The sequence below is a fragment of the Pantoea sp. NPDC088449 genome, from assembly GCF_044753225.1.
In the GTDB taxonomy this organism is placed as follows: Bacteria; Pseudomonadota; Gammaproteobacteria; order Enterobacterales; family Enterobacteriaceae; genus Pantoea; species Pantoea floridensis.
Genome location: NZ_JBIVMT010000002.1, coordinates 460,838 through 518,508 on the forward strand (window position 1 = coordinate 460,838; position 57,671 = coordinate 518,508).

General features: G+C 52.6%; 51 protein-coding genes (2 of these 51 running past the window's edge). 27 read left to right on the plus strand and 24 right to left on the minus strand.

Features of this window, described 5'->3' with window-relative positions:
- A protein-coding gene (locus ACIP6T_RS13385; RefSeq protein WP_400457667.1) for an alpha/beta hydrolase crosses the window boundary here: on the minus strand, positions 1-18 show its start. It extends 885 nt beyond the left edge of the window; the window shows 18 of its 903 coding nt (coding positions 1-18); it begins with the start codon at positions 16-18; its stop codon lies off the left edge, out of view.
- A gap of 269 nt (positions 19-287) precedes the next feature.
- Between ACIP6T_RS13385 and vapB the strand changes: the two genes are divergently transcribed.
- Both vapB and ACIP6T_RS13395 read left to right on the plus strand, forming a co-directional pair.
- The gene (gene vapB / locus ACIP6T_RS13390) at positions 288-515 is read left to right on the plus strand and encodes a type II toxin-antitoxin system VapB family antitoxin (protein WP_345830660.1); all 228 of its coding nucleotides are present in this window, start codon (positions 288-290) and stop codon (positions 513-515) included.
- A complete protein-coding gene (locus ACIP6T_RS13395) occupies positions 512-928 on the plus strand; it encodes a type II toxin-antitoxin system VapC family toxin (protein ID WP_400457670.1) in 417 nt (138 codons plus the stop codon). Before vapB ends, ACIP6T_RS13395 begins: the two co-directional genes overlap by 4 nt.
- Before the next feature lie 102 nt (positions 929-1,030).
- On the opposite strand, the gene ACIP6T_RS13400 is transcribed toward ACIP6T_RS13395, so the two are convergent.
- The 4 genes from ACIP6T_RS13400 to betI all read right to left on the minus strand — a co-directional run bounded on the left by ACIP6T_RS13400 (position 1,031) and on the right by betI (position 5,306).
- Entirely contained in the window at positions 1,031-1,195 is a 165-nt protein-coding gene (locus ACIP6T_RS13400) for a hypothetical protein (protein ID WP_400457672.1), read from the minus strand.
- 323 nt (positions 1,196-1,518) lie between these two features.
- Entirely contained in the window at positions 1,519-3,198 is a 1,680-nt protein-coding gene (gene betA, locus ACIP6T_RS13405) for a choline dehydrogenase (protein WP_097097942.1), read from the minus strand.
- A 28-nt stretch (positions 3,199-3,226) separates the two neighbouring features.
- Positions 3,227-4,699, minus strand: a complete 1,473-nt coding sequence (betB, locus tag ACIP6T_RS13410) for a betaine-aldehyde dehydrogenase (protein ID WP_400457676.1) — start codon at positions 4,697-4,699, stop codon at positions 3,227-3,229.
- 13 nt (positions 4,700-4,712) lie between these two features.
- The gene (gene betI, locus ACIP6T_RS13415; protein ID WP_097097940.1) at positions 4,713-5,306 is read right to left on the minus strand and encodes a transcriptional regulator BetI; all 594 of its coding nucleotides are present in this window, start codon (positions 5,304-5,306) and stop codon (positions 4,713-4,715) included.
- A 256-nt stretch (positions 5,307-5,562) separates the two neighbouring features.
- Between betI and ACIP6T_RS13420 the strand changes: the two genes are divergently transcribed.
- Entirely contained in the window at positions 5,563-7,593 is a 2,031-nt protein-coding gene (locus tag ACIP6T_RS13420; RefSeq protein ID WP_400457678.1) for a choline transporter, read from the plus strand.
- A 165-nt stretch (positions 7,594-7,758) separates the two neighbouring features.
- Complete coding sequence (gene uvsE / locus ACIP6T_RS13425; RefSeq protein WP_400457681.1) at positions 7,759-8,733, plus strand: UV DNA damage repair endonuclease UvsE; 975 nt, start codon at positions 7,759-7,761, stop codon at positions 8,731-8,733.
- Here the strand turns inward: uvsE and ACIP6T_RS13430 are convergent.
- Genes ACIP6T_RS13430 through ACIP6T_RS13440 form a run of 3 tightly spaced genes read right to left on the minus strand, consistent with a single transcriptional unit; the run spans position 8,720 to position 10,966 of the window.
- Positions 8,720-9,193 carry an OmpA family protein gene (locus ACIP6T_RS13430; protein ID WP_097097937.1) on the minus strand — a complete coding sequence of 158 codons (474 nt, stop codon included), beginning with the start codon at positions 9,191-9,193 and terminating at the stop codon, positions 8,720-8,722. The two genes, uvsE and ACIP6T_RS13430, sit on opposite strands and share 14 nt — an antisense overlap.
- A complete protein-coding gene (locus ACIP6T_RS13435) occupies positions 9,190-10,404 on the minus strand; it encodes a diguanylate cyclase domain-containing protein (RefSeq protein WP_097097936.1) in 1,215 nt (404 codons plus the stop codon). The genes ACIP6T_RS13430 and ACIP6T_RS13435 overlap by 4 nt, the downstream gene beginning before the upstream one ends.
- A gap of 1 nt (position 10,405) precedes the next feature.
- Positions 10,406-10,966, minus strand: coding sequence for a YfiR family protein (locus tag ACIP6T_RS13440; RefSeq protein ID WP_400457685.1), 561 nt, complete (start codon positions 10,964-10,966; stop codon positions 10,406-10,408).
- A gap of 519 nt (positions 10,967-11,485) precedes the next feature.
- On the opposite strand from ACIP6T_RS13440, the gene ACIP6T_RS13445 reads away from it, so the two are divergent.
- Positions 11,486-13,594, plus strand: coding sequence for an FUSC family protein (locus ACIP6T_RS13445; protein WP_400457687.1), 2,109 nt, complete (start codon positions 11,486-11,488; stop codon positions 13,592-13,594).
- 10 nt (positions 13,595-13,604) lie between these two features.
- Here ACIP6T_RS13445 and ACIP6T_RS13450 read toward each other — a convergent pair whose 3' ends face one another.
- Positions 13,605-15,041 (minus strand): 6-phospho-beta-glucosidase, encoded by a 1,437-nt coding sequence (locus ACIP6T_RS13450; protein ID WP_400457689.1) that lies wholly within the window; start codon positions 15,039-15,041, stop codon positions 13,605-13,607.
- An 11-nt stretch (positions 15,042-15,052) separates the two neighbouring features.
- Positions 15,053-16,504 carry a PTS cellobiose/arbutin/salicin transporter subunit IIBC gene (ascF, locus tag ACIP6T_RS13455; protein ID WP_400457691.1) on the minus strand — a complete coding sequence of 484 codons (1,452 nt, stop codon included), beginning with the start codon at positions 16,502-16,504 and terminating at the stop codon, positions 15,053-15,055.
- A gap of 252 nt (positions 16,505-16,756) precedes the next feature.
- Between ascF and ACIP6T_RS13460 the strand changes: the two genes are divergently transcribed.
- From ACIP6T_RS13460 to ACIP6T_RS13505, 10 genes are all read left to right on the plus strand, one after another.
- Complete coding sequence (locus tag ACIP6T_RS13460) at positions 16,757-17,776, plus strand: LacI family DNA-binding transcriptional regulator (protein WP_400457693.1); 1,020 nt, start codon at positions 16,757-16,759, stop codon at positions 17,774-17,776.
- Positions 17,777-18,091: 315 nt separating this feature from the next.
- Positions 18,092-19,162, plus strand: coding sequence for an acyltransferase family protein (locus ACIP6T_RS13465; RefSeq protein ID WP_400457695.1), 1,071 nt, complete (start codon positions 18,092-18,094; stop codon positions 19,160-19,162).
- A 209-nt stretch (positions 19,163-19,371) separates the two neighbouring features.
- Positions 19,372-19,806 (plus strand): RidA family protein, encoded by a 435-nt coding sequence (locus ACIP6T_RS13470; RefSeq protein ID WP_097097929.1) that lies wholly within the window; start codon positions 19,372-19,374, stop codon positions 19,804-19,806.
- Positions 19,807-19,810: 4 nt separating this feature from the next.
- Entirely contained in the window at positions 19,811-20,485 is a 675-nt protein-coding gene (locus tag ACIP6T_RS13475; RefSeq protein WP_097097928.1) for a DUF1028 domain-containing protein, read from the plus strand.
- Positions 20,486-20,501: 16 nt separating this feature from the next.
- On the plus strand, positions 20,502-21,662 hold the full coding sequence (argE, locus tag ACIP6T_RS13480; protein WP_400457698.1) for an acetylornithine deacetylase: 1,161 nt from the start codon (positions 20,502-20,504) through the stop codon (positions 21,660-21,662).
- Between the two features lie 124 nt (positions 21,663-21,786).
- A complete protein-coding gene (locus ACIP6T_RS13485) occupies positions 21,787-22,935 on the plus strand; it encodes an ABC transporter ATP-binding protein (protein ID WP_400457700.1) in 1,149 nt (382 codons plus the stop codon).
- A 5-nt stretch (positions 22,936-22,940) separates the two neighbouring features.
- The gene (locus ACIP6T_RS13490) at positions 22,941-23,951 is read left to right on the plus strand and encodes an NAD(P)H-quinone oxidoreductase (RefSeq protein WP_400457702.1); all 1,011 of its coding nucleotides are present in this window, start codon (positions 22,941-22,943) and stop codon (positions 23,949-23,951) included.
- Positions 23,948-24,559, plus strand: coding sequence for a glutathione S-transferase N-terminal domain-containing protein (locus ACIP6T_RS13495; protein ID WP_400457704.1), 612 nt, complete (start codon positions 23,948-23,950; stop codon positions 24,557-24,559). Before ACIP6T_RS13490 ends, ACIP6T_RS13495 begins: the two co-directional genes overlap by 4 nt.
- Positions 24,560-24,574: 15 nt before the next feature.
- Entirely contained in the window at positions 24,575-25,024 is a 450-nt protein-coding gene (locus ACIP6T_RS13500; RefSeq protein WP_400457706.1) for a type II 3-dehydroquinate dehydratase, read from the plus strand.
- Entirely contained in the window at positions 25,021-25,950 is a 930-nt protein-coding gene (locus ACIP6T_RS13505; protein WP_176519237.1) for a glyoxylate/hydroxypyruvate reductase A, read from the plus strand. The genes ACIP6T_RS13500 and ACIP6T_RS13505 overlap by 4 nt, the downstream gene beginning before the upstream one ends.
- 106 nt (positions 25,951-26,056) lie before the next feature.
- Here the strand turns inward: ACIP6T_RS13505 and ACIP6T_RS13510 are convergent, their stop codons facing one another.
- Entirely contained in the window at positions 26,057-27,019 is a 963-nt protein-coding gene (locus ACIP6T_RS13510) for a LysR family transcriptional regulator (RefSeq protein WP_097097922.1), read from the minus strand.
- A 363-nt stretch (positions 27,020-27,382) separates the two neighbouring features.
- On the opposite strand from ACIP6T_RS13510, the gene ACIP6T_RS13515 reads away from it, so the two are divergent.
- From ACIP6T_RS13515 to ACIP6T_RS13535, 5 genes are all read left to right on the plus strand, one after another.
- Positions 27,383-28,414: a polyamine ABC transporter substrate-binding protein gene (locus ACIP6T_RS13515; RefSeq protein WP_097097921.1), complete on the plus strand. Its 1,032-nt coding sequence runs from the start codon at positions 27,383-27,385 to the stop codon at positions 28,412-28,414.
- 70 nt (positions 28,415-28,484) lie between these two features.
- The gene (locus ACIP6T_RS13520) at positions 28,485-29,339 is read left to right on the plus strand and encodes an ABC transporter permease (protein WP_345830688.1); all 855 of its coding nucleotides are present in this window, start codon (positions 28,485-28,487) and stop codon (positions 29,337-29,339) included.
- A 1-nt stretch (position 29,340) separates the two neighbouring features.
- The gene (locus tag ACIP6T_RS13525; RefSeq protein WP_097097919.1) at positions 29,341-30,159 is read left to right on the plus strand and encodes an ABC transporter permease; all 819 of its coding nucleotides are present in this window, start codon (positions 29,341-29,343) and stop codon (positions 30,157-30,159) included.
- A 99-nt stretch (positions 30,160-30,258) separates the two neighbouring features.
- The gene (locus ACIP6T_RS13530; protein WP_400457710.1) at positions 30,259-31,509 is read left to right on the plus strand and encodes a flavin-containing monooxygenase; all 1,251 of its coding nucleotides are present in this window, start codon (positions 30,259-30,261) and stop codon (positions 31,507-31,509) included.
- A 70-nt stretch (positions 31,510-31,579) separates the two neighbouring features.
- A complete protein-coding gene (locus tag ACIP6T_RS13535; RefSeq protein WP_400457712.1) occupies positions 31,580-32,728 on the plus strand; it encodes an L-lactate dehydrogenase in 1,149 nt (382 codons plus the stop codon).
- Positions 32,729-32,771: 43 nt separating this feature from the next.
- On the opposite strand, the gene mqo is transcribed toward ACIP6T_RS13535, so the two are convergent.
- Positions 32,772-34,418 carry a malate dehydrogenase (quinone) gene (mqo, locus tag ACIP6T_RS13540; RefSeq protein ID WP_400457714.1) on the minus strand — a complete coding sequence of 549 codons (1,647 nt, stop codon included), beginning with the start codon at positions 34,416-34,418 and terminating at the stop codon, positions 32,772-32,774.
- Positions 34,419-34,780: 362 nt separating this feature from the next.
- Here mqo and leuC point away from each other — a divergent pair, with 362 nt between their 5' ends.
- The 4 genes from leuC to ACIP6T_RS13560 are packed head-to-tail and all read left to right on the plus strand — an operon-like array spanning position 34,781 to position 38,742.
- Positions 34,781-36,202: a 3-isopropylmalate dehydratase large subunit gene (leuC, locus tag ACIP6T_RS13545; protein WP_400457717.1), complete on the plus strand. Its 1,422-nt coding sequence runs from the start codon at positions 34,781-34,783 to the stop codon at positions 36,200-36,202.
- A gap of 1 nt (position 36,203) precedes the next feature.
- Positions 36,204-36,842 carry a 3-isopropylmalate dehydratase small subunit gene (gene leuD / locus ACIP6T_RS13550; RefSeq protein ID WP_097097914.1) on the plus strand — a complete coding sequence of 213 codons (639 nt, stop codon included), beginning with the start codon at positions 36,204-36,206 and terminating at the stop codon, positions 36,840-36,842.
- Positions 36,835-37,749 (plus strand): alpha/beta fold hydrolase, encoded by a 915-nt coding sequence (locus ACIP6T_RS13555; protein ID WP_400457720.1) that lies wholly within the window; start codon positions 36,835-36,837, stop codon positions 37,747-37,749. Before leuD ends, ACIP6T_RS13555 begins: the two co-directional genes overlap by 8 nt.
- A gap of 30 nt (positions 37,750-37,779) precedes the next feature.
- Positions 37,780-38,742 carry a LysR substrate-binding domain-containing protein gene (locus ACIP6T_RS13560; RefSeq protein WP_400457722.1) on the plus strand — a complete coding sequence of 321 codons (963 nt, stop codon included), beginning with the start codon at positions 37,780-37,782 and terminating at the stop codon, positions 38,740-38,742.
- A 24-nt stretch (positions 38,743-38,766) separates the two neighbouring features.
- On the opposite strand, the gene ACIP6T_RS13565 is transcribed toward ACIP6T_RS13560, so the two are convergent.
- The 5 genes from ACIP6T_RS13565 to ACIP6T_RS13585 all read right to left on the minus strand — a co-directional run bounded on the left by ACIP6T_RS13565 (position 38,767) and on the right by ACIP6T_RS13585 (position 43,615).
- Positions 38,767-39,072, minus strand: a complete 306-nt coding sequence (locus ACIP6T_RS13565) for a DUF1471 domain-containing protein (RefSeq protein WP_097097909.1) — start codon at positions 39,070-39,072, stop codon at positions 38,767-38,769.
- Positions 39,073-39,413: 341 nt separating this feature from the next.
- A complete protein-coding gene (gene kup / locus ACIP6T_RS13570; RefSeq protein ID WP_400457724.1) occupies positions 39,414-41,282 on the minus strand; it encodes a low affinity potassium transporter Kup in 1,869 nt (622 codons plus the stop codon).
- Between the two features lie 276 nt (positions 41,283-41,558).
- On the minus strand, positions 41,559-42,359 hold the full coding sequence (locus tag ACIP6T_RS13575) for a MetQ/NlpA family lipoprotein (RefSeq protein WP_345830708.1): 801 nt from the start codon (positions 42,357-42,359) through the stop codon (positions 41,559-41,561).
- 101 nt (positions 42,360-42,460) lie between these two features.
- A complete protein-coding gene (locus ACIP6T_RS13580) occupies positions 42,461-43,255 on the minus strand; it encodes an MBL fold metallo-hydrolase (RefSeq protein ID WP_400457726.1) in 795 nt (264 codons plus the stop codon).
- Between the two features lie 33 nt (positions 43,256-43,288).
- Positions 43,289-43,615 (minus strand): gamma-glutamylcyclotransferase family protein, encoded by a 327-nt coding sequence (locus ACIP6T_RS13585; protein WP_097097905.1) that lies wholly within the window; start codon positions 43,613-43,615, stop codon positions 43,289-43,291.
- A gap of 145 nt (positions 43,616-43,760) precedes the next feature.
- Here ACIP6T_RS13585 and ACIP6T_RS13590 point away from each other — a divergent pair, with 145 nt between their 5' ends.
- A complete protein-coding gene (locus ACIP6T_RS13590) occupies positions 43,761-44,780 on the plus strand; it encodes an MBL fold metallo-hydrolase (protein WP_400457728.1) in 1,020 nt (339 codons plus the stop codon).
- A gap of 39 nt (positions 44,781-44,819) precedes the next feature.
- Here the strand turns inward: ACIP6T_RS13590 and ACIP6T_RS13595 are convergent, their stop codons facing one another.
- From ACIP6T_RS13595 to ACIP6T_RS13615, 5 genes are all read right to left on the minus strand, one after another.
- On the minus strand, positions 44,820-45,368 hold the full coding sequence (locus ACIP6T_RS13595) for an RNA polymerase sigma factor (protein WP_400457730.1): 549 nt from the start codon (positions 45,366-45,368) through the stop codon (positions 44,820-44,822).
- A 5-nt stretch (positions 45,369-45,373) separates the two neighbouring features.
- Entirely contained in the window at positions 45,374-45,820 is a 447-nt protein-coding gene (locus tag ACIP6T_RS13600; protein ID WP_097097902.1) for a hypothetical protein, read from the minus strand.
- Positions 45,821-45,910: 90 nt separating this feature from the next.
- Positions 45,911-46,375, minus strand: coding sequence for a hypothetical protein (locus ACIP6T_RS13605; RefSeq protein WP_400457732.1), 465 nt, complete (start codon positions 46,373-46,375; stop codon positions 45,911-45,913).
- A 104-nt stretch (positions 46,376-46,479) separates the two neighbouring features.
- Positions 46,480-47,190 carry an SDR family oxidoreductase gene (locus ACIP6T_RS13610; protein WP_400457734.1) on the minus strand — a complete coding sequence of 237 codons (711 nt, stop codon included), beginning with the start codon at positions 47,188-47,190 and terminating at the stop codon, positions 46,480-46,482.
- A gap of 64 nt (positions 47,191-47,254) precedes the next feature.
- Complete coding sequence (locus tag ACIP6T_RS13615; RefSeq protein ID WP_400457736.1) at positions 47,255-55,888, minus strand: GH36-type glycosyl hydrolase domain-containing protein; 8,634 nt, start codon at positions 55,886-55,888, stop codon at positions 47,255-47,257.
- 269 nt (positions 55,889-56,157) lie between these two features.
- On the opposite strand from ACIP6T_RS13615, the gene ACIP6T_RS13620 reads away from it, so the two are divergent.
- A complete protein-coding gene (locus tag ACIP6T_RS13620) occupies positions 56,158-56,319 on the plus strand; it encodes a YnfU family zinc-binding protein (protein ID WP_400457738.1) in 162 nt (53 codons plus the stop codon).
- Positions 56,320-56,426: 107 nt separating this feature from the next.
- On the opposite strand, the gene ACIP6T_RS13625 is transcribed toward ACIP6T_RS13620, so the two are convergent.
- Positions 56,427-56,699: a hypothetical protein gene (locus ACIP6T_RS13625; RefSeq protein ID WP_400457740.1), complete on the minus strand. Its 273-nt coding sequence runs from the start codon at positions 56,697-56,699 to the stop codon at positions 56,427-56,429.
- A gap of 188 nt (positions 56,700-56,887) precedes the next feature.
- On the opposite strand from ACIP6T_RS13625, the gene ACIP6T_RS13630 reads away from it, so the two are divergent.
- On the plus strand, positions 56,888-57,364 hold the full coding sequence (locus ACIP6T_RS13630; protein ID WP_400457742.1) for a ferritin-like domain-containing protein: 477 nt from the start codon (positions 56,888-56,890) through the stop codon (positions 57,362-57,364).
- Positions 57,365-57,367: 3 nt separating this feature from the next.
- Here the strand turns inward: ACIP6T_RS13630 and ACIP6T_RS13635 are convergent, their stop codons facing one another.
- Positions 57,368-57,671, minus strand: partial view of a LysE family translocator gene (locus ACIP6T_RS13635; protein ID WP_400457744.1) — the 3' portion only. It continues 299 nt past the right edge of the window; only the last 304 of its 603 coding nucleotides appear in the window; its start codon lies off the right edge, out of view; its stop codon occupies positions 57,368-57,370.

A 57,671-nucleotide genomic window follows, 5' to 3' on the forward strand; every position in this document is an offset into this window, starting at 1 on the left:
AAAATGGCGGCGATTCATGGTAGATCCTCATGAAATGGGTGATTTATTGAAGCAGAAAAATCAGCAGGAGGGCGCGGCTTTGTATTACCAAATGCGACGAGGGAATTTAACGTTTATAGTTACAACATACTTTGATGTGGTTTTTTGATCCGGGCTTTAGCGATATTGCTGTGGTCTTTATTCAGGGACTTTATGTTGATGCGGGAGTGTGAAAATCAATCAACAGAATATAGGCATAGGTCAAGCATATGCGTATGCTTCACATATGTGCATTGTGGAGGAAACTCATGCGTACTGTATCTGTATTCAAAAATGGCAACAATCGCGCTATCCGTTTGCCGCGCGACATGGACTTTGAAGGTGTCAACGAACTCGAAATTATTCGTGAAGGGGACATGCTAATCCTGCGTCCGGTCAAACCGAGTTGGGATTCTTACTTGTTGGAAGAAAAGGCAGAGCCTGACTTCTTGAGTGAGAGGGAGGACGTGATTCAGGAAGGGCGGTTTGAACTTTGATGAAAACCTATATGCTAGATACCAATATATGCTCATTTATTATGCGTGAGCAGCCGGAAGCGGTGATTGAGAAGTTAACGCAATGTGTTATGCGACGCGATCGTATTGTGGTATCGGCTATCACTTATGCCGAAATGCGCTTTGGCGCGATTGGCAAAAAAACCTCTTCGAAACACCTCTCGTTAGTTGAAGCGTTTGTGACTCGACTTGATGCTGTTTTGCCATGGGACCGTGCGGCAGTTGATGCCACCACTCAAGTGAAAATGGCGCTTGCTGCTACCGGTACGCCGATAGGACCTAATGATGCGGCAATTGCTGGGCATGCGATTGCGACAAATACTATTTTAGTCACCAATAATACGCGAGAATTCATTCGTGTTGCAGGCCTCGATCTACAAGATTGGTCTCAGTAATAACGAATATTAATGACTGCACTGAAATAAATGCAGCCAGATTAATGTTTGTGTTATGGCGTGTTTAATCTCCACGCAACACCGACAACAATGTTTCGGTATTCATTTTCCCCACACTATCACTGCCTGCCAGTAAGTCCGCTGCCAGCTGACGTTTACGGTTATGGTTGCGGGAATTCGCAGCTTTTCACCGAGTACCGCGGCAATTTTTCTGTGTGCTTCGTTCACCGCATAGGCGACTAATCGGGTCGGCGTTTCATTGACCATGACGACCTGATCGCGGCTATCGAAACTCGGGCTGAGCCTAAGACAAGCTGGTCGTTCTTTTCGGTGATCGAGAGCTGGATTTGTCCTAACTCAATATCGATGCGGACATCCGGCGCATCTTGCCAGAAAACAGCGGGATGTCCGGCCAACAGCGGCAGCGCTGTATTAGCGTCAACTTCATATCTATCCGAACCGTAATAGTGGTATTGCGAAGTGATAGGTTTGGCGACCTGGCGATCCTGCGCCACCAGCCATGGCAGCTTATTATCGATATATGGAGTAAAAGGGCAGGGTAACAGAACGTTACCCTGCGAATGGCGTAGTTATCCGCGCATCGGTTCAGCGCGTACCGGTTTATCGCCGGCGACAAAGTAATCCGCTTCGCTGCGCGGCAGCGGCTGGCGACCACGAATGTTATCCGCGATTTTTTCACCAATCATGATGGTGGTAGCGTTGAGATTGCCGGTGATGATTAACGGCATAATCGAGGCATCGACAACGCGCAGTGCTTCAATGCCGTGCACGCGACCTTCGCCATCAACCACCGACATCTCGTCGTTACCCATCTTACAGGTGCCGCACGGGTGATAAGCGGTTTCGCCGTGGTTACGCACAAACTCATCCAGCTGTTCATCGGTCTGGCAATCCAGCCCTGGGCTGATCTCTTTGCCACGATACTTATCCAGTGCCGGTTGATTAATGATTTGACGTGTGATGCGAATGGCATCGCGGAACTCATGCCAATCCTGCTCATGTGACATGTAGTTGAACAGAATCGCCGGATCGCGACGTGGATCGCGTGATTTCAGGCGTACATGGCCGCGACTTGGTGAGCGCATGGAGCCAACGTGGCACTGGAATCCGTGCGCTTCCACTGCATTCGAGCCGTTGTAGTTAATCGCTACTGGCAGGAAGTGATACTGAATATTCGGCCAGGTAAACTCTTCGCGGCTGCGGATAAAGCCGCCGCCTTCGAAGTGATTACTGGCGCCAACGCCGGTGCCGTTAAACAGCCACTCCGCGCCAATTTTCGGCTGGTTCCACCACTTCAGTGCCGGATAAAGCGAAACCGGCTCTTTGCACTCATATTGCAGGTACATTTCGAGGTGATCCTGCAGGTTCTCGCCCACGCCTGGCAAATCATGCACCAACGGAATATCAAACTGTTTTAGCAACGCTGCCGAACCGACGCCAGAACGCTGCAGAATCTGCGGCGAAGCAATGGCACCGGCGCAAAGTAGCACTTCACGACGCGCCTCGACTTTATGCGAGGTGTTGCTGGAACCCAGCAGATACTGCACGCCAATGGCGCGTTTACCGTCAAACAGAATGCGATCGGTGGTGGCATGCGTGATGATCTTCAGGTTCGGACGCGTTTTCGCGGTATCGAGATAGCCGCGCGCGGTGCTGGAACGGCGGCCTTTCGGCGTGACAAAGCGGTCCATTGGACCAAAGCCTTCCTGCTGATAGCCGTTGAGATCGTCAGTGCGCGGATAACCTGCCTGAACGCCCGCTTCAATCATCGCTGCAAACAGAGGATTGTTACCGGGTTTACAGGTGGTAATGCTCACCGGGCCTTCGCCGCCATGATAATCGTTGGCACCGATATCGCGCGTTTCGGATTTGCGATAGTAGGGCAGACAGTTGAGATAGCTCCAGCTCTCGAGGCCAGGTTCCTTCGCCCAGTTGTCCAGGTCCATGGCGTTACCACGGATGTAACACATGCCGTTGATCAGCGATGAACCGCCTAAACCCTTGCCGCGCCCGCACTCCATTCGGCGGTTGTTCATGTATGGCTCAGGTTCCGTTTCATATGCCCAGTTGTAGCGTTTTCCCTGCAAAGGGAAAGCCAGCGCCGCAGGCATCTGCGTGCGAAAGTCGAAGCGGTAGTCTGGGCCACCCGCCTCTAAAAGCAGCACATTGACGCTGCTATCTTCGGTCAGTCTTGTTGCCAAAACGTTCCCTGCGGATCCGGCTCCGATAATGATGTAATCAAATTCCATTAGTCGTTCCTCAGGTTAAAAGCCAAAATTAAAATACGGACTGAAAACGGGTCATTTCGAGCTGAACAGATTTCACCTGGGTGTAATTCTGCAGCGTCATCAGGCCGTTTTCGCGGCCCACGCCGGAGTGCTTATAGCCACCCACCGGCATTTCAGCGGCGGATTCTCCCCAGGTGTTGATCCAGCAAATGCCCGCTTCAATCTGGTGAATTACGCGGTGCGCGCGGTTAAGATCTTGCGTCACCACACCGGCCGCCAAACCAAAATCGGTCGCGTTGGCGCGACGTACTACTTCGTCTTCGCTTTCGTAAGTCAGAATTGACATCACCGGGCCAAAAATCTCTTCGCGCACGATGGTCATCTCATCGCGGCAATCGGTGAACACGGTCGGTTCCACCCATGCACCATGGTCGAATGCTGCGCCGCTCAGGCGTTTACCGCCGCACAGCAGACGCGCGCCTTCGCTAATACCTGATTCGATATAGCGCATGACGTTGTCGCGATGGGGGAAGCTCACCAGTGGACCAAAATTAGTGTCCGGATCGTTCAGGTCTCCCGCTTTAATGCGCGCCACGCGCTCGGTAATTTTTATTTCAAACGCAGACTGCAATTTGGCAGGGATGAACACGCGCGTGCCGTTGGTGCAAACCTGGCCGGAGCTGTAGAAGTTCGCCATCATGGCGATATCGGCAGCGAGATCGAGATCCGCATCATCGAAGATGATCAGCGGTGATTTACCGCCCAGTTCCATGGTGACGTCTTTTAGCGTCGAACCAGCCGCGTTAGCCATCACTTTCTTACCGCTCGCCACGCCGCCGGTGAAGGAGACTTTATCGATGCCCGGATGATCGGTCAGCAGCTGCCCGGTGACGGAGCCGCGACCGTTCACCACGTTAAACACACCGTCTGGCACGCCGGCTTCGGTGTAGATTTCTGCCAGTTTCAGCGCGGTCAGCGGCGTGACTTCACTTGGTTTGAAGATCATCGCGTTACCGGCAGCCAGCGCTGGCGCCGATTTCCACAAGGCAATCTGAATCGGGTAGTTCCACGCGCCAATACCGGCAACCACGCCCAGCGGTTCACGGCGGGTATAGACGAAAGAAGTATCGCGCAGCGGGATTTGCTGGCCTTCAAGCGCGGGAATCAACCCGGCGTAGTATTCCAGAACGTCGGCGCCGGTGACGATATCAACATACTGGGTTTCGCTGAGCGGCTTGCCGGTGTCGAGGGTTTCCAGTGCGGCCAGTTCATCATTGCGTTCACGCAGAATATCCACCGCACGACGCAAAATGCGCGAGCGTTCCATCGCGGTCATCGCCGCCCAGACTTTTTGGCCTTTTTTTGCCGCGGCGACAGCGCGATCAACATCCGCGCGCTCGGCCTCGTGCACTTCAGCGAGTACTTCGCCGTTGGCCGGGTTGATGGTCTGAAAGGTGTTGCCTGCCGCAGCGGGAACTCGTGCGCCATCAATATAAAGGTGTTGCTCGGTGAATCGGGACATGATTTCTCCTTCCTCAGTGATTCTGGTCAGCCAGCTGCTGACGAATGAATTGGGTGGTGAGCGTTCTGGCGATATCCAAATCGAACGGTTTACCGCTTAGCGCGGCGCGCAGCCATAGGCCATCGATCAACGAGGCGAGACCATGTGCCGCCAGGCGAGCCTTTTCGCGCGGAATCACGCGGCGAAATTCAGCCGCGAGTGTGGAAAACAGTCGACGGCTGCTAACGCGTTCCAGTCGCCCTAGCTGTGGCTGATGCATGCTGCTGGCCCAAAAATCCAGCCAGGCTTTCATCGCGGCGCTGTGCACCTGCGAATCATCAAAATTGCCTTCCACAATCGCCAGCAGGCGCGCTTCGGTACTGGCGTCGGCCAGCGGCTTCAATCGTGCCGCCACGGCATCGCGCAACTGACGGGTAACGTCGCGCATGGTGGCTTCTAACAGACCGTTCTTGTCTTTGAAGTAGTGGCTGATGATGCCTGTCGATACGCCGGCACGTCGTGCTATTTGCACGATGGTGGCGTCGTTGATCCCGACTTCATTAATGGTACTCAGGGTCGCATCAATCAGTTGCCGACGACGTATCGGCTGCATTCCCACCTTTGGCATAACGCTCCAGCTCCACCGCAATGTAAGGACACTATTAAAACTTTTTTTGATTGCACGTTCAATATAAAAAAGAAATTTGTTAGGATGCTGTGCTTGATTTGTTACAGAAACGGAGCGGTTAGTTGAAAGGAACTTAGCAGGTGCGCATTAATGCAAACCCTACGGAAACCGCATTTTCCCGCGTAGGATCGCCATTCATTGCGACCAAATCGGGCTTTATTGGCATGAATTACAGGAAATTAACCAGAGGTAATCGATGATTAATCCACCTGCCAGTGAAAAAGACAGAATCAATCCTGTGGTGTTTTACACCTCCGCCGGACTGATTCTGACGTTTTCACTTGTCACGATTTTTTACAGCGAATTAGCGGCCAGCTGGATTCAGACCGCCGTCAATTGGGTCACCTCCACGTTTGGCTGGTACTACATGCTCGCTGCCACGCTGTACATCGTGTTCGTCATTTACATGGCGTGTTCCCGCTACGGCGCAATCAAGCTCGGGCCTGAGCAATCCAAACCCGAATTCAGCTTACTGAGCTGGTCGGCAATGCTGTTCGCGGCCGGCATTGGTATAGACCTGATGTTCTTCTCGGTAGCCGAACCGGTTACCCAATATATGCAGCCGCCGGAAGGTGCAGGGCAGACCATGGAAGCGGCGCGTCAGGCAATGGTGTGGACGCTGTTTCACTATGGCGTGACCGGCTGGTCTATGTACGCGTTAATGGGGATCGCACTCGGCTACTTTAGCTATCGCTACAATCTGCCGCTCACCATTCGTTCCGCGCTCTATCCGATATTCGGTAAGCGCATTAATGGTCCGATTGGTCACACGGTAGATATCGCCGCGGTAATCGGCACCATCTTTGGTATCGCCACCACCTTGGGTATTGGTGTGGTGCAGCTTAACTACGGTCTTAATGTACTGTTTGATGTGCCGGAAGGCTTCACCGCGCAGGCGGCGTTGATTGTGCTGTCGGTGATTATCGCGACCATTTCAGTCACCTCCGGCGTAGATAAAGGGATCCGTATTCTTTCGGAACTCAACGTCGCGCTGGCGCTGGGATTGATCCTGTTCGTGTTGTTTATGGGCAAAACGGACTTCCTGCTTAATGCGCTGGTGCTGAACGTGGGGGATTACGTCAATCGCTTTATGGGCATGACGCTCAACACCTTTGCCTTTGACCAGCCAAGAGAGTGGATGAATAGCTGGACGCTGTTCTTCTGGGCATGGTGGGTTGCATGGTCACCGTTTGTTGGCCTGTTCCTTGCGCGTATTTCACGCGGCCGTACCATTCGTGAGTTCGTATTAGGTACGCTGATCATCCCCTTCACCTTTACGCTGCTGTGGCTGTCAGTGTTCGGTAACGCGGCGCTGTACGAAATCATTCACGGTGATGCAGGTTTTGCGCAGGAAGTGATGGCGCATGCCGAACGCGGTTTCTACAGTCTGCTGGCGCAGTATCCCGCCTTTAAGTTCAGTGCTTCCGTTGCCACCATCACCGGTATGCTGTTCTATGTTACGTCTGCTGATTCAGGCTCGCTGGTGCTGGGTAACTTCACCTCGAAGCTGAAAGACATCAACAGCGATGCACCAAACTGGCTGCGTATTTTCTGGTCGATAGCGATTGGTGTGCTGACCATGGGCATGCTGATGACCAACGGCATTTCTGCCTTGCAGAACGCCACGGTGATCATGGGCTTACCGTTCAGTTTCGTGATCTTCTTTGTGATGGCCGGCTTGTATAAATCGCTGAAGGTGGAAGATCATCGCCGCGCCAGCGCCAGCCGCGACACTGCGCCGTATATTCCGGCCAGCAACGATCGTCTGAGCTGGAAGAAGCGCTTATCGCGCCTGATGAACTACCCGGGCACGCGCTATACACAGAAAATGATGGAAGAGGTGTTGTATCCAGCGATGCAGGACGTGGCGAAAGAATTGGAACTGCGCGGTGGACGCGTGTCGCTGGAGCGGGCGGAACCGGAGGAAGGGCAGCCGCTGGGCCATCTGGACCTGCGCGTGCTGCTGGGCGAAGAGCAGGATTTCGTCTATCAGATTTGGCCACAACAGTACTCGGTACCGGGCTTTACCTATCGTGCGCGCAGCGGTAAATCAACCTATTACCGCCTGGAAACCTTCCTGCTGGAAGGCAGCCAGGGCAACGATTTGATGGATTACAACAAAGAGCAGGTGATTTTCGATATTCTCGATCAGTATGAGCGTCACCTGAACTTTATCCATCTTCATCGTGAAGCGCCGGGCAGCAGCATGACCTTCCCGAGCGTGTAACCGGTGGTTACCTGCCGATGAGCTAAGCACTGAACGACTTTCGTTCGCCATTTGCTACTGAGTCATCATCGCTGTAACGCCTGTAGGGTCGCCATTCATGGCGACCCACTCGCGCAGATTCCCGAATAACAGCTAAGCTTTCAAGCTGATTAAATGGGGGATGAAATGAAATTAGGCTTTGCTTGTAAGTATCTGGATCAACAGGCTACCCAGCCGTTTCCCTTCAAAAGCACCACGCGCACGCGCTTTCTCAGCCTTGACGATGATGCTCGCATCACGCTGCTGAACCAACTTGCGCAGAATAATCTGCAAAACCTCCATCTCACGCTGAACCAGCTGGCAGCGCAACCAGACGCGCTTCGCATGATGCGAATTGGCAGCGATCTGTTACCGCTTTACACGGTCCCGCAAGCTACCCAGCTTTATGGTGAATTGCTGAAGGATCTCGAGCCGTTATTGCAGCGCTGCGGTGAGTTGGCGCGGGCCCATAATATTCGCCTGTCATTTCACCCCGGCCAATATACCGTGCTGGCATCAGATAATGAGGGCGTAGTGGATCGCGCGATTGAAGATGTGGAATATCACGCCACCTGCGCCGTGCTGATGGGTTATGGCCGCCAGTTTCAGGATTTCAAAATCAATATCCATATGAACGGGAAAAAGGGGATTGAGGGATTTCGCGCCGCGTTTAGGCGCCTGAGTCCGGCAGCCCGTAATATGCTCACGGTGGAAAACGACGAGATATCCTGCTCGCTGGATGATGTATTACAGGCGCGCCATCTTTGTCCTGTGGTGCTGGATATCCACCATCATTGGGTGAAAGAGAATCAATATATTCAGGCTGACGATGCGCGTATTGAGCTGATTGAGTCGTCATGGCGTGATGTGCGGCCGGTACTGCATTATTCAATTGCTCAGGAAGGCATCATTCCCGATCGTGGTTTTCCCGATCAGCAGGATTTGGCCGTATCAAAGTCGAAACTTCGCGCCCACTCCGATTACTACTTCAATCAAACGTTAAATGATTGGGCGCTGTCGTTTAATGCCTTTGATATTATGTGCGAAGTCAAAATGAAGAATTTAGCACGCGACCGTTTATACCATTATGCAGTCGAGCGCCAGCGCATTACGGTGAGGTAATCACAATCGCTACGCGGCGATTTTGTGCCCGGCCCTGAGCGCTGTTATTACTGGTGACCGGCGCGCTCATGCCGAGGCCGCGCGTGACAATATTGTCGCGTGGGATTGCCGCGCCCACCGCCCACTGAGCCGCTACGGCGTTGGCGCGTTTCAGTGAGAGCTGTTGGTTATAATCCGCTTTGCCGTAGTTATCTGTATGACCATCAACGCGCACGTGCTTAATGCCGCTAGCCGCCAAATTTCTCGCCATCGTGGTGATGGTACTTTTACTGGCTGGCGTGAGTTCCGACTCGTTCACACCGAACAAAATTTTGTCCGATAAGCCTAACCCCCAGCCTTCGTTATTTTCACTGAAGCCAGCGTGACGCATCGCCGCTATTTGCGCATCGCTGAAGCGCCCCGTTGACTGGCAGCCAACCAGCGCCCATACCACCATCATCAGGAAAAGTTTTCTTTTCATACCTGCACCTTACTTATTCCCTTATTTTTATACATATTCATATCTGCGCGTTCCAGAATCGATTCCACCGTATCGCCGTGCTGTGACCAGGCATAGCCGATGGTTACCGAGGTGGTTATCTGAGTGCCTTCCGCAACCACAATTTTTTGGCTAATGGCTTCATGAATATCCTGCAATAGCAATTGAAGCTGTGCTTCACTTACCCGGCTGGTGATTAACATGGCGAACTCATCGCCCCCAAGTCGTGCCACTAAATCATTTTTATAAGCCAAAGCGGAAAGGCGTGATCCGACGGTTTTCAGAACCTCATCACCGGCTGCATGTCCCCAATTGTCATTAATACTCTTAAAGCGATCGCCATCGAGGAACAGCAGGGCAAAACGCTCTTTCGCGAACTGCCGATCGAGCAATTGCGACAGGCGGGCCACAAAAGCGGCGCGGTTAGCCAGGCCGGTTAACGGATCTTCCAGGGCTTTAGCCGCCAGCGACTGATTGTCACGTAGCAGCGAAGCCTGCAACGTTTGCATCTCTGTCAGCAGCGAATTGAGGTCGTCGGAGAAAAGCTGAAACTCCCGGGTTGGGCTTTCCGGAATACGTAATGAAAAGTCACCGGAGCGAATCACGTAATGAATTGAGCTGGTGATATTGCGCAATGAGGCGAGCATGCCGCGATGCAAAAATTCACTCAACAGGAAAGAGATAATCAATACGCACAGCATGCCGCTGGTTAAAATCATCAGCGAGTAGCGGATAAATTCGGCCGCACCGGTAACGGTGCCCTCAAGCGTCAGCGTGCCGACGGTGGATTCCGCGTGGTTAATGTTGACGCTAAGCGGTTTGACGTAAATCCATTCACGCAATAAACGCGGATACCAGCCGTTCTCTTGCTGATGATCGTGCCACTCCACCAATACAGTGTGATCATCAGTGACCAGTTTTGCCGAGTCAAACATTCCTTCTTCACCCAGGCGCGCAATTTTATTATGCGCATCGTAACTGTCTTCAAATACCGTAGCGGCGGTGAGGGTGGTGCTCAGCGTCGCAGCAATCAGTTCCAGATTGCGCTTTTCGTAGTTTTTTATAAACAGTAACGACGTTGAAGAGAGCAGCAGCCAGCACAGCAATAAAATAACGGCAGAATTGATGGTGCTAATTTTGCGCAACTTATTGCGTATCGATGATTTGTCATTTCTTATTTTATCGAGTTTCATCTTATTTGCTTCCATTGCGGGACAGCAACAGCACATCTGGGCTTACCCTGACGCCACTCCGCGCCAGTGAATCAAGATTGACTGAAAATAGCGTGTGGTCAGCATTGAAGATCAGACAAAATGCGGCACCAATCGTACAATCTGTATTGTTTTCAGCCAGGGTAAGCACCGGTTTCCCGCTGAATTGCTTAGCAATTTCCAGCTGTTGTTGTGGCGTCTGTTCGCCGAAATAGACCGCATCGCAATCTTGCGTTGCCAGCTCGCTCTGGCTGGTCAAATAGACCACCTTAAACAGCGCTGCATTGGAGGCGGTATTTTGCGGCAGCGAGAGATGCTGCGCGGATGAAAATACGCAAAGTTGCGGTGCGCGCGTTAAACCCGGCCAGTGCGTAAAGCTAATAATGCCGCTGACGATCCGGTTAGCTTTATCGTCTTTAATTTCGGCAAAAGCAGAGTGTGAAATAAACAGCAGCAGAAAGATGGCATGGATAAAAATTTTACAGGCGTGAATCAGGGATAATTGCCAGTTGGCTTCCCAATAAGCGTGTTGTTTACATAACATCCTGCGTTCCTGGTCATTCTTGGCATCGTTCTGCGCCTGATTAAGCGGGTAAATAGTACCATCGCCGGTTTTAAAAGAGTACTGGGGTTGGCCGCTCGCGCTGATTGGGTCGCCACAATCAATGGCAGCGAGCGGAGTGGCTACTCGTCCAGGCGGGAGGCGCTTTGGTTGATGAAGAGATGATCTGGCACAGGAAACCTCTTTTCTCTGCGCGAAATAATTTTATGGAAATCCCATCGGAATGAGCATGTTTCAACAAAGTGTGATCCAGCACACATTTATTTGTCTGATAACAGATCCTCGTAAAAATCGTCTCAGGCGCGAGAATTGTGCAAAACGGCAGCAATAATGCGCTCCAGCAATCAGATTGCATTAGCAGTCCTTACACGTTATCCGCGCAAAGCATGCGGTTTAAGAACATCTTTTTTTATTGCGAAACATTTTGTCGTATTTATCGAGGTGAGGCTTTTTTACATTCTGGCAGGATACGCAGCACTCGTACTTCCTGGTCTTTGTGTGATGCAGTGGTTTTCAAAAAACGCCGTTTTTTTTGCTGTAAAAACCTCTCTGGCCGCCTTCCTGGCATTGTATCTCGCACTGGAATTGAATCTGGATAAGCCGGCCTGGGCAGTGACCACGGTCCTGCTTGCGTCGCAGCTCTATTCCGCCTCAACCATTTCCAAATCGGTGTTTCGATTACTCGGCACCTTGCTGGGTGGCGTATTTATCTTCTTTATTTTTCCGCCAACCGTGCAACATCCATTGCTGTTCTGTTTCTGCGTCTCGCTGTGGGTGAGCGTTTGCTTGTATTTGTCGCTGCATGACCGCACACCAAAAAGTTATATTTTCATGCTGGCCGGTTACAGTGCAGCAATCATGGGGTTCCCGGAAGTCACCACGCCGCTCTCTATCACCAGCACGGTTATCTCGCGTATAGAAGAGATCACGTTGGGTATCGTCTGCAGCAGCCTGGTGCATGCGCTGTTATTTCCGGTCTCGATGCGCAGCCTGCTGGAGCAAAGCGTTAGCCTGTGGTATCTCAACGCGCGCAAATTATGCAGCGATCTGCTCTCCGGTATTCCCAGCGACACATCGCCTGAGCGCGACGATATTCTCATCCGCATGGCAACCAACCCGCAGCAGGTGGAAGTTCTGATTACCCACTGCGTCTATGAAGGCGATGCCGCGCGCCGGTTAATTCGTCTGGTCAGCGTACAATACCAACATCTTTCCTATTTAATCCCGACGCTCACGGCGATTGAGCTGCGTTTACAGCGGTTATCTGCGCTGCAAATTACTTTCCCGGAAAATGTGGCGCTAACTTTTCAGCTGTTTTTGCAATGGCTACATGATGGCGAAGCGGTGGGTGAAACCAGTGGCATTCAGCAGACGCTGAGTGGCTGTCAGCAGGAACTCAATGCCACATGGCAAAACGGGGAGATGCCCACGGAAACCTGGCTGCTGTTGACCGGATTACTTGAACGACTAACGGATTTTGTGCGTATTGCCGGTGCGTATCAAAGCGTAAGTGGTTTGGTCAGCGATTTGTCAGGCGACACCACGCTGGCACGGGGCAAACGCACGCATCGCTTTTTTGATAAGGGTCTGATCCGGCTCTCAGCGTTAACCGCCTTTTGCGCAACCTTCGGTTCCTGCCTGTTATGGATGGCCTCGGGTTGGCGCGATGGCGCGTCGGCGCCGGTAATGGCGGCCATCCTGTGCTCATTGCTGGCCAGTGTGGATACGCCGCTAACCTCGATGAAGCTGTTTGTTCGTGGCGTCATCGTAGCCATTGTTATCAGCGTGATTTACGTGGCGCTGCTGTTACCGCAAGCCACCTCATTTGAAGCGTTAATCATTTGCCTGGCACCCGGCCTGATGATGCTTGCGCTGATGATTGCGCGGCCTTCGACCAACATGATTGGCCTCAGCGTCGCGATTCAAATTCCCGGTTTCATTGGTTTGGGTCACCATCTAAAACCGGATTTGGTATTGCTGATCAATAATGCGATTGCCTCGATGGCCGGCGTGATGTTTGCGGTTATCGTGACAGCCATCATGCGCAACAAACGACCTTCCTGGACCGCACGCCGCGCAGTGCGGCAAGGCCTGCGCGAGCTATTACGCTTTATTAAAGAGACCGAACGTAATGGCTCGTCGCTGCTGGGACGCCAACGCTTTATCAGTCTGATGTTGGATAAAGTGAATGTGGTACTGCCGCGTTTGCGTCTGGATCCGCATCCCGATATGCGTTCAGCCGGAATGTTGCTCAAAGAAGTGTGGTTGGGCGTAAACAGTTTTGACTACTACGCGCGGCACAAAGCGCTTCTGCAACATTATCAGCTGGATAGCGGACAGATGTTTCATGAACTGGCGCTGTTTCTTAAACGCAGGCTGAAATCCTTGCAGACGCCGCCGCACGCTGACTTGCAAGAGGAACTGGATTTGCTGCTGTTGATACTGGAGCAGTTGGCAAAAAGCGATGAAAGGGTGCTAACACCCTTGTTCCATCTGTTCAGCGTTCGGTTGTATCTGTTCCCGCAGCAAGCGTGGCCGGTGGCGACGCCGCGTCAGGTGGAGATTATTGCGCGACGTCGTTTTATTCACACAGAGTCAGGTGCACGCTAATGCGCACGCATTAGATCGATTCCAGATTACGCCCGTTGCTGGCAATCACCTGTTTGTACCACCAGAACGATTTTTTGCGGATACGCTCAAGGCTGCCGTTACCTTGATCGTCACGATCAACATAGACGAAGCCATAACGTTTACTCATTTCACCGGTCGATGCCGCCACTAAATCAATGCAGCCCCAAGTGGTATAGCCAATCAGCGGAACACCATCAGCGATGGCGTCGCCCATCGCCTGAATATGCTGCTTAAGGTAACTAATGCGGTAATCATCGTTAATTTCGCCGTCAGCATTCATTTCATCGTGCGCGCCTAATCCGTTTTCTACCAGGAAAAGCGGCTTTTGGTAGCGGTCATACATCATGTTCATGGTGATGCGCAGACCAAGCGGATCGATCCCCCAGCCCCACTCGCTACGCGGCAAGTGGGGATTGGTAAGTGATTTCACCACATTGGCGGCGCTGCTGTTTTGCTCATTCATCTCAGCCGACGCACAGCGCGAGGCATAATAGCTGAAAGAGACAAAATCAACCGTGTGACGCAGCGTGGCGGCGTCTTCGGGCTCCATCGCAATTTCCACGCCTTTTTCCCGAAACACGCGAGGGGCATAAGAAGGGTAGGCCCCGCGCGCCTGCACATCGATGAAGAACAGGTTTTCGCGATCTTTTTCCAGTGCTGCCCAAACATCTTCCGGCTTGCACGACCACGGATAAAAATTGCCGCCCGCCAGCATGCATCCCACCTTGTTAGCGGGATTGACCTCATGCGCAATTTTCGTGACCAGCGCACTGGCTACCAGCTCATGATGCGCCGCCTGATACTTCACCTGTTCCGGATTTTCATCAGGCTCAAACACCAAACCCGCGCCCGAAAAAGGACTGTGCAGGAGAATGTTGATCTCGTTAAAAGTCAGCCAATATTTCACCAGACCGTCAAACGCTTCAAAGCAGGTACGCGCGTAGCGGCTGAAAAAAGCGATCATTTTGCGGTTGCGCCATGAACCGTATTCCGTCACCAGATGCATTGGCACATCAAAGTGGCTTAGCGTTACCAGCGGCGTGATGCCGTATTTCTGACACTCTTCAAACAGGCTACGGTAAAAAGCGATCCCTTCTTCATTCGGCGTCAGTTCATCGCCTTTTGGGTAAATACGGCTCCAGGCTATCGAGGTACGGAATACGGTAAAACCCATTTCGGCCATCAGCGCAATATCGTCCTGGTAGCGACGGTAAAAATCGATGGCGTCATGACTGGGATAGTATTCATCGCTGCGCAGCGCAAAGCGCTTCTCCAGGCCCAGCTTTACCGGCATGCGGTGTGCACCATGGGGAATCATATCCACCGTGGTTAAGCCTTTGCCGCCGGCCAGATAGCTCCCCTCAGACTGATTAGCGGCTAATGCGCCGCCCCATAAAAATCCCTCTGGAAATGTCACTGCAGACATAAAAACCTCATTTACACCTTGGATAAATTAACGTTGGCTGGCTTAGCGTTCTCTGCCACAGCTTTTGCCGGTGCATTCTCGGTTACCGGAATATCTTCAAAGCCCAGAATCAACGTAAGCACGAAGGAGAGCACCACGGAAAGCACCATCACGCCACCAACCCACACCATGCTCATCGGATTGCCAGGGTCAAAAAATTGTACGCTGGTAAACAAACCTGGTGAGGCCATCGAATGGCTGGCAAGCCCGCCAATGCCGGCTACCGCGCCGCAAATAAAGCCGCTTATCAGGCTGGCGATCAGGGGACGTTTGAGGCGAACCGCCACGCCGTACAGCGCCGGCTCGGAGATGCCCGCTATAATCGCCGACGCGGCTGCGGCAAACGCCGTCTGGCGCAGTTCCGGATTTTTGGTTTTAAACGCTACCGCCAGCGAAGAGCCGCCAAGCGACAAATTGGCACCGATTTCTGAAGGCATTACCATGCCTTCTTTACCCGTTTCGGCAATGGTTTGGATAATGGTGGGGGTGAATACACGATGCATGCCGGTCATCACCAGCAGCGGCCACAGCGCGCCCATAATGGCCACTGAAAGCCAGCCAAGATAGCCGTGAATGGTATAAACCAGCGCCGAGATACCGCTACCAATCCAGATGCCGAGTGGACCAATCAGCACAATGGCGATCGGTGCCGCTACCAGCACAATCAGCATTGGCTTGAGGAAATTCTTTGTCACTGCCGGTGTGATGCGATCAATCCAGTACTCGATATGTGACAAGATCCAGGTCATTACCAACGCCGGGATCACCGTGTAAGTATATTTCACCGCCGTAACGGGAATATAGGCGAACTCAACCGCCTGACCCTGCGCGGCTTTGGCCATTAAATCAACAAAGTTGGGATGAACCAGCACGCCGGCAATCGCAATCGCTAATGACATATTGGTTTTGAATTTGAGTGCCGCCGAGGCCGCCACCATAATCGGCAGGAAGAAGAAGGCACCATCACCAATGACGTTAAGGATTGCCAGCGTAGACGAACCTTTTGCCACTACGCCGCTCATCTCTAACACCATCGCCAGCAGTTTGACCATCGAACCGCCAATGATCGCCGGAATCAGTGGCGACATGGTGCCCACCAGCGCGTCGAGAATCCCGGCACCGATGCTGCGCAGGGTGATTTTGCGTTTTAACGGCGCGGTACCATCGCGGTTGGGCGTACCGAGCTTCAACACTTCCTGATAGGCGAGGTTAACGTTGTTTCCAATGATCACCTGACATTGGGCATCGGTATGGACGACGCCCATCACGCCGGGAATGGCCTTCAGCGTGGCGTTATCAATCTGCGCGCTATCTTTCACCACAAAGCGCAGACGCGTCATGCAGTGCGTTACCGCTTCGATATTGTCTAACCCGCCGAGCGAAGCCACGATGGCGCGTGAGACTTCCGCATAATTTTTAGCCATGGATTTTTGGTCTCTGTTTTTTTAGGTAGAAGTACAGCCGCCTTCTGTATGATTTATCATCATGAGAAACCGGTTTCACAAAATCATGAAGATGTGGGTTTTCACAGGCAAGAAATTTAAAATTTAATGATCGGAAATGTGAAGTTGATCGGATCGAGCAGAACCATAAATTCGTCGCGGCAGCAGAAAAATTGCCGCACAATTCGCAGATTAGGTACACTGCGGCAATGAGCATGGAAAAAAGAGTGAATCATGGCGACCATACTTGAGGTGGCAAAAGTAGCAGGCGTCTCCAAAGCGACGGTGTCGCGCGTGTTATCGGGCAATGGTTATGTCAGTCAGGAAAAACGGGAAAAAGTGTTTGAGGCGATAGCCGCAACGGGTTTTCGCCCTAATTTACTGGCGCGTAACCTTGCGACCAAATCGAGCCAAACGATTGGATTGGTGATCACCAACACCTTGTATACCGGTAGCTATTTCACCGAATTGATGCAGCACTCCGCACGCCTGATGGAACAGCAGGGGCGTCAACTGCTACTGGTGGATGGCAAACACAGTGCTGAAGAGGAGCGTGCAGCCATTCAATTCCTGCTCGATCTGCGTTGTGATGGGGTAATCATCTATCCGCGTTTTCTCACCACGGATGAGATGGACAACATTATTGCGCAGCATAACCAGCCGATATTGGTGATCAACCGCCGCCTGCGTCAGCACGACAGCTATTGCATCTATTCCGATCAGCAGCGCAGCAGCGCCGAAGCGGTGGAGCAATTAATTGCTCTGGGCCATCGCGATATCGCGTTTATCACCGGGTCGCTGGATTCTCCTACCGGACGCGAGCGTCTGGCGGGCTACAAAGCGGCATTGCAGAAACAGGGCATTGCGGTTGATGAAGGGTTGATCGTGGCGGGCAAATGGCAAGCGCAAAACGGCATGGCGGCGGTAAACACGCTTGTTGCGCAGGGGCGCAATTTCACCGCGCTGGTTGCCAGTAACGACGATATGGCCGTGGGTGCGCTTAAAGCGCTGGCACAACATCAGATGGCCGTGCCCGCACAGGTCGCCGTGATTGGATTCGATGATATTCCGCTGGCGCCTTTTACTATTCCTGCACTGTCGAGCGTAAAAATGCCGGTCACCGAGATGATTCAGGAGACCATCGAACGTTTGATTGCGATGCTGGACGGCGGTGAAATGCGCAATGATAAAATGTTTAGCGGCGAGCTGATTGTGCGGGAATCAATGGGGCCCGGGCCTCATAACAATTTGTGATGGATTAAGTAAAATTTGGCAATGTATCAGTTTCCATCCTGTTATTTCACCGATGGCCAGTTATTACTCTGCTAATAAATGGCTTTATTATTTTTACGCATTAAAAAACAAAATTGATAAAATGCATTGGGAAAAGGGTTCCCTCCACAATGTTCGTTAATTTATTGAGGCCAGTAAACAGCAAACAACACCGCAATTATTTGTTAGGTTATGTTCTCATTCCATTCCTGCTTAATCAGAATTAGTCTTATTGCTAATAAAAGTTACGTGGTGTTAATTTGAGTTAACTCACCAGTCATCTTTCCTGAGGGAATTATGCACGCACGTATAACGCATCTTGATGGAATGCGCGGTTTAGCGATTCTCATGGTTATTGGTTATCATGCCTACGCACGATGGGCGGAATTATTACCCTATGCCACGGCAACAGAGCATATTCCCGTTTTTGCTTATGGTTGGCTTGGTGTGGAATTATTCTTTATGATCTCTGGCTTCGTCATTTTTATGACGCTGGATAAATCGGTTAGCTACATCAGTTTCCTGAAAAAACGCTGGCTGCGTCTTTTTCCTGCCATGTTTATTGCCAGTATGTTGTTGTACTTTGTCGGCGGACTCTTTCCCGAATGGTCAGCGATGACGCCGCAGGTCAAAAACCTGCTGCCCGGCCTGATATTTACCAATCCAGAAACGCTGTCGCAGTTAACCGGCATTGAGTTTAAATCGATGGCGGGTTCGTTCTGGTCGCTTTATGTTGAAGCCGTTTTTTATCTTATTATCGGTGCCATCTATTTTACCTTTGGGCGTAAATATTGCTTACCAGGATTGCTGGTACCCATGCTGCTGCTGTCTGCCTCTTCGGTATTGAAGTCGTTGGGCTATCCTCTTTTTATAGATGTTATTGCCAAGTTCGGTTTTATCCATTACTCATGGTTTATGGTGGGCTGCCTGGTTTACGAAAGAATGCACGGGCGCGATAAGCTGTTGCATTACGCCATTGTGGCGTTCGCGATGCTGATTAATTTCAGCTATTACGTGAAGAATGCCGGTGTAATGACAATTATTCCTTTGCTTGTCGTCATGCTGTTTTTTATTGCCAGTTTCTATTTTAAACAGATGGAGCGCATACTCTCCGTGCGTTTTTTCACGGCGATTGGTTTTGCCAGCTACGCCTTCTATCTTATCCATGAAAACTTAATGATCGCTACGCTAATTAAACTGAATGTTTATATTAAGAGTGAGGGGGTCATGCTATTCATGCCGATTGTTGTGGCTACCGTGCTGTATTATATCGCATTTCTGATCACCAAATATGCAGAGCCAGCGTTGAGAAATATGCTCAAAGGCAAGCGCGTGCCTGCGGCACCGCAATCGGGGGCGGGAGCTTAATACTTCAGCCTGATTGGTTTGGTCTTTCTCAGGGTGCGCTTTTAGGCGCACCGGTCGCTTTCGTCTGCGCATCAGATGTTTACCACCGCCATTTAGTCCTTTCATCCCTCCTTCGGAATTTCTAAAGCAACACCTCGGTTAATGCTGTTTTCACTGTTTCAGGCCGCAGGGTATATCTGACGTAAATCTTTCACTGTTAGCAGGCTGACATGAGCACACATACGCGCATTCGTAAATTCAACACCAAAGAGACGTATCCCAACCAGGCTCTGGATAACGATCTTTGCCAGGCCGTTCGCGCCGGTAATACCGTTTATGTCCGCGGGCAGATAGGCACTGACTTTGCGGGCAATCTGGTGGGGTTAGGCGATCCTGCCGCGCAAGCCGAACAAGCGATGAAAAATGTCAAACAGCTGCTGGAAGAAGCGGGCAGCGACTTGTCGCATATCGTGAAAACCACCACTTACATTATCGATCCGCGCTATCGCGAGCCGGTGTATCAAGTGGTGGGCAAATGGTTGAAAGGGGTGTTTCCCATATCAACTGGCCTGGTGATTTCCGGCCTCGGCCAACCGCAATGGCTAATGGAAATAGATGTGATCGCCGTGATCCCCGACGACTGGCAGCCAGCAGAAGGAGCATGAATTAATGACGTTATCCATTGTTGGACGCTGCGCGGCAACTGGCCAAATCGGCATCGCGATCGCCTCATCCAGTATCGCTGTGGGCGCGCGTTGCCCGTGGTTACGCTCTGACGTCGGTGCCGTCTCAACGCAAAACATCACGTTACCGGCGCTTGGACCACGCATTTTGGATCGCCTGCAGCAGGGTGACAGCGCTGAAGCCGCGTTGCGTAGTGGTTTAGCGAGCGATTGCTGGTTTCAGTATCGCCAGATAACGGTGTTAGCGGCCGATGGGCAAAGTGCCTGGTTCAGCGGAGAGCAAACGTTGGGGATACATAACGCGCAAAGCGGTAACCAGTGCGTCGCCGCCGGTAATTTGCTGGCCAATCCCGAGGTCATCCCGGCGATGGTCGCTGCTTTTGAGCAGCAGCAGGGGCAACTTGCCGCGCGTTTGCTGGCGGCGATGCAAGCCGGCATGGCGGCGGGAGGTGAAGCGGGCCCGATACACTCAGCCGCCTTATCGATCGTGGCGGATCAAGTGTGGCCGATTGTCGATCTCCGCGTTGACTGGACCGCAGCCGAGCCTATCGACGAGCTGAACCAGCTATGGCTGGCTTACCAGCCGCAAATGAATGATTACGTGACGCGCGCCATCGATCCCACTCAGGCACCCAGCTACGGCGTGCCGGGTGACGAGTAACGTTCAAGGAGCGGTGATGTTAACCAGTCGACAACTGCTTGAAACGCTGGTGGCGTTTGATACCACCAGCCGCGAATCCAACCTGGCGCTGATTGATTTCGCCTGGCGCTACTTAACCGATCTGGGGGTCAGCTGCGAGCTGATCCACAACGCTGAATGCAGTAAAGCCAATCTTTATGCGCGGCTGGGGCCAGCGGGCGATGGTGGCGTCATGCTCTCCGGCCATAGTGATGTGGTGCCGGTAGAGGGGCAAAAATGGAGCGTGCCGCCGTTTACCCTAACCGAGCGTGACGGCAAGCTATACGGGCGCGGCACGGCAGACATGAAGGGCTATATCGCCTGTATGCTGGCCGCAGTTCCGCATTTTCTGGCGCAGCCGCTTACGCAGCCTCTTCATCTGGCGATCACTTACGATGAGGAAGTGGGCTGCGTTGGCGTGCGTACTTTGCTTGACGCGCTGGCGCAACGTGCGGAAAAACCGGCGATTTGCCTGATAGGCGAGCCAACTGAACTGCAGCCGGTGCTGGGACACAAAGGTAAACTGGGCGTGCGCTGTGAAGTGAAAGGCGCCGCCTGTCATTCGGCCTATGCGCCGCAGGGCGTGAATGCCATCGAATACGCGGCCAAATTAATTCATCGCCTCACTGCGATAGGCGAGCGCCTGTCGCAACCGCAACGGCAGGATGCACGTTTTGATCCCCCGTTCACGACGGTACAAACGGGCACGATCAACGGTGGCACCGCGTTAAACATTGTGCCAGCCGAATGTACCTTCGACTTCGAAGTCCGCACCTTACCGCACGATAGCGCGCAGGCTATCGCCGATGAGCTGGAGAATTTCGCTCAAACCGCACTTTTACCGCCTATGCGGGCTATCGCACCTGAAAGCGGCATCCGTTTTTATCCTATAAGCGGCTATCCAGGTCTATTCACCGATAAGGAGAGCGCGGCGGCGCAGCTGATTGCCTACCTGACTCAATCAACCGATTTTTCAACGGTAGCCTTTGGTACGGAAGGCGGGCTGTTTCATCAGGCTGGCATTCCCAGCGTAATTTGCGGACCCGGCAGCATGGCGCAGGGCCATAAGCCGGATGAATTTATCAGCGTTGCCCAGCTTGACGCGTGTGATGCCATGCTGGCTCGGCTTGCCGGATGGATGTGCCGCTCATTATCGTGACAACGTCACGGATTGCGTTGCTTTATGTTTTCCAAATGCCAGCTTCAGTAAGCACTAACCGTGTTATACGCGCACAAGCCGTATGCTGGTGACAAGCAATACAGCCCCGTTTTTTGGAGATTCCATGGTAAGTGCAGAAGTGACTTCATTCCCGCATCCTGAACGGCTTGCGCCAGCAGCGCAAGCCGTTAACGTTGCCGTGCAATTAGATGGCGTGCTAAAGCGTTTTGGTGACGCCATCGCGTTACACAAGATTTCTCTCACGATTGAAGAAGGCGAGTTCATTACGCTATTGGGGCCATCTGGCTGCGGGAAAACTACGCTGCTTAATCTGATGGCGGGTTTTGCCGAAGCCGACGGCGGCGAAATTTTCATTGATGGCGATTTGGTGACGGAGATTCCGCCTTATCAGCGTGAAATCGGCATCGTATTCCAGAATTACGCGCTATTCCCGCATATGACGGTAGAGAAAAACGTCGGATACGGCTTGCGTATGCGCGGTGTGGCGAAAGATGAAATTGCTGAGCGTGTTGAACAGGCGTTGGCGCTGGTCAAACTGGCGGGCTACGGCCACCGCAAACCGCGCGAGTTATCTGGTGGACAGCAGCAGCGCGTGGCGCTGGCACGGGCGCTGGTCATTCGCCCGAAAGTGCTTTTGCTGGACGAACCCTTCTCCGCACTGGATAAAAATTTACGCTTATCGATGCAGGTCGAGCTAAAAGCTATCCAGCGCAAACTGGGCGTTACCACGGTGTTCGTGACGCACGATCAGGGCGAAGCATTGAGCATGAGCGATCGCGTTGTCGTGATGTCAGCGGGGCACGTGCGGCAAATCGGCACGCCAGATGAGATCTATCGCCGCCCGCGCGATCCTTTCGTCGCTGGTTTTGTGGGCGATGTGAACATTCTGCCGGGTCGATACGCTGGCCGTGATAGTGCTGCGGTGGTTGAACTGGGCGGCAATGCGCTGCGTCTGCCCGCGGAACGCGTCCAGGCTACGGTGGGCGAGCGGCTTGACGTGTATGTCCGCCCTGAGAACATTCAACTGGCTGCGCTTGGGCCGCACTCCTTCCTCAGCGCGACGGTGATCACCCATGTCTTCCAGGGCGACCATGTTGATGTGCATCTTGATGTGCCCGCGTTAGGCAGTGCGACACTGTTTGCCCGTCAATCGGGGCTGGAATCATTGACGCGCTGGCCGGTGGGCAGCGTGGTGGGCGTGATGTTTGATGATGAGGGCGTTTGCGCCTTTACCTCTGAGAAGCAGGGATAACGCTAATGCTGCCAGAAATGATGAAAGCGGTGATTGCTCACCAGCCGGGCGGCCCCGAGGTGTTAACCATGGTTGACCGCGCGGTACCGCAGCCAGGGTCAGGTGAAGTGCTTATCCGCGTAAGCCATGCGGGGGTGAACCGTCCTGACATTATGCAGCGCAGCGGGATGCCCGTTCCACCCGGTACCAGCGAGGTGCTTGGTCTGGAAGTATCGGGCGTTGTCGCGGAATTGGGTGAGGGCGTTGATAGCCTGAACCTCGGCACGCCGGTGATGGCGCTGCTTAACGGGGGTGGCTATGCCGAATATTGTGTCGCACGCGCCGAACTCTGTCTGCCGGTGCCGGCAGCGCTGCCGCTGGCGCTGGCCGCCGGCGTGCCGGAAGCGGCCTTTACCGTCTGGCATAACCTGTTTGAGCTAGGCCGCCTAACGCCGGGTGAAACCGTGCTGATTCACGGGGCGGCCAGCGGCGTGGGCAGCTTTGCGATTCAAAGCGCGCAGGCGTGTGGCGCGCGGGTTATTGCCACGGCTGGCGGAGCCGCTAAGATTGCCGCACTTCAGCGACTCGGCGTGTGGCGCGCCATTGATCGCCACAGCCAGGATTTTGTCGCGCTGATCCAGGATGAAACCCAAGGCCACGGGGTTGATGTGGTGCTGGACAACGTGGGGGGGGACTATGTGGCCCGCAATCTCAGCGTTATGGCGCAGGGCGGACGCCATGTCAGCTTGTCATTTATGCGCGGCGCTAAAATTGAACTCGATTTGCAACTGGTGATGCGCAAAGGCTTGAGCCTGACCTCATCCACGTTACGTCCTAAGCCGGCCGCTGAAAAAGCGCGTCTGGCCGAGTGTCTGCGAAAACACATTTTGCCGCTGCTGGCAGCAGGAAAAATCATTCCCACGCTACATCGAACCTTACCGTTAGCGCAGGCGGCTGAGGCACATCGCATCCTGGAAGCCAATGCCAATATCGGCAAAGTGCTGCTCGCCATTGATCAACCCGGAGTGTCGAGATGATGCAGCTCTACTACGCCAGCACCTCGGCTTATGTTCGCAAAGTCATGGTTACGGCACATTGCCTGGGGCTGCTCGATGAGATTACGCTTTTGGCGTCAGCGGCCCATCCCATCGAACGCGATGAGCGCATTGCCAGCATCAATCCTTTAGCCAAGGTGCCTGCGCTGCGAACCGAGACGGATTTATGTCTGTATGACAGCCGCGTGATTTGCGAGTACCTCAACGCACGCGCGCAGGGAAATTTACTGCCGGCGCACGGTGAATCCCGCTGGGTAAGTCTGGCTCGTCAGGCGTTGGGTGACGGATTGATCGATGCAGCACTGCTGGCGCGCTATGAGTTCAGCGCGCGCCCGGCAGAGAAGCAGTGGCCTGGCTGGGCTGATGCGCAGTTAAAAAAAGTCAGCGCCGCACTGGGGGAAATTGAACGTCAGGTTGTCGGCTTTAACACCCTTCCCGATGATATCGGTTTAATTGCTATAGGTTGCGCGCTCGGTTACCTCGACTTCCGTTTTGCCGGGATGAACTGGAGTAAGCAGCATCCCCTTACTGCCGCGTGGTTTGCAATTTTCGATGCTCATCCGGCCATGGCCGCCACGCGCCCGCATTGATAGTCAGGAGCTTACATGGCACAGCAGATTTTCTTCCTTAACGGACCGAACGCAAATTTGTACGGCATGGATAAAGGCGGGACTTACGGCACGGAAAGTTTTGTCAGTATTGGTGAGCGATGCCAGCGCCGTGCGGCAGCACACAACGTGAACCTGCAATTTCGCCAAAGTAATCATGAAGGCGTTATTGTCGACTGGATTCAGGAGGCACGTCAGCATGCGGCGGGGATAATTATCAACGCGGCGGGGCTGAGCTACAGTTCAGTGCCTATTCTGGATGCCTTGCTAATGTTCGATGGGCCCATTATCGAGGCGCATATGAGTAATATCTGGAAGCGTGAACCCTTTCGCCATCACTCGATGGTTTCCAAAGCGGCCACCGGTGTGATTGCCGGACTCGGCGTGCTGGGGTACGAGCTGGCGATTGATGCGGTGGTCACGTTGATAAAGGCGGACGCAGCATGAGTACGTTGGTGTTTTACAGTGAATTCGACAGTTTTACCGAGTGGTCAGCGTTATTGGCGCCGCATCTTCCCGGCGTCACTATTTGTCGCGCTGAAGAGGTACAGCAGGCTGATGAGGTGCACTATGCGCTGGTGTGGAAACCCCCGCACGGTTTTTTTGCCCCTTATCGCCATTTAAAACTGTTGGTCAATCTGGGGGCTGGCGTTGATTCGCTGGTTGGCCGCGATGATTTGCCGGACATTCCGATAATCCGCCTGTCGGATCCGCATATGGCGCGCATGATGGCCAGCTACGTGCTGTTTGCCGTGCTGCGCTACGCGCGTGATATACCGGCGTTTGAGCGGGCGCAGCGCGATCGACGCTGGCATTATCTGCATCCGCGATCGCCAGAAAGCGTGCGCGTAGGGGTGCTTGGTTTGGGTGAGCTGGGAGCCTATGCCGCGAGTGAATTGGCGCGGCAGGGGTTTGATGTCCGTGGCTGGTCGCGTTCGCAGAAAACGCTGGCTGGCATTGCCTGCAGCAGCGGAATGGATGCGCTGGACGATTTCCTCGCCAGCAGTGACATCCTGGTGGTAATGCTGCCGTTGACGCCGCAAACCCACGGATTGCTGAACGCTGAAAGATTAGCGTGCTTGCCGCAAGGCGCTGCGTTTATCAATGTGTCGCGCGGTGCCATCGTTGATCAGCAGGCATTAACTCTGGCGCTGAGGCGCGGGGATATTGCCGAAGCAACGCTGGATGTCTTCGATCGTGAACCTTTACCTCCAGATGATGCATTGTGGGGCATGGATAATGTGCTGATCACGCCTCATCTGGCATCTGTGGCGATCCCCGCCAGCGCCGCACCGCAGGTGGCGGATAATATTCACCGCATCACTCGCGGGGAGCCGGTGTTAAATCAGGTGTTTCCGCAACAAGGTTACTGAAGCAAGCGCTTAGTTGCGTCGCTATGCATCCAGGTGCGCATGAATGCGCACCCTACGACATCCCCTTACCCTTTATGGTGTCCGGTTCACGCTTATCTGACGAGCATTACGCCACCTTGACCACTTGCGGATCGAAATAGCTCGGTGCCGCCATGCCGGGAATGTACTGGTCGGAAATAAACATGCGGCAACGCTCGGCAAAGGCACTGACCACCATCGATTGCTGCACATGTGCCACCGTGGCATAGCCGAGTTGCATGGGCTTATTCACACCCGCCAAACGCACGCGAATTAAGCGTTTACCATCCTGCGAGAGGTGGGCTTTGGGCCGCACGTTAGCGATGCCAAAACCTACGCCGTTTGCCACCATCGCGCGGACCACTTCCATATTGCTCGAGCGCATAACAATGTTGGGCGTGACGCCGGCCTCACTAAACAGACTCAGAAAATATTCCCGGCTCCACGGCATATCCAGCAATACCATCGGCACATCGGCCAGATCCTGCATGGAGACGGCCGATTGCGTGGCGAACGGATGATGTTCACCCACCATCACATAAGGCGGCAACTGCGCGAGTGATTGAAAGGTGATGTCGCCGGCAGGAACCAGATCGTAAGTCAGGGCAATATCGATATCGGCCGCACGCAGCTGTTTCAATAGCTGCTCGTGATTGCCCTCTACCAGCGTGATACGCACGCCAGGAAAAGCGCGACCAAAACCGAACACCAGTTCAGGCGTCAACATCGGCGCTAAGGTATCGAGACAGCCGACCCGCAACGGTCCGCGCACATTATTCATGGATTCTGAAGCAATCGTGTAGAGGTTCGACATCTGCTCCAGGATCAGCTTCGCCTCTTTTAAAACCTGATGGCCGATGGCGGTGAGTGAGACGCCCTGCGCGTGATGACGGACAAAAAGCTGCACGCCAAGCTCAGACTCAATATGGGTGATAGCCGCTGAGATCGACGGTGATGAAACGTGGATACGTTCCGATGCGCCGATAATGCTGCCCGCTTCACCGGAAGCGACAAAATATTCCAGCTGACGCTGGGTGATGCGACTGAGCATGCAGATTCTCCTGGGATTGCTGACGCGCTCATGTCGCGCCAGTCATTCTAATTGGGTTGGAGACTATGCATTTATCATGCCGGCTCCCGTAACAGGATAATCACCTGCCTGCATCTCTTCGCCCATTCGCTTCTGCCTCACCTGCGGTTAAGAAAATCCTTTCCAGAGCAGCGCTTTTTTTAGCGTCAGAAATTCTGACGCAACAGCGAGGTAAATGCTGTTTTACCGAATCTCAGACTGACGGCAATATCGCTTTAACACCAGAGAGCTGCCTTCGCACTGTTGTAGTGCAATGCGACGTAACGGAGCAGACGGTGGTTCACAGTTGCTACCACAGCCATTTCATTCATTGGGGACGAGAATATGTTGCGTAAGATTTGTGCCTTAACGTTGTTGACCACTGGCGTATTAAGCGCGGGCAATGCAATGGCCGCAGATAAGCTGATTGTCAGCACCTGGGGCGGCAGCTTTAAAGATCTGATTGATCAAACCATCGCGAAAGAGTTCACCAAAGAAACCGGTGTTGAAGTGCAATTTGTCACGGGCGGAACCATTGACCGCCTCAACAAAGCTAAGTTGGCCGGCGGCTCGCCCGAAACGGATGTGACGTTTACCACCGCGCACGTCGGCTATTTATATGCCAACAGCGGTCTGTTTGAGAAGCTCGATATGAGCAAAATCCCTAATGCGGTCAATCTGGTGCAGCAAGCCAAAGTCAGCCCTTATCACCTTGGTGTTTGGGGTTATGTTTACACCATCGGCTACCGTCCCGATTTAGTGCCAAAAGGCGAAACCTTCTCCAGCTGGAACGATTTGTGGCGCCCTGAGCTGAAAGGATCGCTGGCGCTGCCCGATTGGGATCCCAGCCATATTATTGCGGTATCTGCCAAGCTCTCCGGTACGGATGCAGCACACTGGCAACAGGGGCAAGCCAAGCTAAAGGCGCTGATTCCGAACATCAAATCCTTCTATACCGATGATGCCAACAGCCAACAGCTGATCTCTACCGGCGAAACCCCGGTGCAGGTGATGTTGTCGATGAATGCCTACAGCATGATTGCCGAGGGCGTCAACATTAAGCTGGCCATTCCCAAAGAGGGCGCGATTCTCGGGGTGGATACCGTGGGAATCAACAAAGGCACTAAGCATGCCGACCTGGCCTACAAATTTATGAACATTGCGCTTAAGCCGGAAATCCAGCAGCAGGTGGCGAAGATCTATCGCGGCAGCCCAACGGTGACCAATGCGCATATCGATCCTGAGCTGGCGAAGTTGCCGGGCATGCTGACCACGCCCGAACAGTGGAATGCCACCATCAACACCGATCCGCAGCTGCGCGCGGAGAAAACCGCCGAATGGCGTCAGTGGTTCTCGGAAAACATCATGTCTCATTGAGGGGGATGGGCAGCCCGCGCTGCCCACTTCTCAACGGTAGTCGCAACATTTTATGCAGGCAGCAACGTCTATGACGAGAAAACCGACATTTTTACCCTGGTTCATTATCCCAGCCACCTTTACGGCGCTCGGGTTAGTGGTTGCCATGTTCGCCGTGATGCAGTTTAGCGTGCGGGCCTATATTCCCGGTTCACTGGACGTGGGCGGATTTACCCTGGCGAACTTTAATGGCTTGTTTAAGAAAATCTATGCCGATGCCTTTATCAACACGGTGCTGCTTAGCGCGAAAACCGCCGTTTTTGGTTTACTGATGAGCTATCCGCTGGCCTACGCGCTGGTGCGAACGCGCACCACATGGATCAAATCCACCCTTTTGATTATTGCCATCACGCCGCTGTTTCTCGGCGAAGTGGTGCGTACCTATTCGTGGATTATCGTGTTGGGCAATAGCGGATTTCTTAACAGCTTACTGCTGGCAATCGGCATCATTCATAAGCCTATCCAGTTTATGTTCACGCAAACGGGAGTGGTGGTGGCGCTGGTGCATGTGACGATGCCGATCATGGTGATGATGCTGGCCACCGCGCTGTCACACATCAATCCTGATTATGAAAAAGCCGCCACCAGCCTCGGGGCCGGGCCCATACGCACACTGCTTACGGTGACGATTCCGTTGTCGCTGCCAGGCATAGTTTCCAGTTTAACCACGGCCTTCGCCTGGACCTTCAGTGCTTTCGCCACCCCGCAACTGATCGGTGGAGGACGCGTTAGCACCGTGGCCACCATGGTGTATCAGCTGGGATTTTCATCGATGAATTTTCCGTTTGCCGCCGCGCTCAGCATTGCCGGTTTACTGCTGACGATTCTGCTGCTGATGGTGCTAAAACGCATGAGCCGCTTCCTGCACGCAATGGGAGAACATTAAGATGACGCGTTCGCTAAACGATAAACTGATTACCCTGACCGGTCGCCTGCTGGTCATTGCCATTGTTCTGTTTGTCATGCTGCCAACGATTGTGGTTTTCATCTCCTCATTCAGCAGCACATCGGTGCTGTTCTTCCCACCGAAAGGCTGGTCACTGCGCTGGTTTGAGCGTGCAGTAAGTTACGATGATTTTCGTCACGGCTTCTATTCAGGCCTCATTGTTACCGCCTGGGCATCCTCCCTGGCGGTGATCATCGGCGCAACACTGGCTATTGCAATTGAGCGCTACAGCTTTCCCTGCAAGCAGGTGCTGGAAGGGGTGTTGCTCTCACCGCTTTTCATTCCCCATTTCACCATTGGGCTGGGTTTGCTGATGCTGGTTTCGCAGCTCGGTATCGGGCGCGGTTATCCACTGGTGATTTTCTGCCATATCGTGCTGGTGCTGCCGTTCGTGTTGCGCAGCGTGTATGTGTCATTAAAGAATCTGGAGCAACGTATTGAACTGGCCGCCGCCAGCCTTGGTGCATCGCCTTTACGCGTGGTGTGGACCATCACCGTGCCGTTGATATTACCCGGCCTGTTTGGCGGCTGGTTATTTGCGGCTATCCTGTCGTTCAATGAATTCACTGCCTCGCTGTTTATTACCACGCAAGCGACGCAAACCCTGCCGGTGGCGATGTACAACTATGTACGTGAATTTGCTGACCCCACGCTGGCGGCACTCTCGGTTATTTATATTGCCGTAACGGCAACGATGTTAATTATTGCCAATAAGTTTTTAGGCTTAGGAAAAATTCTGAATGTTGAAGCGGGACATTAATTAATTTACTGAGCGTCAGCGCTTTCTAACGCACCGATTAACTTCAATGCGACTCTTTTCCATGAAAAGGGCGGAGTCGTTCATCTTTAGGAAATTCACATGTCAGTAGAAAAAATGAATACCGTGATTGTCGGGGCAGGCCAGGCAGGTATTGCGATGAGTGAGCATCTGTCATTAATGGGGGTTCCCCATGTGGTTTTAGAGCGTAGTCGTATTGCCGAACGCTGGCGTTCTGAACGTTGGGATTCATTAGTTGCGAATGGTCCAGCGTGGCACGATCGTTTTCCGTCATTAAAATTCGACAATATTTCCCAGGAAGCTTTTCCGCCCAAAGAGCGTATGGCGCAATATTTCGAGGATTACGCAAAAATGCTCGATGCGCCCGTGCGAACTGGCGTTGAGGTTTATCTGGTTGAGCGCCTGGCCGGACGCAGCGGATTTAAAGTCGTCACCTCGGCGGGAGAATTTGAGGCGGATAACGTGGTAGCCGCCACCGGGCCTTTTCAAAAGCCCTCGTTCCCGCAGATTGTGCCAGAGAGCGTCGCGCTGCATCAGATCCACTCTTCGGGCTATAAAAATCCTCAGCAGCTGCCGGAAGGCGGCGTACTGGTGGTGGGTGCTGGCGCTTCCGGGACACAAATCGCGGAAGAGTTAAGAAAATCAGGGCGTGACGTGTATCTCTCAGTCGGCGAACACTATCGTCCGCCGCGCGCCTATCGCGACCGTGATTACTGCTGGTGGCTCGGCGCACTTGGCCTGTGGGATGAGGTGAAGATCAAGCCGAAAAAACAGCACGTTGCCTTTGCGGTGAGCGGCTATGAAGGCGGCAAAACGGTAGATTTTCGTCGTCTGGCCCACATGGGCATCACGCTTGTGGGCATCACGACGCGTTGGGATGATGGCGTACTCAGCTTTGCCGAAGGTTTGGCGGAGAATATTGCCGAAGGGGATAAAGCCTATTTCGATGTGCTGCGTGATGCAGATGCTTATATTGTACGCAACGGTTTGGACCTGCCGCCGGAACCGCAGGCGTGGGAGTTATTGCCGGATCCTGAATGCCTGATTAATCCGCTGGCTAAGTTGGATATTCATGGCGCAGGGATTAGCACTATTATTTGGGCCACCGGATTTAAATTTGATTTTAGCTGGCTGCAGGTCGATGCATTTGATGAAAAGGGTGTGCCATTCCATAAGCGCGGTATTTCAGCAGAACGTGGCATCTATTTTCTGGGCCTACCGAATTTGGTTAATCGGGCGTCCTCATTTATTTATGGTGTCTGGCATGATGCGAAATATATAGCTGACCATATCGTGTTGCAAAATGCCTATACCGATTACGTAAAATCGTAATTTATGCGCATGAGGTGCGTATAAATGCGCACCCAGCCGCGCTGTAGTGAATATTTTCGGATGCCGATTGATGAACATAACCTGTATTGAAGAGTTACGCCTTCTGGCGCGTAAGCGTATGCCGAAAATGTTTTATGATTATGTGGATGCAGGTTCATGGACGGAATACAGCTATCGCGCTAATGAGGCCGACCTGCAACGCATTGAATTTCGTCAGCGCGTGGCCGTCGATATCTCTCAGCGCAGCACCACCAGCACGATGTTGGGGCAACCCGTTACGTTGCCGATGGCGATTGCACCCACCGGCTTAACCGGCATGGTGCATGCCAATGGTGAAATCCTTGCCGCGCGGGCAGCTAAAAATTTTGGTATTCCTTTCACGCTATCCACCATGAGCATCTGTTCTATCGAAGCGGTGGCACAGGCGACACAGCACCATCCCTTTTGGTTTCAGCTGTATGTGATGCGCGATCGTCAGTTTGTCGCCCGTTTGATTGAGCGCGCTAAAGCCGCCAACTGCAGTGCGTTGGTGGTTACCATGGATTTACAGGTGTTTGGTCAGCGGCACAAAGACATCAAGAATGGCTTATCCACGCCGCCCAAAATGACGCTGAAAAATATGATCAACATTGCCAGCAAACCGCGCTGGTGCCGCAACATGCTGGCATCACCGCATCGTAATTTTGGCAATATTATTGGTCATGCCAGCGGGGTAGAGAGTATTGATGCAATGATGGCGTGGACGCAGCAGCAGTTTGATCCTTGCCTCTCGTGGCGGGATGTTGAGTGGATTAAACAGCGCTGGGGCGGCAAACTTATTGTCAAAGGCATCATGGATGCCGAGGATGCGCGATTAGCGGTGGCAGCGGGTGCGGATGCCGTGATCGTTTCTAATCATGGTGGTCGTCAGCTGGACGGCGTCTCTTCATCGATATCCATGTTGCCACTGATTGTTGATGCGGTGAAAAATCAGGCCGAAGTGCACTTTGATGGCGGCATCCGTTCCGGACAGGATGTTCTCAAGGCTATCGCGCTGGGCGCCAAAGGCACCTATATCGGCCGCAGCATGCTGTATGGATTGGGGGCATTAGGTGAGCAGGGCGTAACCTGCGCGCTGAATATCATCCGTAATGAATTCGACCTCTCAATGGCGTTTTGTGGCAAAACGGAGGTGGCCGCAATTGATGCGACGATATTGCGTCAGGATATTTGCCGATAAAAAAAGCCGGACATGGTCCGGCTTTGTTCATTTCTGGCGTGAATTACAGCGCCATATCCTGCTTGCCTGATTCCACACGCGGCTTGGCCTGCGTTGGCGCCACGGTCTGGTCGCCCATGTTAATCACCGGCGGTTTAGTCAACTGCAGCGTGGCTGCGGTATTGTCCCAAACCTGCTGCGTCAACGCGGTGTTGCCGTTCAGCTTCTGGCCGAAACTTGGCACGACGTCACGGATCTTCTGCTGCCACTCTGGCGATGCAAACTGCTCTGGGAACAGCTTCTTCATCACGTCGAGGGTGATAGGTGCGGCAGTCGATGCACCTGGTGAGGCACCTAACAGCGCTGCCAGGGTTTTCTGCTGATCGGTCACAATTTCGGTACCCAGCTTCAGCACGCCGCCTTTGTCTGCGTCTTTCTTAATGATCTGTACGCGCTGACCGGCCTGAATCAGTTTCCAGTCCTCTTTACGTGCGTTTGGATAGTACTCCTTCAGCGCTGCAAAGCGGTCATCATCATTCAGCATCACCTGACCAATCAGGTATTTCACCAGATCAAAGTTATCAATACCCACATGCGTCATCGGCATGATGTTGCTGGTGGTGGTGGCGCTCAGCAGATCGAACAGCGAACCGTTTTTCAGGTACTTGGTCGAGAAGGTGGCGAACGGGCCAAACAGCACCACTTTCTTACCGTCGAGGTAGCGAGAATCGATGTGTGGCACGGACATCGGCGGAGCGCCTACAGAGGCCTGGCCGTACACTTTTTCCAGGTGACGGTTGGCGATCGCTGGGTTTTCGGTCATCAGGAAGGAACCGCCGACCGGGAAGCCGCCGTAGTTATCGGCTTCTGGAATACCGGTTTTCTGCAGCAGCTTAATGGCAGCGCCGCCTGCGCCGATAAACACGTATTTCGCATCGACAGAGCGCTTATCACCGCTCTTCACATCTTTAACGGTAACGTGCCAGGAGTTGTCACTGTTACGCTTGAAATCAGTGACTTCAGTAGACGTTTCCAGCTTGAAGTTCTGATCTTTTTTCAGGCTGCCGATCAGCTGACGGGTGATTTCACCGTAGTTGACATCGGTGCCCACTGGCGTCCAGGTTGCAGCAACTTTCTGGTTCGGATCGCGGCCTTCCATCACCAGCGGTGCCCATTGCTGGATCTGCTGATGATCGGTTGAGAATTTCATGCCCTGGAACAGCGTCGTTTTCTGCAGCGCCTCATAGCGCTTGGTGAGGTATTCGACATTTTTGTCGCCCCAAACGAAGCTCATATGCGGAGTCGAATTGATAAACGAGTGTGGATCGTGCAACACGCCGCGCTGTACTTGTGAAGTCCAGAATTGACGAGAAATCATGAACGCTTCGTTGATTTCCAGCGCTTTGCTAACGTCGATTGAACCGTCTGCACGCTCTGGCGTGTAGTTCAGCTCCATGTTAGCAGAGTGCCCCGTACCGGCGTTGTTCCAGCCGTTGGACGATTCCAGTGCCACGCCATCCAGCTTCTCAACCATCAGCTGTTTCCAGCCCGGCTGAAGCTCTTGCAGCCAGGTGCCAAGCGAGGCGCTCATGATACCGCCGCCAATCAGCAGCACGTCTGTTTTTTCTGGTGCATCTTCAGCGTGTAGCGCAGAAGAGACAAACAGCGCTGCCAGCGATAGGGCAGACACGATCTTTTTGGTGTGAGTCATTCCAGTCCTACTTATTATGCAATGCAGGTGAACGTTAAAAATTCGGTTTGCACATTAAGAGATTGTTACGAAATGATTAACTTATTTTTAGTTAATAAAGTATTGGTGTTAATTAATTAACTTTAAAAAAAGAAAGGCGGATAAAACATAAGCAAAACAGGGAGTAAAGCGAGGATAAACCGCTCAGGTCACGCGGTTATTCTTTATATCGGTTGACGCGACTTAGGTCAAATAAAAACCTCGCCTACCGCTGCACATTTCATAAACCATCACTGCACGAAGCGTGTTCATTGCGCGTAGCAAAACTGTATTACCCTAAGGTCTCTAATGATTTGTTTAAACACTTTCACGTGGGCAACGGCATGGCTAACAAAACGCTGTATGAAAAACTGATCGATCAGCATGTGGTTCGGACGTTAGACGACGAAGGGCATGTGCTGCTGTACATCGACCGCTCTATTCTGAATGAGTACACCAGCCCGCAGGCGTTTAGCGGTTTGCGCGATCATCAGCGTGCGGTGCGTAATCCCGGCACTATTTTACTGAATGTCGATCACGTCAACCCAACGCGTCCCGAACGCGATGACGCCATGACCGATGCCGGTGGACAATTACAGGTTGATTATTTCCGCCAGAATGCCGCGCATTTTGGCATTGAACTGTTCGATGTGATGGATCCACGTCAGGGTATTGAACATGTTGTTGCCCACGAGCAGGGCCTGGTCATGCCCGGAATGGTGATCGCTGCAGGTGATAGCCATACCACCACATACGGCGCGTTTGGTGCACTTGGCTTCGGCATCGGCACCTCGGAAATCGAGCATCTGCTTGCCACGCAAACGCTGATTTATCGCCGGTTGAAAACCATGCTGGTGACGGTGAACGGCGAGTTGCCATTTGGCTGCTCGGCGAAGGACATCATCATGGCGCTGATTGAGCAGATTGGCGCTTCAGGGGCTACCGGTTTTGCCATTGAATTTACCGGTGTTGCCATTGCGGCGCTGAGCATGGAAGGGCGCATGACACTGTGTAACATGGCGGTGGAAGCCGGTGCTCGCGGCGCTATCATCGCGCCGGATGAAAAGGTCTTTGCCTATATTGCGGGCAAACCGCAAATGCCGGTGGGACCAATGTGGGATCGGGCCGTTGCGGAGTGGCGTGCATTAAAGAGCGATGCTGACGCACCCTTTGATCGCCGCATTACCATCGATTGTAGTGACCTCGAACCCAAAGTGACCTGGGGGATTAGCCCGGATCAAGCTGGCGCTATCACGGGGCGCGTCCCCGATCCCGCGCAGGAAAAAGATCCGGTTAAACAGCAGGCGTTAAATACCGCACTGAAATACATGGGGCTGGAACCCGGCACGCCGTTAGCCGATATCGCCATCACGCACGCGTTTATTGGTTCCTGTACCAATGGTCGAATTGAGGATTTACGAGCCGCAGCCGCCATTATCGACGGCCATAAAATTGCGCCACACGTGCGAGGCATTATCGTTCCTGGTTCAACTCAGGTGCGTCAGCAGGCAGAAGCGGAAGGATTAGCGGCGATATTCATCAACGCCGGCTTTGAGTGGCGTCAATCGGGTTGCTCAATGTGTCTGGCAATGAATGAAGATGTGCTTGCGCCTGGCGATCGTTGCGCTTCAGGTACCAACCGTAATTTCCCAGGCCGTCAGGGCGCAGGTGCCCGCACGCATTTGATGAGTCCGGCGATGGTTGCCGCCGCCGCGATTGCCGGTCATCTGGTTGACGTCCGCCGCTTTATGACAGCAGAGGTTTAAAATGGAAGCGTTTAATAACATTACCGGCACGCTCGCCCCGTTACCGGCTGCCAATATTGATACGGATGTGATCATGCCGAAGCAGTTTCTCAAAGGCATTGATCGCCAGGGTTTAGATCGCGGCGTGTTCTTCGACCTGCGCTTTTTGGCCGATGGCAGCCCAAACCCGGATTTCATTCTCAATCAGCGCGGGTGGGAACACGCCACTTTCTTGCTGGTGGGGGCGAATTTCGGCTGTGGTTCCAGCCGCGAACATGCGGTGTGGGGGCTCAATCAGCTCGGCATTCGCGCCATTATTGGTACCAGTTTTGCCGGTATCTTTGATGATAACTGCCAGCGCAACGGTGTTCTGACGCTGACGTTGAGTGATGAGGATTACCAGCGATTGAGTGCAGTGGCGAACGATCCTACCAACAATCGCATTACCGTTTCGCTGGAACAGCAGGCGATCCTTTTCGATAATCAACGTATTGCGTTCTCCGTGAGCGCATTGAAACGTGAAATGCTGCTGGGCGGCGGAAGCGCGGTAGATTGGACGCTGCAATACGCCTCTGATATTAGCCAGTTTGAAACGCAGCATTTTGCCCAACGTCCGTGGCTGAAACGCGCTAATACGGCAAAGGATGAACAGCATGAGTGAGATAACGCCGCGGGGAGATTCGCCGTTTATTAAAGGCTTTACGCTTAGCGACGTGCGTCTGGCTAACGGCATTACGTTACGCGTAGCCATGGGCGGCGAAGGCCCGCCGCTGCTGCTTTTGCATGGTCATCCGCAGAATCATCTGGCGTGGCGCAAGATTGCGCCGCAGCTGGCGCAAAAATATCGCGTTATCCTGCCGGATTTACGTGGCTATGGCGACAGTGATAAACCGCCGAGTGATGAAACCCATCGCCCCTACTCAAAACGCGTGATGGCCGATGACATTAGCCTGCTGATTGAAGCATTGGGATGGGATCGCGTGGCCTTCGTGGGCCACGATCGCGGCGCCCGCGTCGGGCACCGATTGGCGCTCGATCACCCGGAAAAACTCTCCTGCTGCGTATTTGTCGATATTGCACCTACCGCAACCATGTATGCATTAACCGATAAAACATTCGCCACGCGTTATTTCTGGTGGTTTTTCCTGATTCAGCCGTACCCGTTACCCGAAACCATGATCGGTCACGACCCGGCCTTATTTCTGCGTAAACACATTGATGGCCAATTAAAAACGCCAGGCGCAACCTCGGATGAAATATTTAATGATTATCTGCGCTGTTATCAAAATAAAGCGATGATACATGCAGTATGCGAAGATTATCGCGCTGCGGCCACCATCGATTTAGACGACGACGCGCAAGACAGTGATAAACGTATTGAATCTCCGCTATTGCTGTTGTGGGGTGAAAAGGGCACGGTAGGCCAGTTATATAATGTAGTGGATACCTGGCAGGATAAAGCGCGTCATGTGCAAGGGCAGGCATTACCTTGTGGCCACTCGCCGCATGAGGAAGTACCCGAACTGTTTTTAAGCCAGCTTCAGTGCTTCCTGGATTCTGTGTTATAACCGGCTAAATTTCTTTAACGCTGTGGTGTTATGAAGATATTGCTTGCCGGAAAAAGTTATCAGAAACCCTTGCAGGGCTGGCCTTCAGTAGAAGATCTGTACGTGTTTATCAGCGTGGCGCGCTATGAAGGTTTTGGCCGCGCCGCGACGGAGCTGGGTCAGTCGCCATCTTACATCAGCAAACGTATTGCCATCCTTGAAAAGCAGCTGGAAACCCGGCTGTTTTTTCGCACCAACCGTGTGATGCGCCTGACGCCCGAAGGTGAAAAAGCGCTGGAGGGCGCGCTGCAGGTGGTGCATGAAATGGATTCTTTCCTGAATAATTTCCAGCAGTGGCGCGGAGAGCTGACCGGCGACCTCACCGTGGCTTGCTCCTTTGGTTTTGGGCAGGACTATCTTTCCGACGCCGTGGCAGAATTTATGGCGCGTCATCCCTCGCTGAATATCAAATTAATTCTCACCGATCGCGATATTGATCTGCTGCAATCTGGCATCGATGTTGATATTCGCGTCAGTGATGATATTAATCACTCTTACATCGCCAAAAAATTAGCAGCTAATCGGCGTATTTTATGTGCATCGGCAGAGTATTTAGCGCAGTCACCTGCATTAACCACGCTGGACGATTTGATGGATCACAGCTGCCTTATTATTAATGAAAACAACAACACATTTGGGCATTGGACATTGACTGATGGTGAAAACAAAATTGTTTGTCGTCTTAATAGTCACTATTCATCCAACAGTGGCAAAGTGATTCTTAACTGGGCATTAAAATCACACGGGATTGCACTGCGCTCAGCCTGGGACGTTTCACCTTATTTAACAGAGAACAAACTCGTGCACGTTTTACCGCAGTGGTATCAGGAAGCCAATATATGGGCGGTTTATACACAACGCTCTTCAGAATCTCCGCGTATTAAGGTGTTTATTGATTTTCTGTCGGAGTATTTCGCAGAAAAAAGCCTGCCGATGACGCAAGGCAGGCTATGAATTCATGCAGGACGACAGTAAACATCAGCCATAGGCCACTTTACTATTGATGTGATAAAGCGTCGCTGTTGCAGCCATCACGTGTTGGCCATCGTGCGCCGGCTCGTGAGACTCAACGTCGGTGATGTGGTAGCCCACAGCGCCAGCGGCAAGTGCTTTTTGCACAAATGCGTCATTCAGTTCTTCCATTGAGGTGGCCCAGCTCACGGAAGTAAATCCAACCGGATGGATTGATGAAATTTCGCGATGGGTTAAATCAGCACGAATTAAAACAGGTTTTACAGATTGCGGTGTAAAGATTGAGATAACATCATTAATTAATTGTTTCATGGCCATACTCCTCGGAAAGAATAGCTGAGCCCATGGCTGAAGCTGCGAGTTGTTCAATTGTTGATAATGCGCTTTTACATCCCAAAAATGCTCACGGCGGGTGATCATTGCCGGTAAAGCTAATAAACACGTTTTGAGGTTAAGCGTTTTAGCTTTAATTGCTAATTAGATGTTAAGAAATCTTCAGCCACAACTCATTCAAACTTCCGCGAATATATTTGCATGTGGTTACATTTGCCGGTGTTAAAAATGTTGTCATGAATGGCGGCCTGACAAAAAACGGTAAAGCGCTTCTGACAGCCGCATTCATGGCAACCCGGCTAAGGGTTGCGTTAGAAAAATTAAAACTCGCGCTGTCCGCCCAACTCAATCACCCGATTCGGCGGGATATTAAACTGCTCATGCGCGCGCAGCGCATTGCGCTGGCAGAAATGGAAGATACCGCCTTTCACCCGCATCAGGCCTTTTCTTTTTTTCATCACCAGGGTGTCATGTGAGGTAAAGAAGGAGGCTTCATTCACGGTACAGCCAAATCCTTCCAGCCCACACAGATGCAGAATTTCAGCCATTGACGGCGTTTCGCGCCAACCATAAGTGGCGGTGACTTGCCAGAATGAAGGGGACAGCTGGGAGATGCTCAGGCGCTTTTGATTATAAACGCGCGGTATATCAGCGGTGTGGATGTGTAGCAGAACCACGCGTTTATGTAATACGCGGTTATGTTTGAGGTTATGCAGCAGCGCCTGCGGAATTTCGTGCTGTTTCCGCGCCAGAAAAATCGCCGTGCCGGCCACGCGACTGGGCGGATTGGTTTCCAGCGATCTGACCAATGCTTGCAAGCTTTCTGGATCGTTATTCAATCGGCGAATTAAACGATTACGCTCGCTGCTCCAAATCAGCATGAGTCCCATCATACTGAGCGCCAGCAACACGGGCACCCAACCGCCAGAGAACAATTTCATCAGATTGGCGCTAAATAGCGGTACATCAATGCTGAGCATACACAGTAGGAAAATGAGAGCGACCGGTAACGGCCATTTCCAGTTACGCAGCGCGACGACGCCTGCCAGGCAGGCGGTAATCACCATTGTTCCGGTGACGACGATGCCGTAAGCGGAAGAGAGCGCCGAAGACTGGCGGAAGGCCAAAACAATCACCGTTACGGCAACGAACAGCAGCCAGTTCACCACGGGAATATAGATCTGTCCGGATTCGGTATGTGACGTAAAGATAATGCGCATCGGCGGCAGGAAGCCCTGACGTATCGCCTGATGCGTCAGGGTATATACGCCGGAAATCACGGATTGTGCGGCAATCACCGTTGCCATTGTCGAAAGCACAATCAGCGGAATTTGCCCCCAGGCAGGTGCGAGGTTAAAGAACGGGTTATTAATAGCCTGCGGATTGGCAATCACTAATGCACCCTGACCAAAATAGTTAAGTACCAGCGCAGGCATGGCGATGACCAACCAGGCCATGCGAATCGGTGTTTTACCCAAGTGTCCCATATCTGCATACAGCGCTTCTGCACCGGTTACCGCCAGAACCACCATGCCGAGCGCGGCAAACGAGAGCGCTTTATGGCTCAGCAAAAACGTCAGTGCGTAGGAAGGATTGAGCGCGTAGAGCACGTCAGGGTTGAGTGCGATACCGCGAATACCTAGCAGGGCGATTGAAACAAACCAGACAAACATCACCGGCCCGAATACTTTACTGACCTTCTCCGTTCCGTGCCGTTGAATGATAAACAGTAGGGTAAGAATCACTACCGCCAGCGGTACCACATATTTATCCAACTCTGGGGAAACCACTTCAATCCCTTCAATCGCCGATAGCACCGAAATTGCCGGCGTAATAACGCCATCGCCATAAAAGAACGCGCCGCCAATTAAGCCCGCCAGCACAATGATTTGACCCGCTTTTTCTCCAACGTGCTGGCGCGCCAGCGACATCAACGTCAGAACACCGCCTTCGCCATCGTGATCGGCTCGCATGACAAAACAAACATATTTCAGGGTGACGATGAGCGTCAGCGCCCAGAAAATCAGCGAAAGAAAGCCCATCACCGCCGTGGTTGATATGCTGCCGTCGGGCAGAATGGAGAGGCACTCTTTGAGGGTATAAAGTGGGCTGGTACCGATATCGCCAAACACAATGCCTGCTGCGGCTAGCATCCCTGCCGGTAGGGACTGTTTTTCGTTCTGACTCATAGATTTCCTGTAGGTATCAGGTTTGAGACTCATGATGGCGAACATACCCGTTTGCTACGCGGGCGAACAGAGTAAGGCGAATTTATGAACACCATTTTTACGCCAATCGCCGATATTTTTACGGCATTTTTATATTACTGCCTGGTTTATGATCTGAGCGTAGTTGATTAATCGTTTTAACAGTGAGAGAGGAAAGCAAAGGTGAAGAGAAAGAGGGGCTTGATGTTGAGATAGCCGCGCAAAAAAATGCGTTGCGCGGCTTTATTTTGCCGGGTATTACCAGCCTTTAATAATATCGCCTTTATAGATTTCGTTCGCTTTATCCAGCACTTCCTGCGACTGGAAGGCCTGTTTCAACTTCTGCACATTGGCGCTGTCTTTATTGTCTTCACGCGCCACGATGGCATTGACGTACGGTGAGGCTTTGCCTTCCATAAACATCCCATCACGCGAAGCAGAGAGATTCACCAGGGCAGCAAAGTTGTTGTTGATGATGGAAATATAAACCTGTGGGTCATCCAGGGTGCGCGCTAGCTGCGGCGTATCAACTTCCACAATTTTCAGCTTTTTAGGATTGTCAGTGATATCCAGCGTGGTGGGCAGCAGACCCGCTTCTGGTTTTACTTTAATTAGGCCTTGCGCCTGTAACAGCAGCAGACTGCGGCCCAGCGTGGTCGCTTCATTAGAGATGGTTACAGTGGCACCGATGGGTAACTCATTAAGCGATTTTATCTTGCGTGAATAACCCGCAATTGGGAATACAAAGGTGTTGGTTACTACGGCGAAGTGGTAACCGCGCTCTTTTGATTGCATCTCCAGATAGGGCAGGCTCTGAAACGCATTGGCGTCAACATCTTTGTTAAACAGCGCTTCGTTTGGCTGTACATAGTCATTGAAGGCGACAACATCAACATCCAGCTGATATTTGTCGTGCGCAACTTGCTTCACTGTGTCCCATAACGCCTGGTCTGGCCCGGTATTTATGGCCACTTTGATGTGGTTTTCATCGTTTTTATTACAGCCACTCAACAGTGCAACGGAAGCAGCCAGCAGAGTTGTGAGTATTATTTTCTTCATTGCGCAGGTCCCCTCTTAACGTAGGAAACGGACTATAATGGATATCTAGACGTCTGTACATCCATTGGTGAGCCGTTCGCCTGGAATTCGTTCAGGGGCCGCTACTTTTGCAAACAGGCGATGTATTTCTCGCCCGAATGCAGAACTTTTTTCTGCGCTTCGGTCAAAATTTCACGATGCTCAAATGCGCCGTAAAGTTGCTCAAATTTTAACGGTGAAAGCCGAAGCATAATGTCGCTCACCGTCGAGGCAGAGAGTGGCAGCATATTTGGGTAGCTCCACATAAATGACACGGCATTAGCGCCAGGCGTGACTTGCAATATATCGCCGCTTAAAAGTAAGCCGTCATTGTGCGAATGATGCAACACACAACCCCCGGCAAAATGGCCGCCAAGACGAATCAGCTTCACTGCAGGTAAAATTTCCTGTTCGTCACCGTGCCAAAGCTGAATATGGGGACTGGAGCGCATAATCCATTCACGATCGCTGGCATGGAGGTAAATCGGCGCGTTAAAGGCGGCAGCCCAATCCTGCATGGTGCTGTAATAATGCGGGTGTGAAATAGCGATGGCGTGAATACCGCCAAGCGCGCTGATAATGGCTTTCGTAGCGTTATCTAAATTAGCGATGCAATCCCAAAGAATATTCCCCTGAGATGTTCGCAGCAGAAAGGCGCGTTGATTGATGGCAAAGCCTGGCACCGTCTGCAAGCTAAAGAGAGTAGCGGTGTGCTGCTGCCATTTATTGCTGTGATTGAGGAGCAGGCGTTCCAGCGGCATCCATTTTTGCCCGGTTGCCGGCACGTATTGCCGATCATCGTCACATATTGCGCAGCGTTTGATCTCTTCACGTTGCTCGTCGTAAGACGTGCCGCATGCGGTGCAGACTTTAATCATGCTCAACTCCTGACCATAAATGAAACACGCTTGTTACTGCGGCTGAAGCTGGTAAATCCAAGCCGAGAGCGGCTGTCCATCAAGGGTGATCACGTCGACTTCAACGCGATCGTAGCCATCTTCAAATTCATCAAGCATCGGCCAATGTGACGCCAGCCGATCGGACATAAACACATAACCCTGCACGCGTGGCCCGTCGTGCTGCAAAACAATGCCGGGAAAATCCGCTGCAGCGCCCCAGCCACGCGCGTAGTAGATGCCTGCAACCGATCCCGCCAGCCATTCGCCGCCGATATTTTCCAGAATATGGGCATTGGAGTGGCCTGGCTGTAACGTGCCATAAACAAATAAACGTTCCATTTTCCCTCGTAAAATCAAGCAAAAGCGGCACTTTACTCTGCCGCAGGGTTGATGTCATCCCCGGCATGCAGACCGCCCGATATGTGATGTGCGTACTATTGAAAATCGCTATTCTGAACCACCCGCCTGGTGAGGTAAAAGATCAATGATGAATAGTTCGAGCATTGCCCGCTGCACGATAAAAAGCTATCCACAATCCGCACAATTTGATGGCAAGAGATTTAATAATGGCATTCCACGCCAGCAGCTGGGATTGGCCGAATACGCCAAACTTATCTGGGACTTTACGTTTAACAAACCTAAAAATACGGTTCCCGAGCATGCATTACCGCTTATCCCTCTAAGCGCGCAGCAGCTGCTTCTCGCACCGGATAAGCGTGTATATCGGCTTGGACACTCTTCATTATTGTTTAAAATACAGGGCAAATTTTGGCTGACCGATCCGGTATTTACCCAGCGTGCGTCACCGTTTCGCCGATTAGGTCCCAAACGCTTTCAGCCCGCACCTATTTCACTCGACGCGTTGCCGCCCATCGAAGGGATTATTCTCTCGCACGATCATTATGATCATCTCGATTATCACAGCATCATGCAGCTCAAAGATCGGGTGCGATATTTCCTGACTCCGCTCGGTGTTGGCGACTTGATTGCATCCTGGGGCGTTGCGCCGGAGAAAATTACGCAGCTCGATTGGTGGGAATCCACAGATATTGCCGGCATTCAATTTGTCGCAACGCCTTCGCAGCACTTTTCCGGGCGAGGTTTATTTGACGGTAATAAACGCTTATGGTGCTCGTGGAGCATCATTAGCGATGAATTCCGCCTGTTCTTTGGTGGTGATTCCGGCTATTTCGATGGATTCAAACAGATCGGCCATAAGTTTGGCCCATTCGATATGGCATTTCTGGAAAATGGGGCTTATGACCGTCGCTGGGCCGATATTCACATGCTGCCGCAAGACACCATAAAAGCCTTTAAAGATCTGAACGCGAAATGGCTGTTTCCGATTCACAATGCCACCTTCGATCTGGCATTTCATCACTGGAACGATCCGCTTAATCAAATAGTTGCGCTGGCAAAAGAACATCAAATCAAACTCTGTATGCCGCAAATCGGGCAGGGCGTGCAATTTTTGCAGCCGCAGGAAGAAGCCTGCTGGTGGTAAAAAGCAGCATCCCAGTGCATGACGCTGGGATGCTTTTTATCAATCGAGGGTTAATTCATCGTACAGGCTGCGTAAGCGGGTGCGCAAAAACAGTACCGCTTTATGCTTGCGCGACAATAAAGCCTGCACGCTGCTGCCGCTTTCTGCTGCCAGCTCATGGTAGCTATATCCGAGGAGTTCGGTTTTCTCAAATACCTCGCGCTGTAACGCTGGAAGCTCAGCGAGCGCTTCCTCCAGCTCTTCCCACAGTAACGCTTTTAAATATTCATCTTCTGGCGTTTGCGGCACCCCAAATAAGGTTTCCGCCAGCTCATCCTCAGGAAATTCACCCTCTTCGTCACCGCCGAAGACGTTCGAAAGAGGCTGTTCGGTCTTTTTACGCGCGCGGTCGGTCATTTCATTGCGCGCCGCGCGAAACAGCCAGGCGGCAACGTTCTCCACCGGCTGCTCTACCTGCATCAGCTTATAGGTGACTTCCTGCAAGATATCATCAGCATCTTCACGCACCGCCGTTCGACCGCGAATAAACGCCTTCAGCTTTGTGCGACAGGCGTTGATCGCTGACATTAGCCGTGAATCCTGCGGCATCACGATTACTCGGAATCGCTGGGTTTGGACGCGTTGCTATCGGGCTGCGGGCGAGAATCGTTTCTTTCGTCACGACGACCACCGTGCCAGTCGCAGCGATCGCGGTGGCCGCGATGACCAAAACGATTACGGCGATGCTGCATAAACTCTTCGCGCTGTTCCGGTGTCATTTGCATCCAGCGTTCATGCATACGGCGGCGTGCCATACCAAACATCCCTGGGCGGAAACCCAACCCCCCAAACAGAATGCGGCAAAGCGCTAACAACCCCAACGCCTGCCAGAAACCGATGCTTTTCACGCCGACGATGCCCGGCAGTAACGCATTCCAAAGCGACATCACCAGCAATCCGAGTACGGCAACAATAACGGCACCGATGATCAGCGGTTTTGCCATGCGGTGACCACCAAAATGGTGGCCGTGATCGCGTCTGTGCATATCAAAATCTCTCATTGCTCTTTCCTCATTACATTATTAGATAACGGCTTGTGATGAGGTAGACGAATGAGCGGCAGGAATATTGCTGATTATTTGAAAAAATATTCAGCCAGCGGTTTTCAGCAGTCTGCATTCACGCCAGAAAGCATAGCTACAAACCAGGATGATCAGCGCGGCGGTCAAAGTGCGAGACGTCCAGTACAACTTAACGATCTGTTGTGTGATCATCTGCGCTGGTCCAGCAGAATAAGGTGGGGCGCTGGTGATGTTGGCGGTGATCATCCACAATATTGTCACCACGAAACAGCTGCCAATCAGCCAGGCAATAAAGGGCAACGTCAGCGCAAAACCCCAGGTGAAATGTGCTTTACGCGTTAGCCAGACAAAACAGGCGAGAGGAATGCATGCCGGGACGATATTGGCGCTATAGGTCACGACCAGCTGCCAGATCGGAACATCGTATTGTTGCAGTACTTGCCACGATAAGACGATCTCGGCAAGCAACGTCCGGTACAGTAATAAAAAACAAACCACGCCCCACACCAGTGCCGCTCTCAGTTTTGTGTTCATCAGCTAACTAATCCTTAGTTATCAAAGATGCCACTTTACCTTCACACCCCCGGCGCTGGGAATGCGTTAAGCCACACATTCAGGCAATGTTCACTCAATGGCTGTTAACGCCTGGCCTTATCCCGGCGCGGGCGTATTACGATGTCGGCGATCTGCGTGTCTTCCGGACTATCAACAATAAATCTGACGGCACGCGCAACAGAAGAGGCCTCAAGATATTCCCGTGGATTGATGGGGGCATGGTTACCGGCACGTTGGCGCGAGGCTTGATTCATCGGCGTATCGGTGGGGCCTGGCGCGATCGTCGCCACGCGCACGCCATGCTCGCTCTCTTCCGTCCGCAGCGCATGCGCCAGTGCCGTGAGCGCAAATTTCGAGGCGGAATAAACAACATGGCCTGCCAGTGCCAGCGTGCCCGAGCCGGAGTTAATAAACACCACCTTACCCTGAGATGCGCGCAGAGCAGGCAACGCTAAGCGCGTCAGTTCAGCGGGTGCAATGACGTTGATACTCAAATGCTGCTGCCACAGTTCTGGCGTGGCCGAGTAAGTGGTGCTGAGCAGCGAGATCGCCGCAGAATGTACCAGCACATCGACACGCGCGAGAGAAGCCGTAAACGCGGCTACGGCGGCGTAATCCGTGATATCCAATGCTACCGGTATTACATTTGCCACCTTTTCCAGTGCCTGAAGCGTTTGCGGGTTGCGCCCAATCGCGTAAACCTGGTGATCGGTCGCCAGTAATTTTACCGTTTCCAATCCAATGCCGCTGTTGCCGCCCGTCACAATGGCAACGGATAATGTTGATGCCGTCATCTATTCTCTCTCCTGGTTAAGCCTTCACCCTATGGAAAAGAGAATAATGTGGCAAATGCCGAAATTAACTATCTATAGACGATACGCCCTGGCACCGAAGCGACGGGGTCAGATGGATTATCACCTGGTGATGTCGCGCGTCGTCGCACAAGGTGATTTCATCTCCCGCGCAGAGCTCGCCATCCAGCCACATTTGATGGGCACCCTCGGCACGCACAATATCAATCTCATACGTTGCCTCGCCTTCGCGATAGGTGACCTTCGCGCCTGGCCACGCGGTTGGCAGTCGCGGACGTAATTGCAACTGCTTGCCGTGTCGGATGATGCCCAGCAGGCTCTCAATTATTAGCTGATAGGCCCAGCCAGCCGAGCCGGTATACCAGGTCCAGCCGCCGCGCCCTTCGTGGTTCTCTGCGCTGTAGACATCCGCCGCCATCACATAGGGCTCAACTTTGTAGGTTTCAACGTCAGCCGGCGTGAGACTGTGATTGATAGGATTAACCAGCGCCAGCAGTGACCAGGCGCGGTCAACGTGGCCCATTTCGGCAAAGGCCATAATCGCCCAAAGTGCCGCATGCGTATATTGCCCGCCATTTTCACGCGTGCCCGGCAAATAACCGCGGATATAGCCGGGATTCGGCCCTTCACCGTTAAACGGCGGCGTTAACAGCTTAATCAGCCCGTTATCGTTATCGACTAACTGCTGGTGCAGCGCCTGCATCGCTGATTCACATTTGTCCGGATCGCCAGCGCCGGAAAGCACCGACCAACTTTGGGCGATGGCATCAATGCGACATTCGCTATTGAGATGCGACCCCAGCGTTTCGCCGCTGTCAAAATAACCGCGCAGGAACCACTCGCCATCCCAAGCAACGTTATTAAGCGCTGTTTTCAGGCTATCGGCCTGAGACAGGCACAGCGTAGCAGCATCGGTTTTCCCTAGTCGGTGCGAGAGGGCTGCAAAACGGGTAAGCACGCTATAGAGGAAAAAGCCCAGCCAGACGCTCTCTCCCCGCCCGGCAATGCCCACCGCGCTCATGCCATCATTCCAGTCACCGGATCCGATGAGCGGCAGGCCATGCTCGCCGAAAGTCAGGGCATGTTTGATTGCGCGTAAGGCGTGCTCCCATAGGTTTTCGTGTATCTGACTCACGCCGGGAAGGCTATATACCGATTCCTGTTCCGGCAGCAGCAGCGCTGCTTCCAGATACGGCACCTGCTGCTCTAACAAGGTAAGATCGTCTGTCGCCGTTACGTAATGGCACAGCGCATAAGGTAGCCATAGATAATCATCTGAGCAGCGCGTTCTGACGCCACGTCCTGTCGGCGGATGCCACCAGTGTTGGACATCCCCCTCAAGAAACTGACGAGATGCGCAGAGCTGTAGCTGCTCACGCAGCAACTGCGGCGCGGCATGGGTGAGGGCAAGCGTATCCTGCAGCTGATCGCGAAAACCGAATGCTCCACCCGACTGGTAGTAACCGCTGCGTGCTAGCAAGCGACTGGCTAGGGTTTGATAGAGCAACCAGCGATTTGCCAGTAAATTCACAGCACGATCGGGCGTTTGCACCTCGATTTTGTTCAACACGTCTTGCCACTGGTTTTTTACCTGCTCAAGTTCAGCCTCCGCTGCTTCAAGAGGCAGGAAGCGCTGCATAAGCGTCAGCGCCGCATCGGTATCTTCCGCTGCGCCCAACACAAAGACGAAGGTACGCGTATCGCCATCGATCAGGGTTGTCAGCGTTTGCAAGGTGGCACAAGGATCATAACCTGCTCCGGTATTGCCCGATAATCCACGCGCTTGCATCATCGCCGGTTTGCGCATCGATCCGTTGCGGCCAAGGCATTCAAGTCGATTGCCGCTGAAGGTAATCTGGTTGCCTGATGCGGCAAAAAAGGTGGTTCGGGCCGACCCTGCGCTGTTATAGCGATTGATCGCCAGAATGGCGCTGCCGGCTTCCACCATGGCCGATGAGGTCTGGACATGCGGGGCAGATTGACTCATCAACTCGCCCAGCACCCATTCGACATAACCGGTGATCGACATATACCGCGTTCTGCCTGAGAGATTACTCAGCGTGACGAGCGTAATCTTCGCGGCCTCTTCTCTTGCCACAAAGGTGGTTACGCTACTGCTTATCCCCCGTTCCTGATGCACAAAACGGCTGTAACCCATGCCATGCTGCGTCACATAGGCGCCTTTACCGCGCATCGGCAGCGGCAGCGGCGACCACACATCACCGTTCTCTTCATCGCGCAGATAAAAGGCTTCTCCGGAGGTATCGCTTACCGGGTCGTTTTGCCACGGGGTTAACCGATATTCATGGGCATTTTCATACCATGTGTACGCTTGCCCACTTTCCGAGACGACGCTGCCAAACTGTTTATTGGCCAGTACGTTACACCAGGGGGCCGGCGTCTGGTGGTTTTCCGGTAAATGAATGTGGTATTCGTTACCCTCTGCGGTGTAGCCACCGGTGCCATTGAACATCTGCAACGCTGCCGATGACGGCGGCAGAACGGCGGCCGGTGCGGAATGTTTGTGTGGCAAGAAGTGAGCGGATGCTGGGGTAGGCTGCGGTTTAAGCAGCACCGTAAGCTGGTCGGCTAAACTGCCGTTTCGCCCCTCCAGCACCACGGCGGCCACGCTGATTAAGAGCGTGATGTCCTCGCTCGCCAGATGCTCGCTTTGGCGGATGAAGACGCCGCCGGGCTTGTCAATAAGCTGTTGCGTTTCAGCGGATGCCATCATTGTTAGCAATTGATTTTGCAGGAGTTGCTGGTAACCACCGTGTTCGCCGTTGATGATCACCAAATCAGTTACCACGCCTTTTTGCCGCCAGTATTGATGCGCCTTGATCAAATTACTCACCAGGCTGAGTTGCGTACCGTTTTCGATGCGCACCAGCACGATGGGAAGATCGCCCGACAGCGAATGACGCCACAACGATGCCTGTCCCAAACGATTCTGCTGCAGGTATTTGCTGTCGCCGCGCATTTCCGGGCTGGCAAAGATCACCGCACTGGCGAGTTGATTGTACAAACTGGCATCTTCGGCAGTGATATTGAGCTGGCGTAGCGCCACCTGACTATGGGACGAGGCCATTTCAAAAACCCGATTGGCATAGACGTTATTGCGATACTTCTCCAGCAATGCCAAACAGGCGGCGCGCTGCGATGTCACGCCGTAGATCAGATCCAGCGTGATGGATTTCCCCGGCTTGAGCTGTATTTTTTGCCGAATCGAGAGCAAAGGATCCAGCACCGCGCCAGCGCTGCCCGAGAGGACGCCGTCGGGTGCTAATGCCTGAGGATTGGCAGCGCTGTTGCCGCGTCCGATAAACTGCGCGCGATCCGTTTCAAAACTGGTGGCGCGCTCACTCGCGCCGTGAATCAGCAGGGCGTGGAACATCCAGACCGGTTCGGTCTTCTCTTCGCGCGGACGACGATGGGTCAAAATGGCTTCCAGCTCGGCCACGATTTCGGTCTGCACAAACAGGTTACTGAACGCGGGATGCGCCATATCGCTGGCGGCCGGTGCCAGCACCACTTCCGCATAACTGGTGATATCAATATCACGCGGTTGCCGCGAGTGGTTGGTAAGGATGACCCGCCTAATTTCCACATCGTCTTCCGGTGAGACCACAATATGCGTATGGGTGCTCAGCGTCTCATTGCGGGCTTCAAATTCTGCCGCAGCATCACTGAAGCGCGCAATATATTGCGGCTCTCCGTTGCAGGTCGGCTGAAACGTAGGGCTGATGACCTCGCCTGTCTGACGATCGCGGATATAACAGAAAATACCATGCTGGTTACACGTGCCATCCGCACGCCAGCGTGTCAGCGACAATCCTTTCCATAAACTGTAGCCCGCGCCGGATTGCGTGACTAAAACATGGTAATTGGCATTAGATAGCAGCTGCAGCTGCGGCAGATGCCCCGCTGATCCGCTGAATTCGCGTAATCTGGCCAGATCCGAGCGGGGCGCTTTATCCACCACCTCAGCAAACTGCCGGCGTGGCGTATACAGCTCGATATCGTCTGGCACGCGCTCCTGCAACAGTAAGTAGGATGACTGGAAGCGGGCGGTAGACATAAAACGCGTCACCATCGGCGCATCAAACAGCAGGTGCGAGATCGCCAGAAAACCCATTGCCTGGTGATGGGCCATATAGGTTTTAACGGCAACAAATTGCTGACCGCGCGCCAGCCGATGGGCGGTGAAATCGAGGGCCTCATAGAAGCCATACTTGCCGCAGGCCCCCATTTTTTTCAGCTTCATCAGGTTCTCAGTCGCAGGATGCGGCAGAACCATCAGCGCTAATAGCGTGGCGTAGGGAGCGACCACGTGGTCATCGCCGAGGCCGCGCTTCAGGCCGAGCTCGGGGGTGCCAAACGCTTTATATTGATAGTTTTGGCTGTCATCAAAGGCCGCATAGGCCGACTCTGATACCCCCCAGGGAATGTGCGCTGCTTCGCCTGACGCTATCTGCTGCCTTACCGCCGCTAAGGCCATTTTTTCCAGCAAGGTATCGGGATACACCGGCATCACCAGATGTGGCATCAGATACTCAAACATCGAGCCGCTCCACGACATCACGGCGGGTTTATTGGCGAGCTGCGTAAATAATCGCCCCAGAACAAACCAGCTTTTTACCGGCAGTTGGTTTGCGGAGATGGCGAAGTAGTGCGTCAGTCGCACCTCGGATGGGAAGAGATCGTAAGCGCCTTTATCCATTAATCCGCTATCGAGGTTATAGCCGACGCTAAGCAATGAGGTGGCGGGAAGGTAGAGGAAACGAAAATCCATTTTGGCATGGTTTTCCAGCCGTCCTTCCAGCTCCAGCAGGGTTGCCATACGTTCGCGAGCGGCCCAGATCACCGGTTCGGATTGGTTTAGGGGAAGATCGGGATAGTGAACATGTAATTCCACCAGCCACAGCAACGAAGGCAGCTCTTTCGGAAGCGTATGCTGCGGTGTCAGCCAGCTGAAAAACAGCGTCCACTCTTCCTGAAACTCGATAAGCTGCCGGATGAACAGTTCAAACCATTTAACCTGCTGCTGAGGAAAGACTATCTCCGCCAGTACCCTCTCGCTCAGGCCAATCAGCGCTGAGGTGCGTTCTGCTATCGCTGCGGGCTGCGCCTGCTGTAATCCAGCAAATTCTGCCGTTAACGCTTCCCAACGATGATTTCGCTCGGCCCCCATTTGCTTTTCAGCCAGCAGAAAGGTGTCTTGCAGACCGGCCATAATCACAGGCAGCGCCAGCAGCGGCTGATGTTTCCATTGCGCGAGGCCTGACTGCAGCGTGATCAGATGCGCGGCGAGATTGCCGCTGTCGACGGTGGAAATGTAGCGCGGATGCAAAGGCTGCAGCGTGTAAGTGTCATACCAGTTGTAGAGGTGTCCGCGAAAATGCTCCATGCGGTCGAGGCTATCCAGCGTGGCGAGCGTGCGGTTAATCACCTGTTTTTGCGTCACGTAACCAAAATCCCACGCGGTTAAATTGGCCAGCAGCGACAGGCCAATGTTAGTGGGAGAGGTACGATGCGCAACCGTGGGTTGCAACACTTCCTGAAAGTTGTCAGGCGGCAGATGATGGTGTTCAGCCGTGACGAAATCATCAAACCAGGCCCAGGTATGTCGCGCGGTCTGACGTAAAAATTGTTGCTGTTCGAAGGAGAGTCGTTTCTGACGGGGAGCTGCCGGTTTACTCAGGTGCCACAATAAGCCGGGCGCAGCCGCCCACAGCAACGCGATAGGCATCGCCATTGGCAGCAACATCGGATTGATCAAACCTGTTAAAAGTGACAGTGCAACGCCCGCCATGGGATTGATCCACATGGCGCGATAGAAATGACCTAACCCGGGGGCTTGCCCAGCATGACCGGCTGCAACACTCTTCCACTCATGCAGAAACTGCCCGGTAACGTTCAAGCGCCACAGGGTGACAACGATCGCCTTCAGTGACCAGTAACTTTCATGCGGCAAGGCAGCCAGCAGCAGTGCGGCTCGACTCAGGCGGGTCAGCGCATCTGCCGATAAGATATACAGATGATGTTGCCAGGCGCGCTTCTTACTTTTTCTCATGCCCTCAATCCCCAGCGCGAGTAGCCCTGGCAGCAGAAGGTAGAGAACAATACAGCCCAACCAAAAAATTGGATTCGCGACGTAGGTAAACGTCAGGAATATCAGCATTAACAAGGCCGGTGCCACTACGCTGCGCCGCAAATTGTCGAACAGCTTCCAGCGCGACAGCGCGCTCAACGGATTGGCCTGATGACTACCATCTGCTAGGCGTACGCGTAGCCGGAGCCAGTTCAGCAGCTGCCAGTCACCGCGAACCCAGCGAAAACGGCGAGCAACATCACTCAGATAGTTATCGGGATAGTGCTCATAGAGCACCACGTTGCTGACCACGCCGGACCGGGCATAACAGCCTTCAAGCAGATCGTGGCTAAGCACCAAGTTTTCCGGGCAGGTGTTACGCGTAGCGCGCGTGAACGCAGCGACATCGTAAATTCCTTTGCCGACGAACGAGCCTTCGCCAAACAAATCCTGATAGATATCAGATGACATAGAGGAATAGGCGTCGTTGCCCGGCACGCTGCTGGAGAGCCGTGCGTAAATGCCTTGCCCAAACGGCGGGATCTCTTCAGCCAGACGCGGCTGGAGAATGGCGTAGCCTTCAACAACGCGGTTAAGGCGATCGTCAAACACGGGCGCATTGAGCGGATGCGCCATAATGCCGATTAACTTATGTGCGGTTTCCCGCGGCAGGATGGTGTCACTGTCGAGGGTAATAACGTATTTGACCTGGCGCATTTGCGCATGCGTGGCACCCACGGTGACGTTGAACATCTCCTCTTCACCCTGTAACCAACGGTTCAGCGCATGGAGCTTGCCGCGCTTGCGCTCGTACCCCATCCAAACGCCCTGAGAGGGATTGTGCACGCGGTTGCGATGCAGCAGAGTAAACAGCACATCATTTTGCGTCTTGCTGCTATAGCGTCGATTGAGCGCTTCAATTTTCAGTACCGCATAGCCGATAATTTCATCGTCATTCGCCTGATGTTCAGCCTTGCTGTCGGTAAAATCAGCCAGCAGCGCAAACGTGATATTGGCTAACGCATTCCCGAGATAGCTGGTTTCCAGTGACCGAAGTAGCGTATCGATCCCTTTTTGACTGCTAATCAGGCAGGGAATGACCACTAACGTCCGATCTTTATCAGGAACGGCGGCTTCAAAATTGAGCCGCGGCAGGGGAACAGGATGACGGGTGCGGGTGGTGACTTCGCTGAGTAACTGCATGGCGAGCTGGCTGCTGATCACTATCACGGCGGGCAGCAGCAGTAACCAGACTAGCGAAGACATGTTCGCATGGCGGGTAATCAGCAGCGTCTCGGCAGTAAACGCGGTGGTGAGCAAGGTGAGGCTACCTAACCAGGAGAGGAGCGGCGTCTGGCTAAGATGATGCCGCGCCTGGCTCAGCAACGAGCTGCGCGGCTGCAGCTGCTGCTCCAGTGTTGTCCGCCCCTTGTCTAGCAAAAAATAACCAATGTGCTGCTGCCGAATAGGTAATCCAGCCTGACGACTTAGCGCCAGCACCTGATTAGCGACGCTTAACTCATCAAATTGACTTTGCCGGGCGAGCTCTTCAATCACATGGCGATATTGATCGCGACTGTCAAAATGCATCTGTGGGTAGATGCCGCTGGGATCCTGCGCCAGCACTTGTTCAACCAAACTCAACGACTCTACCAAATCCTGCCAGTTAATTTCTCCCAGCTGGCGTAATCCTGAGATGCTATTGCTCACCGAGAGCTGGCTGAGCGACAGATGACGGTTAAATTGTTCAATGACATCCGCCGTGTTACGTCCGGTATTCAGCAGATGCTGTTCCACCCAGGTGAGCGCCAGCGAATGATTTTGTCCGTTGAGCTTGCGTGCCAGTTCAGCGACAAAGGCACCGGACAGTTGATCGTTCTTATCTGCCATTCGGGCGATAACCTGAATGACCTTGCTGGCATCTTTTGCAGAGTGGTGAATGATTTCATTAATCCATTCCTCCGCCTGGCCTCTTTCCTGATGGATGTCGGCTACTCCCACGGCAATGCGGGCGAGATTATCGATTAATGCAAAGCGCAGCATGGCAGGAAGCGCCCAAAGCTCGCCCATTAACAGTGGCGTAACTCTTTGATAGGCATGTATAAAGGTCGATAATACGCTGGATTCGAGCCGACCATCGCTATGACTGATCATCTCGTCAGCAATCGCCTGGATACGCAAATAGTGAGCCGGTTCGGTTAATACGGGCAAACCCTGACCAAATTTTGCGGGCAGCAGATGCCGCACCATACGAATTTGTTCTTCGATAATATAAAAATTATCCAGCAGCCACTCACCGGCAGGTGTCAGGTTGCGTTCATCACCGGCACTCAATATTTCCGCGCTTTTAATCAGCGCCTGCTCATTTTCTTTTAATCGTTGTAATAATTTATAGCTTCTTTTCGCGCTGGAAAGATGGTGCGTTTTTGCTAAACGCTCGCCGTAAATGTCCATTTGTTGCTCAGAAAAAACATCTGGCCGGTTCGCCTGGTAAATACCACTTTCATGTAAAAACTCAACGTTGCTGCCTGTCATTTCTGGCAGCACGCTACTGTTTAAGATCGACCCGGTGGGAATTTTATTTTTCATAATGGCATCACAAAAATCCGATGGATTAAAAAAGCCAGCACTATCAATAGGAAAATTGATGGTATAGGGAGGGCGAGGGAAATTAATTTACCTTTAATGAGTATAGCGCTAAATGGCGTTTGCGGTTGGTTTATACGGCAATAGCTTATTTAAAAATTATAAACAACGTAATGATAGACTTGGACCGGTTTTATCGGCTTGTCAAATGTTAGTTGCGGTGAAAAAAATAAGGTGTGTTAGAATGAGTTATCGGAAAAAGGAAATAAATCATGAGCTGGTTAAATCGATTTCTGGAAAGTTTGGGCCGCCGGGAGGTTAGTGCGCAGTGTCCGGTGTGCAAAAAGTTTTGCCCACAATCTTCACATAAACAATCCCACAGCCAGGCAATGCTGTGCCCACACTGTAAGTCATTATTTGTTATGGAGAAGTGAGCCTGCTGCCGCGTCTTTTTTTGTTAATCACTGAACTGATTCTGCTCACCTGTACAAGAAGAGCCACCTACCGTTTATCATTTGCCTGTCTAAAGCTGTAAAATAATTTACCTTTCATATTCCAAAAATGAACGCTGAGCTTCAGCCTGGTCTACATACTGAAAAGACATCGGATGTATTAATTTCTCATCACAATACCAAAGATTATTGATGCATTTAAAAATGTCACCTGCTTGAAATGTCTGATCATTGTCTAAGCGTATAACGGCATACTTTCCGTTGTTAAAGCTGACTTCATACAGAGAAATTAACCCTAATTCGGATAATGTGCGCTGATGAATGATCTGACAGCGCATTTCAGAGGGGGATGTTTTTTTCATGATACTTGCTCCACGTTGGCCTCTCTTAAGCCTGGCATTGCGTGAAATAAAATGAATGATTTATTTAACGCTGCGCTTGTGTAATACGCGATGTCCGCCATGATTAAGTCAGGATTAGGTTGCAGCCATAATAAATGGCCGCAGCTTCCCCGCCTTTTTTTATCAATACCCTACAACAAGGTAATATTATGACTATTAAAACGCTACATGATCTCTTCGTACATGATTTATCTGATATTTATAGTGCTGAAAAGCAGATTACCAAAGCACTACCCAAAATGATTCGTGCGGCTACGGATGAAAATTTAGTTGCTGCATTTGAACTTCACCTTGAAGAAACGCGCGGACAAATTGATCGCATTGACCAGCTGGTTGAACTCACTGAAGGGGTTCGGATTAAACGAATGAAATGCCATGCGCTGGAAGGATTGGCTGAAGAGGCGCAGGAAATCATTGATGAAGTGGAAGCAGGACCGGTAAGAGATGCCGGATTGATTGGTGCGGCTCAAAAAGTTGAGCACTACGAGATTGCCACCTACGGTACGCTACGTGCCTTAGCGCTTAAACTTGATTATCAGGATGCGGCGAAGTTGTTGGGCGAAACGCTGGAAGAAGAGAAGGCGACTGACGAAAAACTTACCCTGATAGCTGAAGAGCAAGATTAACCGTTAGTGGAACAGGTTGCCAAGCGAGAAAACAATAAGCAGTAACCCCCCGCCAATATTAACGTATTTTTTCAGCACCACAGGGTCCGCCTTGCGGGCTGAAAAAATCAGCACATTACTCACCGCAATCAGCCATAAACTCATCACCGCAATATGGACCGACGCCAGCACCAGATAATGACTCACTTCACCGCTACTTCCAGCAAACTGCGATACCACCGTCAGATAAAAGATCACCGCTTTGGGGTTTAGCACGTTAGCCAGCCAGGCTTCTTTTAACGTTACGGTCGAATTTTCACGCGTAAAA

What these genes read in the sequence shown, in the direction of transcription:
- vapB (WP_345830660.1), top strand. Translation starts at nt 288, where the DNA reads ATGCGTACTGTATCTGTATTCAAAAATGGCAACAATCGCGCTATCCGT.
- ACIP6T_RS13400 (WP_400457672.1), bottom strand. Translation starts at nt 1,195, where the DNA reads ATGGTCAATGAAACGCCGACCCGATTAGTCGCCTATGCGGTGAACGAA.
- betA (WP_097097942.1), bottom strand. Translation starts at nt 3,198, where the DNA reads ATGGAATTTGATTACATCATTATCGGAGCCGGATCCGCAGGGAACGTT.
- betB (WP_400457676.1), bottom strand. Translation starts at nt 4,699, where the DNA reads ATGTCCCGATTCACCGAGCAACACCTTTATATTGATGGCGCACGAGTT.
- betI (WP_097097940.1), bottom strand. Translation starts at nt 5,306, where the DNA reads ATGCCAAAGGTGGGAATGCAGCCGATACGTCGTCGGCAACTGATTGAT.
- ACIP6T_RS13420 (WP_400457678.1), top strand. Translation starts at nt 5,563, where the DNA reads ATGATTAATCCACCTGCCAGTGAAAAAGACAGAATCAATCCTGTGGTG.
- uvsE (WP_400457681.1), top strand. Translation starts at nt 7,759, where the DNA reads ATGAAATTAGGCTTTGCTTGTAAGTATCTGGATCAACAGGCTACCCAG.
- ACIP6T_RS13430 (WP_097097937.1), bottom strand. Translation starts at nt 9,193, where the DNA reads ATGAAAAGAAAACTTTTCCTGATGATGGTGGTATGGGCGCTGGTTGGC.
- ACIP6T_RS13435 (WP_097097936.1), bottom strand. Translation starts at nt 10,404, where the DNA reads ATGAAACTCGATAAAATAAGAAATGACAAATCATCGATACGCAATAAG.
- ACIP6T_RS13440 (WP_400457685.1), bottom strand. Translation starts at nt 10,966, where the DNA reads ATGTTATGTAAACAACACGCTTATTGGGAAGCCAACTGGCAATTATCC.
- ACIP6T_RS13445 (WP_400457687.1), top strand. Translation starts at nt 11,486, where the DNA reads ATGCAGTGGTTTTCAAAAAACGCCGTTTTTTTTGCTGTAAAAACCTCT.
- ACIP6T_RS13450 (WP_400457689.1), bottom strand. Translation starts at nt 15,041, where the DNA reads ATGTCTGCAGTGACATTTCCAGAGGGATTTTTATGGGGCGGCGCATTA.
- ascF (WP_400457691.1), bottom strand. Translation starts at nt 16,504, where the DNA reads ATGGCTAAAAATTATGCGGAAGTCTCACGCGCCATCGTGGCTTCGCTC.
- ACIP6T_RS13460 (WP_400457693.1), top strand. Translation starts at nt 16,757, where the DNA reads ATGGCGACCATACTTGAGGTGGCAAAAGTAGCAGGCGTCTCCAAAGCG.
- ACIP6T_RS13465 (WP_400457695.1), top strand. Translation starts at nt 18,092, where the DNA reads ATGCACGCACGTATAACGCATCTTGATGGAATGCGCGGTTTAGCGATT.
- ACIP6T_RS13470 (WP_097097929.1), top strand. Translation starts at nt 19,372, where the DNA reads ATGAGCACACATACGCGCATTCGTAAATTCAACACCAAAGAGACGTAT.
- ACIP6T_RS13475 (WP_097097928.1), top strand. Translation starts at nt 19,811, where the DNA reads ATGACGTTATCCATTGTTGGACGCTGCGCGGCAACTGGCCAAATCGGC.
- argE (WP_400457698.1), top strand. Translation starts at nt 20,502, where the DNA reads ATGTTAACCAGTCGACAACTGCTTGAAACGCTGGTGGCGTTTGATACC.
- ACIP6T_RS13485 (WP_400457700.1), top strand. Translation starts at nt 21,787, where the DNA reads ATGGTAAGTGCAGAAGTGACTTCATTCCCGCATCCTGAACGGCTTGCG.
- ACIP6T_RS13490 (WP_400457702.1), top strand. Translation starts at nt 22,941, where the DNA reads ATGCTGCCAGAAATGATGAAAGCGGTGATTGCTCACCAGCCGGGCGGC.
- ACIP6T_RS13495 (WP_400457704.1), top strand. Translation starts at nt 23,948, where the DNA reads ATGATGCAGCTCTACTACGCCAGCACCTCGGCTTATGTTCGCAAAGTC.
- ACIP6T_RS13500 (WP_400457706.1), top strand. Translation starts at nt 24,575, where the DNA reads ATGGCACAGCAGATTTTCTTCCTTAACGGACCGAACGCAAATTTGTAC.
- ACIP6T_RS13505 (WP_176519237.1), top strand. Translation starts at nt 25,021, where the DNA reads ATGAGTACGTTGGTGTTTTACAGTGAATTCGACAGTTTTACCGAGTGG.
- ACIP6T_RS13510 (WP_097097922.1), bottom strand. Translation starts at nt 27,019, where the DNA reads ATGCTCAGTCGCATCACCCAGCGTCAGCTGGAATATTTTGTCGCTTCC.
- ACIP6T_RS13515 (WP_097097921.1), top strand. Translation starts at nt 27,383, where the DNA reads ATGTTGCGTAAGATTTGTGCCTTAACGTTGTTGACCACTGGCGTATTA.
- ACIP6T_RS13520 (WP_345830688.1), top strand. Translation starts at nt 28,485, where the DNA reads ATGACGAGAAAACCGACATTTTTACCCTGGTTCATTATCCCAGCCACC.
- ACIP6T_RS13525 (WP_097097919.1), top strand. Translation starts at nt 29,341, where the DNA reads ATGACGCGTTCGCTAAACGATAAACTGATTACCCTGACCGGTCGCCTG.
- ACIP6T_RS13530 (WP_400457710.1), top strand. Translation starts at nt 30,259, where the DNA reads ATGTCAGTAGAAAAAATGAATACCGTGATTGTCGGGGCAGGCCAGGCA.
- ACIP6T_RS13535 (WP_400457712.1), top strand. Translation starts at nt 31,580, where the DNA reads ATGAACATAACCTGTATTGAAGAGTTACGCCTTCTGGCGCGTAAGCGT.
- mqo (WP_400457714.1), bottom strand. Translation starts at nt 34,418, where the DNA reads ATGACTCACACCAAAAAGATCGTGTCTGCCCTATCGCTGGCAGCGCTG.
- leuC (WP_400457717.1), top strand. Translation starts at nt 34,781, where the DNA reads ATGGCTAACAAAACGCTGTATGAAAAACTGATCGATCAGCATGTGGTT.
- leuD (WP_097097914.1), top strand. Translation starts at nt 36,204, where the DNA reads ATGGAAGCGTTTAATAACATTACCGGCACGCTCGCCCCGTTACCGGCT.
- ACIP6T_RS13555 (WP_400457720.1), top strand. Translation starts at nt 36,835, where the DNA reads ATGAGTGAGATAACGCCGCGGGGAGATTCGCCGTTTATTAAAGGCTTT.
- ACIP6T_RS13560 (WP_400457722.1), top strand. Translation starts at nt 37,780, where the DNA reads ATGAAGATATTGCTTGCCGGAAAAAGTTATCAGAAACCCTTGCAGGGC.
- ACIP6T_RS13565 (WP_097097909.1), bottom strand. Translation starts at nt 39,072, where the DNA reads ATGAAACAATTAATTAATGATGTTATCTCAATCTTTACACCGCAATCT.
- kup (WP_400457724.1), bottom strand. Translation starts at nt 41,282, where the DNA reads ATGAGTCAGAACGAAAAACAGTCCCTACCGGCAGGGATGCTAGCCGCA.
- ACIP6T_RS13575 (WP_345830708.1), bottom strand. Translation starts at nt 42,359, where the DNA reads ATGAAGAAAATAATACTCACAACTCTGCTGGCTGCTTCCGTTGCACTG.
- ACIP6T_RS13580 (WP_400457726.1), bottom strand. Translation starts at nt 43,255, where the DNA reads ATGATTAAAGTCTGCACCGCATGCGGCACGTCTTACGACGAGCAACGT.
- ACIP6T_RS13585 (WP_097097905.1), bottom strand. Translation starts at nt 43,615, where the DNA reads ATGGAACGTTTATTTGTTTATGGCACGTTACAGCCAGGCCACTCCAAT.
- ACIP6T_RS13590 (WP_400457728.1), top strand. Translation starts at nt 43,761, where the DNA reads ATGATGAATAGTTCGAGCATTGCCCGCTGCACGATAAAAAGCTATCCA.
- ACIP6T_RS13595 (WP_400457730.1), bottom strand. Translation starts at nt 45,368, where the DNA reads ATGCCGCAGGATTCACGGCTAATGTCAGCGATCAACGCCTGTCGCACA.
- ACIP6T_RS13600 (WP_097097902.1), bottom strand. Translation starts at nt 45,820, where the DNA reads ATGAGAGATTTTGATATGCACAGACGCGATCACGGCCACCATTTTGGT.
- ACIP6T_RS13605 (WP_400457732.1), bottom strand. Translation starts at nt 46,375, where the DNA reads ATGAACACAAAACTGAGAGCGGCACTGGTGTGGGGCGTGGTTTGTTTT.
- ACIP6T_RS13610 (WP_400457734.1), bottom strand. Translation starts at nt 47,190, where the DNA reads ATGACGGCATCAACATTATCCGTTGCCATTGTGACGGGCGGCAACAGC.
- ACIP6T_RS13615 (WP_400457736.1), bottom strand. Translation starts at nt 55,888, where the DNA reads ATGAAAAATAAAATTCCCACCGGGTCGATCTTAAACAGTAGCGTGCTG.
- ACIP6T_RS13620 (WP_400457738.1), top strand. Translation starts at nt 56,158, where the DNA reads ATGAGCTGGTTAAATCGATTTCTGGAAAGTTTGGGCCGCCGGGAGGTT.
- ACIP6T_RS13625 (WP_400457740.1), bottom strand. Translation starts at nt 56,699, where the DNA reads ATGAAAAAAACATCCCCCTCTGAAATGCGCTGTCAGATCATTCATCAG.
- ACIP6T_RS13630 (WP_400457742.1), top strand. Translation starts at nt 56,888, where the DNA reads ATGACTATTAAAACGCTACATGATCTCTTCGTACATGATTTATCTGAT.